This window comes from Occultella glacieicola (assembly GCF_004353825.1).
GTDB classification, from domain to species: Bacteria; Actinomycetota; Actinomycetes; order Actinomycetales; family Beutenbergiaceae; genus Occultella; species Occultella glacieicola.
This window is the reverse complement of record NZ_SMNA01000018.1, coordinates 1-43,250: the sequence shown is the minus strand read 5'-3', so window position 1 is coordinate 43,250 and position 43,250 is coordinate 1. Positions and strand designations below refer to the sequence as shown.

The 43,250-nt window shown below is 72.4% G+C and carries 44 protein-coding genes and 1 tRNA gene; 17 read left to right on the top strand and 28 right to left on the bottom strand.

Features of this window, described 5'->3' with window-relative positions; translation table 11 throughout:
- Nucleotides 1-1,311, bottom strand: a 1,311-nt coding sequence (locus EXU48_RS23525; protein ID WP_133110143.1) for a DEAD/DEAH box helicase, incomplete at its 3' end; no start/stop codon positions are given.
- Between the two features lie 207 nt (nt 1,312-1,518).
- On the opposite strand from EXU48_RS23525, the gene EXU48_RS23520 reads away from it, so the two are divergent.
- Nucleotides 1,519-1,953 carry a hypothetical protein gene (locus EXU48_RS23520; RefSeq protein ID WP_133110142.1) on the top strand — a complete coding sequence of 145 codons (435 nt, stop codon included), beginning with the start codon at nt 1,519-1,521 and terminating at the stop codon, nt 1,951-1,953.
- A 53-nt stretch (nt 1,954-2,006) separates the two neighbouring features.
- On the opposite strand, the gene EXU48_RS23515 is transcribed toward EXU48_RS23520, so the two are convergent.
- The gene (locus EXU48_RS23515; RefSeq protein ID WP_133110141.1) at nt 2,007-3,002 is read right to left on the bottom strand and encodes an aldo/keto reductase; all 996 of its coding nucleotides are present in this window, start codon (nt 3,000-3,002) and stop codon (nt 2,007-2,009) included.
- A complete protein-coding gene (locus tag EXU48_RS23510; RefSeq protein ID WP_133110140.1) occupies nt 2,999-3,757 on the bottom strand; it encodes an SDR family NAD(P)-dependent oxidoreductase in 759 nt (252 codons plus the stop codon). Before EXU48_RS23510 ends, EXU48_RS23515 begins: the two co-directional genes overlap by 4 nt.
- 122 nt (nt 3,758-3,879) lie before the next feature.
- Between EXU48_RS23510 and EXU48_RS23505 the strand changes: the two genes are divergently transcribed.
- Nucleotides 3,880-4,470, top strand: coding sequence for an SGNH/GDSL hydrolase family protein (locus EXU48_RS23505; protein ID WP_235857235.1), 591 nt, complete (start codon nt 3,880-3,882; stop codon nt 4,468-4,470).
- A 151-nt stretch (nt 4,471-4,621) separates the two neighbouring features.
- Here EXU48_RS23505 and EXU48_RS23500 read toward each other — a convergent pair whose 3' ends face one another.
- The 3 genes from EXU48_RS23500 to EXU48_RS23490 form a co-directional block, all read right to left on the bottom strand.
- Nucleotides 4,622-5,158, bottom strand: a complete 537-nt coding sequence (locus EXU48_RS23500; RefSeq protein ID WP_207947880.1) for a hypothetical protein — start codon at nt 5,156-5,158, stop codon at nt 4,622-4,624.
- Between the two features lie 206 nt (nt 5,159-5,364).
- Nucleotides 5,365-7,890, bottom strand: coding sequence for an ATP-dependent Clp protease ATP-binding subunit (locus EXU48_RS23495; protein WP_133110138.1), 2,526 nt, complete (start codon nt 7,888-7,890; stop codon nt 5,365-5,367).
- Nucleotides 7,891-8,077: 187 nt separating this feature from the next.
- The gene (locus tag EXU48_RS23490; protein WP_133110137.1) at nt 8,078-8,587 is read right to left on the bottom strand and encodes an O-acetyl-ADP-ribose deacetylase; all 510 of its coding nucleotides are present in this window, start codon (nt 8,585-8,587) and stop codon (nt 8,078-8,080) included.
- 228 nt (nt 8,588-8,815) lie between these two features.
- On the opposite strand from EXU48_RS23490, the gene EXU48_RS23485 reads away from it, so the two are divergent.
- Nucleotides 8,816-9,265, top strand: a complete 450-nt coding sequence (locus EXU48_RS23485; protein ID WP_133110136.1) for an SRPBCC family protein — start codon at nt 8,816-8,818, stop codon at nt 9,263-9,265.
- A 109-nt stretch (nt 9,266-9,374) separates the two neighbouring features.
- The gene (locus EXU48_RS23480) at nt 9,375-10,202 is read left to right on the top strand and encodes a hypothetical protein (RefSeq protein ID WP_133110135.1); all 828 of its coding nucleotides are present in this window, start codon (nt 9,375-9,377) and stop codon (nt 10,200-10,202) included.
- A gap of 20 nt (nt 10,203-10,222) precedes the next feature.
- Here EXU48_RS23480 and dtd read toward each other — a convergent pair whose 3' ends face one another.
- The 7 genes from dtd to EXU48_RS23445 form a co-directional block, all read right to left on the bottom strand.
- Complete coding sequence (gene dtd / locus EXU48_RS23475) at nt 10,223-10,672, bottom strand: D-aminoacyl-tRNA deacylase (RefSeq protein ID WP_133110134.1); 450 nt, start codon at nt 10,670-10,672, stop codon at nt 10,223-10,225.
- 4 nt (nt 10,673-10,676) lie between these two features.
- Nucleotides 10,677-11,669: an asparaginase gene (locus EXU48_RS23470; RefSeq protein ID WP_235857234.1), complete on the bottom strand. Its 993-nt coding sequence runs from the start codon at nt 11,667-11,669 to the stop codon at nt 10,677-10,679.
- A complete protein-coding gene (locus EXU48_RS23465) occupies nt 11,663-11,995 on the bottom strand; it encodes a DUF2516 family protein (RefSeq protein WP_133110133.1) in 333 nt (110 codons plus the stop codon). The genes EXU48_RS23470 and EXU48_RS23465 overlap by 7 nt, the downstream gene beginning before the upstream one ends.
- 25 nt (nt 11,996-12,020) lie before the next feature.
- Nucleotides 12,021-13,163, bottom strand: coding sequence for an FUSC family protein (locus EXU48_RS23460; RefSeq protein WP_165962965.1), 1,143 nt, complete (start codon nt 13,161-13,163; stop codon nt 12,021-12,023).
- 372 nt (nt 13,164-13,535) lie between these two features.
- Complete coding sequence (ygfZ, locus tag EXU48_RS23455) at nt 13,536-14,648, bottom strand: CAF17-like 4Fe-4S cluster assembly/insertion protein YgfZ (RefSeq protein ID WP_235857233.1); 1,113 nt, start codon at nt 14,646-14,648, stop codon at nt 13,536-13,538.
- A 70-nt stretch (nt 14,649-14,718) separates the two neighbouring features.
- Nucleotides 14,719-15,396: an FABP family protein gene (locus EXU48_RS23450; RefSeq protein ID WP_133110130.1), complete on the bottom strand. Its 678-nt coding sequence runs from the start codon at nt 15,394-15,396 to the stop codon at nt 14,719-14,721.
- A gap of 49 nt (nt 15,397-15,445) precedes the next feature.
- Nucleotides 15,446-16,171 carry a hypothetical protein gene (locus EXU48_RS23445; protein WP_133110129.1) on the bottom strand — a complete coding sequence of 242 codons (726 nt, stop codon included), beginning with the start codon at nt 16,169-16,171 and terminating at the stop codon, nt 15,446-15,448.
- Nucleotides 16,172-16,362: 191 nt separating this feature from the next.
- Between EXU48_RS23445 and EXU48_RS23440 the strand changes: the two genes are divergently transcribed.
- From EXU48_RS23440 to EXU48_RS23420, 5 genes are all read left to right on the top strand, one after another.
- Nucleotides 16,363-17,118: a winged helix-turn-helix transcriptional regulator gene (locus tag EXU48_RS23440; protein WP_133110128.1), complete on the top strand. Its 756-nt coding sequence runs from the start codon at nt 16,363-16,365 to the stop codon at nt 17,116-17,118.
- Nucleotides 17,119-17,347: 229 nt separating this feature from the next.
- Entirely contained in the window at nt 17,348-17,986 is a 639-nt protein-coding gene (locus tag EXU48_RS23435) for a DUF47 domain-containing protein (protein WP_133110127.1), read from the top strand.
- A gap of 4 nt (nt 17,987-17,990) precedes the next feature.
- The gene (locus EXU48_RS23430; protein WP_133110126.1) at nt 17,991-18,983 is read left to right on the top strand and encodes an inorganic phosphate transporter; all 993 of its coding nucleotides are present in this window, start codon (nt 17,991-17,993) and stop codon (nt 18,981-18,983) included.
- A gap of 160 nt (nt 18,984-19,143) precedes the next feature.
- Nucleotides 19,144-19,587 (top strand): septum formation family protein, encoded by a 444-nt coding sequence (locus tag EXU48_RS23425; protein ID WP_165962964.1) that lies wholly within the window; start codon nt 19,144-19,146, stop codon nt 19,585-19,587.
- Between the two features lie 142 nt (nt 19,588-19,729).
- Nucleotides 19,730-20,344: a septum formation family protein gene (locus EXU48_RS23420; RefSeq protein ID WP_165962963.1), complete on the top strand. Its 615-nt coding sequence runs from the start codon at nt 19,730-19,732 to the stop codon at nt 20,342-20,344.
- Here the strand turns inward: EXU48_RS23420 and pstB are convergent, their stop codons facing one another.
- The 9 genes from pstB to EXU48_RS23375 form a co-directional block, all read right to left on the bottom strand.
- Entirely contained in the window at nt 20,345-21,124 is a 780-nt protein-coding gene (gene pstB / locus EXU48_RS23415) for a phosphate ABC transporter ATP-binding protein PstB (RefSeq protein ID WP_133110123.1), read from the bottom strand.
- A gap of 78 nt (nt 21,125-21,202) precedes the next feature.
- Nucleotides 21,203-22,252, bottom strand: a complete 1,050-nt coding sequence (gene pstA / locus EXU48_RS23410; protein WP_133110122.1) for a phosphate ABC transporter permease PstA — start codon at nt 22,250-22,252, stop codon at nt 21,203-21,205.
- Nucleotides 22,252-23,259, bottom strand: a complete 1,008-nt coding sequence (gene pstC, locus EXU48_RS23405; protein WP_133110121.1) for a phosphate ABC transporter permease subunit PstC — start codon at nt 23,257-23,259, stop codon at nt 22,252-22,254. The genes pstA and pstC overlap by 1 nt, the downstream gene beginning before the upstream one ends.
- 104 nt (nt 23,260-23,363) lie before the next feature.
- Nucleotides 23,364-24,503: a phosphate ABC transporter substrate-binding protein PstS gene (pstS, locus tag EXU48_RS23400; RefSeq protein WP_133110120.1), complete on the bottom strand. Its 1,140-nt coding sequence runs from the start codon at nt 24,501-24,503 to the stop codon at nt 23,364-23,366.
- A 227-nt stretch (nt 24,504-24,730) separates the two neighbouring features.
- A complete protein-coding gene (locus EXU48_RS23395) occupies nt 24,731-25,687 on the bottom strand; it encodes an NUDIX hydrolase (RefSeq protein WP_133110119.1) in 957 nt (318 codons plus the stop codon).
- Between the two features lie 36 nt (nt 25,688-25,723).
- A complete protein-coding gene (locus tag EXU48_RS23390; protein ID WP_133110118.1) occupies nt 25,724-27,931 on the bottom strand; it encodes an RNA degradosome polyphosphate kinase in 2,208 nt (735 codons plus the stop codon).
- Nucleotides 27,928-28,935 carry a mycothiol synthase gene (gene mshD / locus EXU48_RS23385; RefSeq protein ID WP_133110117.1) on the bottom strand — a complete coding sequence of 336 codons (1,008 nt, stop codon included), beginning with the start codon at nt 28,933-28,935 and terminating at the stop codon, nt 27,928-27,930. The genes EXU48_RS23390 and mshD overlap by 4 nt, the downstream gene beginning before the upstream one ends.
- A 7-nt stretch (nt 28,936-28,942) precedes the next feature.
- On the bottom strand, nt 28,943-29,575 hold the full coding sequence (locus EXU48_RS23380) for a hypothetical protein (protein WP_328591672.1): 633 nt from the start codon (nt 29,573-29,575) through the stop codon (nt 28,943-28,945).
- 87 nt (nt 29,576-29,662) lie between these two features.
- Nucleotides 29,663-30,868, bottom strand: coding sequence for an alanine racemase (locus EXU48_RS23375; protein ID WP_133110116.1), 1,206 nt, complete (start codon nt 30,866-30,868; stop codon nt 29,663-29,665).
- Here EXU48_RS23375 and EXU48_RS23370 point away from each other — a divergent pair.
- The 5 genes from EXU48_RS23370 (at nt 30,867) to EXU48_RS23350 (ending at nt 34,499) form a co-directional block, all read left to right on the top strand.
- Complete coding sequence (locus EXU48_RS23370; protein WP_133110115.1) at nt 30,867-32,255, top strand: D-arabinono-1,4-lactone oxidase; 1,389 nt, start codon at nt 30,867-30,869, stop codon at nt 32,253-32,255. The genes EXU48_RS23375 and EXU48_RS23370 overlap by 2 nt on opposite strands.
- A gap of 39 nt (nt 32,256-32,294) precedes the next feature.
- Entirely contained in the window at nt 32,295-33,128 is an 834-nt protein-coding gene (locus EXU48_RS23365) for a transglutaminase-like domain-containing protein (protein WP_133110114.1), read from the top strand.
- 108 nt (nt 33,129-33,236) lie between these two features.
- The gene (locus EXU48_RS23360; protein ID WP_133110113.1) at nt 33,237-33,767 is read left to right on the top strand and encodes a TM2 domain-containing protein; all 531 of its coding nucleotides are present in this window, start codon (nt 33,237-33,239) and stop codon (nt 33,765-33,767) included.
- 74 nt (nt 33,768-33,841) lie between these two features.
- A tRNA-Lys gene (locus tag EXU48_RS23355) sits at nt 33,842-33,914 on the top strand.
- Nucleotides 33,915-33,980: 66 nt separating this feature from the next.
- Nucleotides 33,981-34,499, top strand: a complete 519-nt coding sequence (locus tag EXU48_RS23350) for a hypothetical protein (protein ID WP_133110112.1) — start codon at nt 33,981-33,983, stop codon at nt 34,497-34,499.
- A 107-nt stretch (nt 34,500-34,606) separates the two neighbouring features.
- On the opposite strand, the gene EXU48_RS23345 is transcribed toward EXU48_RS23350, so the two are convergent.
- Nucleotides 34,607-35,545, bottom strand: coding sequence for a DUF1254 domain-containing protein (locus EXU48_RS23345; protein WP_133110111.1), 939 nt, complete (start codon nt 35,543-35,545; stop codon nt 34,607-34,609).
- Nucleotides 35,546-35,687: 142 nt separating this feature from the next.
- Here EXU48_RS23345 and EXU48_RS23340 point away from each other — a divergent pair, with 142 nt between their 5' ends.
- The 3 genes from EXU48_RS23340 to EXU48_RS23330 all read left to right on the top strand — a co-directional run bounded on the left by EXU48_RS23340 (nt 35,688) and on the right by EXU48_RS23330 (nt 39,378).
- The gene (locus EXU48_RS23340; RefSeq protein ID WP_133110110.1) at nt 35,688-37,271 is read left to right on the top strand and encodes a glycoside hydrolase family 3 protein; all 1,584 of its coding nucleotides are present in this window, start codon (nt 35,688-35,690) and stop codon (nt 37,269-37,271) included.
- Between the two features lie 52 nt (nt 37,272-37,323).
- Entirely contained in the window at nt 37,324-38,574 is a 1,251-nt protein-coding gene (locus EXU48_RS23335; protein WP_133110109.1) for a GTP-binding protein, read from the top strand.
- 84 nt (nt 38,575-38,658) lie between these two features.
- Complete coding sequence (locus EXU48_RS23330; protein WP_133110108.1) at nt 38,659-39,378, top strand: VOC family protein; 720 nt, start codon at nt 38,659-38,661, stop codon at nt 39,376-39,378.
- 96 nt (nt 39,379-39,474) lie between these two features.
- Here EXU48_RS23330 and nagB read toward each other — a convergent pair whose 3' ends face one another.
- The 5 genes from nagB to msrB form a co-directional block, all read right to left on the bottom strand.
- On the bottom strand, nt 39,475-40,260 hold the full coding sequence (nagB, locus tag EXU48_RS23325) for a glucosamine-6-phosphate deaminase (protein ID WP_133110107.1): 786 nt from the start codon (nt 40,258-40,260) through the stop codon (nt 39,475-39,477).
- Nucleotides 40,261-40,396: 136 nt separating this feature from the next.
- The gene (locus tag EXU48_RS23320; protein ID WP_133110106.1) at nt 40,397-40,681 is read right to left on the bottom strand and encodes a GlsB/YeaQ/YmgE family stress response membrane protein; all 285 of its coding nucleotides are present in this window, start codon (nt 40,679-40,681) and stop codon (nt 40,397-40,399) included.
- Nucleotides 40,682-40,833: 152 nt separating this feature from the next.
- Nucleotides 40,834-41,700 carry an EamA family transporter gene (locus EXU48_RS23315; protein ID WP_235857231.1) on the bottom strand — a complete coding sequence of 289 codons (867 nt, stop codon included), beginning with the start codon at nt 41,698-41,700 and terminating at the stop codon, nt 40,834-40,836.
- A gap of 129 nt (nt 41,701-41,829) precedes the next feature.
- Nucleotides 41,830-42,594, bottom strand: coding sequence for an endonuclease/exonuclease/phosphatase family protein (locus tag EXU48_RS23310; RefSeq protein ID WP_133110104.1), 765 nt, complete (start codon nt 42,592-42,594; stop codon nt 41,830-41,832).
- Entirely contained in the window at nt 42,591-42,992 is a 402-nt protein-coding gene (gene msrB / locus EXU48_RS23305; protein ID WP_133110103.1) for a peptide-methionine (R)-S-oxide reductase MsrB, read from the bottom strand. Before msrB ends, EXU48_RS23310 begins: the two co-directional genes overlap by 4 nt.
- Nucleotides 42,993-43,250: the final 258 nt, after the last annotated feature.

Below are 43,250 nucleotides of genomic sequence, written 5' to 3'. Positions count from 1 at the left end.
GGTGCGCCCACCGCGGCCACGCGCAGAACGCGACCGGCCGCCGTCGTTGCGGTCGCCGCCGCGGCCCGAACGGCCCCGGCCGGGACCGGACGGAGCCGGCGCGGTCGCCGCGGCGGCCGGCGCGCGGGCCGGGTCCACGCGCGGAGCGACGTCGCCGACGAGCTTCGCGACGGCGGTCGCGTCCGGCCGTACCGGGGCGGCCGTGATCTTCGCCGCGCGGGTCAGCTGGCGCACGTCGCCGCGCTGCTCGGGGAGCATCAGCGTGACCACGGTGCCGCCGGAGCCGGCCCGGGCGGTGCGGCCGGAGCGGTGCAGGTACGCCTTGTGCTCGGCCGGCGGGTCCACGTGCACGACGAGCTCGACGTCGTCGACGTGGATGCCACGCGCGGCGATGTCCGTGGCGACCAGGACCTTCACGGCCCCGGTGGAGAACGCCTCGAGGTTGCGCTCGCGCGCGTTCTGGGACAGGTTTCCGTGCAGGTCGACGGCGGGGATCCCGCTCGCAGTCAGCTGCCGGGCCAGCTTCTTGGCCTGGTGCTTCGTGCGGGTGAACAGCAGCCGGCGGGAGGTGCCACCGGCGAGCTGCTCGATCAGGTCGCGCTTGGCGTCGGCGCCGGACACCTCGAAGATGTGGTGCTCCATGGCCGCGACCGGAGAGGCGGCCGAGTCCACCGAGTGGGTCAGCGGGTTCGACAGGTAGCGCTTGACGATGATGTCCACGCCGTTGTCGAGGGTCGCCGAGAACAGCATCCGCTGCCCGCCGCGCGGGGTGGCGTCCATGATCCGCTTCACGGCGGGCAGGAAGCCGAGGTCGGCCATGTGGTCGGCCTCGTCGAGCACGGCGATCTCGATGTTGTCCAGGCTCAGGTGGCCCTGGCCCTTGAGGTCCTCGAGGCGGCCCGGGCAGGCGATCAGGATGTCCACGCCGTCGTTCAGGGCGGCAACCTGCTTGCCCTGGCCGACGCCGCCGAAGATCACGGTGTGGCGCAGGCCCGCGGCCGCGGCCAGCGGGGCGATGGTCTCGCCGATCTGACTGGCGAGCTCCCGGGTCGGGGCGAGCACGAGGCCGCGCGGCTTACGGGACGCTGCGCGGCGGCCGTCGGTCAGGCGTGCCACCAGGGGCAGCGAGAACGCGATGGTCTTGCCGGAGCCGGTGCGGCCGCGGCCGAGCACGTCCCGTCCGGCGAGGGTGTCGGTCAGGGTGGCGGTCTGGATCGGGAAGGGTTCGGTGATGCCGCGCTCGGTCAGGGACTTGACCAGCGCAGCCGGAACTCCCAGAGCCGAGAAGGACGGCGTCTGGGCAGGAGTCATTGATGACAAGGAGTTGTTCTCTCGTTCGATGGGTTCACCGCAGTGGTCGACACTGGTGCTGCCTGGCCGAGTGGCCGGCGCATGAAGAACCGCGATGTCGGCGCGAATCGTGCGCGCCTGAAACCCATTGTCCACCATGGCGCGGACATTCAACGAATGACGTGAGAAGTGTCACAATGGGGACAGGAGGCAGGCACGGTGATCTCGGTGGTTCGCACGAGTGCGACGGCGGCCCTCGCGTGCGCTCTCACGCTCGCCGTGGGCGCGTGCTCGGCCGGCCCGGCCGAGCCGTCCGAGGACGACCGCCCGGACGCGCTCGCGACCTGGTCCGCGCAGGACGCCGAGGGCGGGGACGGGGCCGTACTGGTCGGCACGCTGGAACTGGCCGGCGGCTGCCTGGTGGTCCGGACCGAGGTGCCGCTGGAGGCCGACCCGTCGCAGCCCATGGAGGTCACGCCGGTGTTCCCGTGGCCGGAGGTCGAGTGGGACGGCCAGACGCTGCGGGTGCAGGGGATGTCCGTGACGGTCGGCGAACGGATCGAGCTCGGTGGCGGGCTTGGCTCCGTCCCGTTGCGCGAGGACGAGCGCGTCGAGATCCCCGAGAACTGTCCCGCGGAGCAGTTCTTCTACGTGGGCGCGTAGCGACCCGCGCGCTTTCCGCGCAGGCGCCCACCTCGGGACGGTGAGCCGCCCGGTCAGGCCGCGATCACGCCGTCGGGAAGGAGTCCCTCGGCCACCAGGGCGACCCAGAGCGCGTCGTCGACCTGGGCGTCCAGCCGAGCGACGAGCTCGCGCACCTCCGCCGCGGAACTGAGGCCGAACGTGGCGTTCACGACGCCCCGGGCCCGGCGCCCGAAGTGCACGGCCGCGGTCGGCAGATCCACCCCGAATCGGGCGCAGACCCCGGCGATCCGGTTCGCCCGCTCGATCATGGCGGCCGGGGCGGGACCGTACTCGTAGGTGGCGTCCGGGGGCACCTGTTTCCGCGCGAGCAGGCCGGAGTTGAAGACCCCCACGTTCACGATCCCGACCCCGTGCTCGGCGCAGGCCGGCACCAGCCCGGGCCAGGCGGGCTGCTCGAGCAGGGTGTAACGGCCGGCGACCATGACCAGATCCATCCCGTGCCCGCCACCGCGGCCGTTCGGGACCGCGGCGGCCCGGACCAGGTCGACGAGCACCGGAACGTCCTTCGCCCCGGCGCCGATCGCCGTGACCAGACCCTCCTCACGCATCTCGATCAGGGTCCTGATGGCGGCGTGCGCCTCGGCGCGCGGGTACTCCTCCGGGTCGTGGAGGTAGGCCACATCGACGCGGTCGAGTCCGAGCCGCTCCAGGCTCGCGGTGAGGCTGTCCCGGATCCCCGCGGGGCTGAGGTCCACGACCCGCCGGCGGTTGGTCGGCACCCAGAAACCCTTCTCGGTATCCAGCGCGCCCGGCACGTGGTCGGGGTTGGGCTCGAGCAGCCGGCCCACCTTGGTGGAGAGCACGTACTCCGCGCGCGGCCGCCGCGCGAGGAGTGCGCCCAGGCGCTCCTCGGACAGGCCGAGGCCGTAGTGCGGGGCGGTGTCGAAGTAGCGGATCCCGGCCGCCCAGGCGGCGTCGAGGATCTCCTCGGCGACGGCGTCGGGTACCGGCCCGTATAGGTTGCCGAACGCGGCCCCACCGAGTCCGACCGGCGGGAGTTCGCTCATCCGACCGGGGCCGGTCGGGGCAGCTGCACCCCGGCGGTGCCGCCGTCCACGGACAGGCAGGTTCCGGTCACCGATCCGGAGGCCGGGGAGGCCAGGTACAGCACGGCCTTGGCCACGTCCTCCGGCGACACGAGCCGGCCCATCGGCTGGCGCCCCTCGAGCACGGCGCGCTCGGCGACCGGGTCCGCGGCGTTCTCGAGCAACCGGTCGATCCACTCGGTGCGGACGGTGCCGGGGGCCACGCAGTTGACCCGGATGCCCTCGCCGACGTGGTCGGCGGCCATCGCCTTGGTCAGCGCGAGCACCGCGCCCTTGCTCGCGGCGTACGCGGCCCGCTGCACGAGGCCGACGAGCGCGACGATCGAGGAGATGTTCACGACCGCGGCGCGGTCCGACTCGCGCAGGTAGGGCAGGGCGGCCCGGGTGACCGAGGCCATCCCGACGACGTTCACGTCGAGCACCTTGCGCCACAGGTCCAGGTCACCGTCCTCGACCGTGCCCTGGGCGCCGATGCCGGCGTTGTTGATCACCGCGTCGATGCCGTCCAGCTCCTCGGCCGCGGCGGCCATGGCCGCCCTGGTGGCGGCCTCGTCGGTGATGTCACAGACGAAGGAGGCCACGCCGTCGTCGCGGGACTCGGTCAGGTCCAGGACCGCGACCCGCGCGCCCTGCGTGAGGAACTCGGCGGCCGTCGCCGCGCCGATGCCGGCCGCTCCCCCGGTGATGACGACCTTGAGGTCCTGGATGTCCGACATGGATGCCCCTCTGCAGCATGGACACGGCGCGAGCGCCGCCGATCGCGATCATCCTAGGAGTCCGTCCGGATGGTGACCACGGGTGTTCACTCCTCGGGAACGGATCAGTAGGCTGCCCGATCGTGACCATTCTCCTCACCGGTGACTCGATCACCGACGCCGGCCGTGACCGTGACGATCTCGCCAGCCTGGGCGACGGCTACGCCGCCCTGGTCGCCGCCGACCTCCCGGACGAGCGGGTGCTCAACACCGGCATCAGCGGCAACCGCGTGGTGGACCTGCAAGCACGCTGGGACGCGGACGTCCTCGCGCACACCCCCGACGTGCTGTCGATCATGATCGGCATCAACGACACCTGGCGCCGCTACGACCGTGACGACCCGACGTCCGCGCGGTCCTACGAGGCTGGCTACCGGGACCTGCTCGCTCGGAGCCGGGCGGCGGGAGTCGGCCGGATCCTGCTCGTCGAGCCGTTCCTGCTGGCGCTCGGCCCGGACCAGTGGGACTGGCGCGAGGACCTGGACCCGAAGATCGCGGCAGTGCGGCGCCTGGCCGAGGAGTTCGGGGCCGAGTACGTCGCGACGGACGGACCGTACGCACAGGCGGCGGCCCGGGTTGGTGCGGCGGCGCTCGCCCACGACGGCGTGCACCCGACGCCCGCCGGCCACCGGCTCCTCGCGGACCTCTGGCTCGAGGCCTACCGCACCGCCTGACGGTCACTCCGGACGCGGCTTTCCGGCCGTTGCGTCACTGACCCGCCGGACGGGTCAGTGACGCAGCGGATCAGCGAGTCAGTCCCGGGCCCGTCGAAGTAGTCACCGCGAACGGACTGCCTCGACACGCAGGCGGCTACCTCGCCGCCGGTCAGCGGGCGTCGCTCTTAGCCTGCCGGCGGGCACCCTGCGCCTTGCTGCTCGCGGCCGTCTTCTTCGCGACGGCGGAGCGGGAGCCGACCTTCGTGCTCGCCTTCGCGGCACTCGCCTTCGCAGTGCCCGCCTTCGCGCCCGCCTTCGCGCGGGTGGTCTTCGCGGGCGCGGCGGCCGGGGAGGCCGCGGCGCCGCCCGCCGCGGCGGCAAGCCGCTCCGCCTTCAGCTCGGCGGCGCTCGCCCGGGCTGCCTTCGCCAGGGCGGCGCTGACCCGGGCCAGGGACTCCTCGAAGATCTCCGCCTTGTCCCCGCTGCGCCGCGGCGCCGCACTGGCTGCGCCGCGGGCGCCCTTGGCGGGAACGGCGGCGGCGACCTCGTCGCGGTGCAGCTTCACGTACTTCGTGCGGGCCCGCCGCACCCGCGTCAGGAGCGAATCGAGGCCGTCCTCGTCGAGGGTGTCCAGGTTCTTCCTCTCCGTCTCCAGGACGAGTTCGTACTCCTTGGACGTCAGGTTCCCCAGCGTTGCCTTTGCCACGATCGCCTCCCGATCATCCGCCGCGCGAGGGCCGCGCCGCGCCTCGGGACCGAGACTACGCGGAGGCGTCGCAGGCCCGCAGGACGAACGCAGGCACGCAGGACGAACGCGGGCCCGAGCGCCCGGGCCCGACGCCGGACCCCCGCGGCGGCGCGAAGGGCCGGCCACCGTGATGGTGGCCGGCCCTTCGTGAACTGCAGGTCGGGTCAGTCCGCGCTCGCTGCGGGCAGCTCCGGCGTGATGCCGGCCCCGACCGCGAGCGGTTCCTTCTCCTTCTCGGCCTTGGCCTCGCCGTGGAACGTGAACTCCCCGAGCAGGCCCTCCCCCACGGCGTCGACCGTGATGTGCTGGCCCGCGGCGAGCTCGCCGTAGAGGATCTTCTCGGAGAGCTGGTCCTCGATCTCGCGCTGGATCGCGCGACGGAGCGGCCGGGCGCCGAGCACCGGGTCGTAACCACGCTCGGCGATCAGGTCCTTCGCCGCGCCGGTGAGCTCGATCGTCATGTCCTTGTCCGCCAGGCGGGTGGACAGCTGGGCCATCATCAGGTCGACGATCTGGTAGATCTCCTCCTGGGACAGCTGCGGGAACACGATCACGTCGTCGACACGGTTCAGGAACTCGGGGCGGAAGTGCTGCTTCAGCTCGTCGTTGACCTTGACCTTCATCCGGTCGTAGTTCGTGGACAGGTCGCCACCGGCCTGGAAGCCGGTCAGCAGGCCCTTCGCGATGTCCCGGGTACCGAGGTTCGTGGTCATGATGATCACGGTGTTCTTGAAGTCCACCACCCGGCCCTGGGAGTCGGTCAGGCGACCGTCCTCGAGGATCTGCAGCAGCGAGTTGAAGATGTCCGCGTGGGCCTTCTCCACCTCGTCGAAGAGCACCACCGAGAACGGCTTGCGGCGCACCTTCTCGGTGAGTTGGCCGCCCTCCTCGTAGCCGACGTATCCGGGCGGGGACCCGAACAGCCGCGACACGGTGTGCTTCTCGGAGAACTCGCTCATGTCCAGCTGGATGAGGGCGTCCTCGTCGCCGAACAGGAACTCCGCGAGCGCCTTGGCGAGCTCGGTCTTCCCGACACCGGTGGGGCCGGCGAAGATGAACGAGCCGCCGGGACGCTTCGGGTCCTTCAGACCCGCGCGGGTGCGCCGGATCGCCTGGGACAGCGCCTTGATGGCCGCGTCCTGGCCGACGATCCGCTTGTGCAGCTCGTCCTCCATCCGCAGCAGCCGCGAGGACTCCTCCTCGGTGAGCTTGAAGACCGGGATCCCGGTGGACGCGGCGAGCACCTCGGCGATGAGTTCCTCATCGACCTCGGCCACGTTGTCCATGTCCCCGGACTTCCAGGCCTTCTCCCGGTCGGCGCGGGTGTTGGCGAGGTTCTTCTCCTCGTCCCGCAGCCGCGCGGCCCGCTCGAAGTCCTGATCGTCGATCGCCGACTCCTTGGAGCGCCGGGTCTCGGCGATCTGCTCGTCGAGCTCGCGCAGCTCCGGCGGCGCCGTCATCCGGCGGATCCGCAGGCGGGCGCCGGCCTCGTCGATCAGGTCGATCGCCTTGTCCGGCAGGAACCGGTCGTTGACGTACCGGTCGGCGAGGTTCGCCGCGGCCACGAGGGCGGCGTCGGTGATCGTCACCCGGTGGTGCGCCTCGTACCGGTCCCGCAGGCCCTTGAGGATCTCGATGGCGTGCGCGAGCGTGGGCTCGGCCACCTGGATCGGCTGGAACCGGCGCTCGAGCGCGGCGTCCTTCTCGATGTGCTTGCGGTACTCCTCGAGGGTGGTCGCCCCGATGGTCTGCAGCTCACCGCGAGCGAGCATCGGCTTGAGGATGCTGGCGGCGTCGATCGCGCCCTCGGCGGCACCGGCCCCGACGAGCGTGTGGATCTCGTCGATGAACAGGATGATGTCGCCGCGGGTGCGGATCTCCTTGAGGACCTTCTTGAGTCGCTCCTCGAAGTCACCGCGGTAGCGCGAACCGGCCACCAGGGCGCCGAGGTCGAGGGTGTAGAGCTGCTTGTCCTTCAGGGTCTCGGGCACGTCGCCGCGCACGATGTCCTGGGCCAGGCCCTCCACCACGGCGGTCTTGCCGACGCCGGGCTCACCGATCAGCACCGGGTTGTTCTTGGTGCGCCGGGAGAGCACCTGCATGACCCGCTCGATCTCCTTGCCGCGCCCGATCACCGGGTCCAGCTTGTTCTCGCGGGCGGCCTGGGTGAGGTTGCGGCCGAACTGGTCCAGAACCGCCGAACCGGAGGGCGTGCCCTCGTTCGGGCCGCCGGCGGAGACCGGCTCTTTGCCCTGGTAGCCGGACAGCAGCTGGATGACCTGCTGGCGGACGCGGTTCAGGTCCGCACCCAGCTTGGTCAGGACCTGCGCGGCGACCCCTTCGCCCTCGCGGATCAGGCCGAGCAGGATGTGCTCGGTGCCGATGTAGTTGTGGCCCAGCTGGAGCGCCTCCCGCAGGGACAGCTCGAGGACCTTCTTCGCACGCGGGGTGAACGGGATGTGCCCGGATGGCGCCTGCTGGCCCTCGCCGATGATCTCCTGCACCTGCTGGCGCACTGCTTCCAGGGAGATGTTCAGCGACTCCAGCGCCTTCGCGGCCACGCCTTCACCCTCGTGGATGAGGCCGAGCAGGATGTGCTCGGTGCCGATGTAGTTGTGGTTGAGCATCCGTGCCTCTTCTTGGGCAAGGACCACTACTCGGCGGGCTCTGTCTGTAAATCTCTCGAACATCTGCGTACTCCTCACGGGCCGGGACCGACACCGGTCATGGCGGTGTGTGTCTTCGATGCTAACGGCGCGGGTCCGGCGATGATGCCCCTGTTCGCCAGCGGCAGAGAGCACGCCGGTCACGATCGTGCAACGCCCGACGGCGGATGCTCGCCCGAGCACGTCGGCGTGCCGGCCGTGGTGGGTCGGCTCAGGCGAGCCGCGCCCGGAACTCGGCGAGCGCGTCGGCACCGAACAGGACGAACCGGACGGTCTCGACGCCGCGTGCGTCGGCGTCGCGGACCGTGGCGACCGCGATCTCGGCGACCTCGCCCATCGCCCAGCCGTAGACCCCGCCGCTGATCGCCGGGAACGCGACGGAGGTGGCGCCGAGCCCGCTCGCCACGGCCAGGCTGGCCGAGAATGCGGACGCGAGCAGCGCCGGGTCCGTCTGCCCGGCGTGCCGGTTCGGCCCGACCGTGTGGATCACCCACCGGGCCGGCAGGTTCCCGGCCCCGGTCGCGACGGCATGACCGACGGGCAGCCCGTCCCGGTGGGTGGTCGCCCGCAGCTGCTCGCACTCGGCCAGCAGCGCCGGCCCTGCGGCCCGGTGGATGGCGCCGTCCACCCCGCCACCACCGAGCAGCGAGGAGTTCGCCGCGTTGACGATCGCATCCACGGACTGGGTGGTGATGTCTCCCGCGACGGCCTCGATTCGCATGTCCCACTGTGGCACGTCCCGACCCGACGTCGCCGGCCTTGCCACGCACGCCTGGCGCGGACTGCCCGCGACGGCCACCTTCAAACCTCTCACTCTGGAATCGGAACGTTTGATCTTCGCCGTCGAGCAGCGGACGGTGGCTGGCCGGGGCGGCCGGACCGGGAGCCGCCGGACTAGGCCGGGGTTGTCGGGGTTGTCGGGGCCGAAACCCGGTGCTTCGATGAGTCGATGACCACCGAGAACCGCGTCGTCAGCGCCGGCCGGGAGATCTCCTGCGCCGCCGGCCCCATCTTCGACCTCATCGCCGACCCGAGTCAGCAGCCCCGCTGGGACGGCAACGACAACCTCGCGCAGGCGCCCGCCGGCCAGCGGGTCCGCGCCGCCGGCGACGTCTTCACCATGACCCTGACGAAGGGGCAGGTCCGCGAGAACCACGTGGTCGAGTTCGAGGAGGGCCGGCGGATCGCGTGGCGGCCCTCCGAGCCGGGCAAGCAGCCACCCGGACATCTGTGGCGCTGGGAGCTCGAGGCGCTCGGCCCGTCGCGGACCAGGGTCACGCACACCTACGACTGGACCGAACTCACGGACGAGAACCGGGTGCCCCGCGCCCGGGCCACGACGGCCGAGAAGTTGCAGGCCTCGATCGACCGGCTCGCCGAGCTCGCCGAACAGTCCTGAGCCGGACGCCCGCCGGCGGTGGCCCCGGCCGGCCGGTGCGCGACCTCGACGCGGGGCCGGCCGCCGTCGACCCCCGTCTCGGACGGTGAGGCGGACTAGGCTCCGAGGTGTGTTGTTCCGACCTGCTGAGCTCGAGGCGATCCGCGACGGTGCGATCGACCTGACCTTCCGGCGCTGGGACCGGGCCCGCGTCAAGGAGGGCACCCGGCTCCGGACGGCGGTGGGGCTGATCGCGGTCACCGGCGTCGAGGCGGTCCCGCTCTCGGCGCTGCGCACCGAGGACGCGCGCCGCTCCGGCGCCGCGTCCGTGGCCGCGCTCAGGAGCGCGCTCACCGAGCGGGCCGGCGGGCGGGTCTACCGCATCGGCCTGTCGTTCGCCGGTCCCGACCCGCGCGACGGGCTCCGTGAGACGGTGCCCGCCGCCGAGGAGCTGGCCCTGATCGTGGCGGGCCTGGACCGGCTCGACGCCGCGTCCACCCTCGGTCCGTGGACACGGGCGACCCTGAGACTGATCGATGCCAACCCGGAGGTGCGGGCTCCCGAGCTCGCGGCGACGGTCCGGCGGCCCACCCCCGACTTCAAGCGCGACGTCCGCAAGCTCAAGGAGCGGGGGCTGACCGAGTCATTGGCGATCGGCTACCGGTTGTCCCCCCGCGGCGAGAGCGTCCTCGACCATCTGGACGGCCCCCGGGACCGGCCACCGCGACGGCCCGGCACCCCGCTGCCCCGGTCGATCGGCGCCCCGGCCACCCGCGCGCTGCGCGCCGTCGACGTCCACACGCTCGAGGCGGTGAGCCACCGGACGGCCGCCGACCTCGCCGCCCTGCACGGGGTCGGGCCGATCGCCCTCGACCGCCTGGCGGGCGCCCTGGCAGCGGCCGGCCTCGGCTTCGCCGACGGCGCGCCGACGGGAAGCGAGCAGGACCAACCGCACTGATCAGCACTGGTCAGCGCTGGTCAGCGCGCCGGCTCCCGACCGGGCCGGCTCTCCACGAGCAGCGTGAACGGCCCCTCGTTCACGAGGGAGACCGACATCATGGCGCCGAACTCGCCGGTCGCCGTCGTGATCCCCCGCTCGCGCAGGTCCGCGACCACCGCCTCGACCAGCGGTTCGGCGACGGGCCCCGGCGCGGCCGCGGACCAGGACGGGCGTCGCCCCTTGCGGGTGTCCCCGTACAGGGTGAACTGGCTGACCACGAGCACCCCGGCGCCCGGGGACTCGGTCACGGAGGCCTCCCCGGCCAGGATCCGCAGCTCGGCGATCTTGCGAGCCACCCGGGCAGCGTCCTCGGTGGTGTCGTCCGAGCAGACCCCGACCAGGGCGAGCAGGCCGGTGCCGATCTGCCCGACCACCGACCCGCCGACGCTCACCGAGGCGGACGAGACCCGCTGCAGCACGGCCCGCACCGGCTCAGCCCAGTCCCGGCGGGACGTCCGCCCCGAACGCGGGGCGGACCGAGCCGGCCGGCGCGCCCCCACCGAGGACCGGAACCCGCGCCCAGGCCCAGGCTCCCTCGACCCCGAGGACGCGCAGCGCGGCGGCGAGGATCGCCGCCCGGGCCCGCCCCCCGCCGTCGGACACCTTGAACGCGAGCGCGCGCCCGTCGGGCAGCGCCGCCGCGTACACGCCGTCGGCTCCGTCCTTCGCGATCAGCCCGGGCACGGCGGTCATCGCCTCGGTCGCGTCCCGGCCGGTGCCGCCGACGAGCCACGGGTGCCCGGCCATCGCGTCCCGGACGCGCGCCTCGGGGCCGGCCGGGGCGGACGCGATCCGGGCGAACGCCCGGGCGAGCCCGGACACGGTGGTCGAGAACTGCGGCGCCCCGCACCCGTCCACGGCGACGTGCGCGGGATCGACACCGGTCAGATCGGCGATTCCGGCCGCGATCGCCTGCTGCAGGGGGTGCTCGGGGTCCAGGTAGGTGTCGTTGGGCCACCCGGCGGCCCGGCTGGTGGCGAGCATGCCGGCGTGCTTCCCGGAGCAGTTGTGCGCCAGGCGCGACGGCGGGGTCCCGGCCGCGATCCAGGCGTGCGCGGTCTCCTCCCGCCACGGCAGCGACGCGGGGTTGCCGAGGTCGGCCTCGGTCAGGCCGGCGCGGGCGAGAATGCTCGCCGCGACGTCGAGGTGGCGCGGCTCGCCGTAGTGGGAGGCACAGACCAGGGCCAGCTGCTCATCGGTCACGTCCAGGCCGGCACGCAGCATCGCGACCGCCTGGACGGGTTTGATGGCCGAACGCGGGTAGATCTCCTGCTCCGGGTCGCCGAGGGCGAGCACCACGTCGTCATCGGCGTCGAGGGCGACCAGGTGCCCGGCGTGCACCGACTCCACCATCGTGCCCCGGATCACCCACGCCAGCGGCGCCCCGGGCGCGGGTGCGACGAGGCGTGGCGGCGGCTTCACCACCGGCTACCGCCGCCGGAACCTCCCGAGCCCCCGCGGCCGCTGTACCGGGCCACCGCCGGGCGCACGTCGGCCAGGTAGATGCCGGCCGGGATCGCGGCGATGAGGACCAGGAACAGCGAGCTGCCGCCCCCGCCTGCGGGAATCCCGAGGAAGCCGAGCACGGTCGCCAGCGCGAGCACACCACCCCAGAAGCCCTTGGTGCGCTTGTCGGCCGAGGTGAACGCCGTCGTCGGTCGGACCAGCGCGTCGACCAGCGCCCAGAGGGCGAGGCCGAAGGCAATGACGGACAGGCCGAGGAACAGGTACGCCTGGATGTTCGCGATCACGTTCCGAGGGTACGCGAGCAACGACTCAGCCGGGGCGTCCGGTGTCGATCTCGACGAGCGCCTCCCGGGCCTGGCTGCCGGTCATCCCGGTGAGTTCGAGCAGGTCGACGACGAGCGAGCGCAGCAGCACCACGAGGGTCTGGGTCTGCCAGCCGGTGAAGGCCTGCGGGTCGAGCTCGCCCGCGACCGCGAGCAGCTGCGGACGGAGCCGGATCAGGTCGGCGTTCGACTCGAACGCGAAGCCGATGTCCCGGCTCGCCCGCGCGGTGACCTCGAGGATGTCGGCGACCCGGTCCCGGTCCCGGAGGTTCTCGGACACGGTCCAGGAGCGACGTGCGATCACCCGCAGGTTGCGCATCGCACGGTCACACAGGGTGCTGCCGCGCTGGAGCCGGGTGAGCAGGTCGTCGTGGCGCAGCGCCGTCGGGGTCAGCCGGGTCGCCTCGAGGGCATCACGCACCAGGCTGCTCCAGTCGTCGAGCACCCCCTGCGACCCGCGCGCCCGGACCAGCGCGTCGTTGAGGACGTCCGGGTCGCCGAGCCGGATCCCGCGGGCGACGTCGGAGGCGGTGATCGCCAGTTCGCCCATGCCCTCGGCCGCCAGGGCCCGGGCCCGTCTGCGCACGTCGAGCGGGAGCAGCGCCGCGGTGAGAAGTGCGAGGGCGCCGCCGATGAGCGCGTCGAGCCAGCGCCCGACGCCGCCACCGACCAGCGTGGTGGAGAACCCGACGATCACGACGGCCTGCACCCCGGCCTGCATGGCCAGCATCTGGGCGCCGTCGATCAGCCTCGCCACCGAGACCGCGAGCGCGAGGACCACGGCGATCTGCACCGGCCCGGTGCCGAACAGGTGCGCGAACACCTCGCCGAGCGCCACGCCGAGGGTCACCCCGAGCGCGAGTTCGGCCACCTTCCGCGGGCGCCGGTCGTTCCCGTAGCCCAGGCACACCCAGGCGGCGATCGCGGCGAACACGGGGACGTCGTGGCCCACGGCGTACAGCGCGACCGCGTACGCGATGCCGGCGGCCACCGAGGCGCTGAGGATCCCGACGGCGTCCGCGCGCAACCGGCGGACCCCGCGGGCGACCCTGGCGGTGACGAGCACCCGGGCCCGCCGCACGTCGAATCGCCGCCGGGGCGCCTCGGCACGAGTCGGTCCGCTGCTCACACCTGGACAGCGTACGGGTGGCGGTCGCCTCGGTCCTGTCCGGCCACCCCGGACCCTGTTGCGGGCACCCCGCCGCGCGCCCGCTGAGGCGTGGTCGAGCGAGCCGGTTTCGGCCGACCGAGCCGCCCACACGGCGCTCGGTCGGCCGTGGGGCAGCCTAGTGACCCTAGGCGAGCAGTGAGCGTGCCCGGTCGACGAGCGCGGCGCTTGCGCGCCGAGCCTTCTTCTCGGCGGCAGCGTCGAGGATGGCCGTCGAGTAGTGAGCCGAGTCTGAAAAAGTAGACACATGGGTTGAGCGGCAAGTCCCGGACCGGGACGCAGCGCTGGACGGCGACGCTTCCGGTCCCGCAGGTCCGTCCCGTCCGACGAGCGCTACAACGTCCGACGGCGCAGCATCGGTCCGGCGGCCGGCTCCGGTCGGTCGGTGCCTGCGCCGTCCACGGCGACGATGAGTTCCTGTGCGGCGGCGATGCCGCCGACGGTCAGCTGGACGTCCGGATCGACGTTGCGCTTGATCACCGCCAGGGCCACCGGGCCCAGCTCGTGGTGGCGCACCACGGACGTGACCCGGCCGACCTCACGGTCGCCGTCGAGCACCGTCTCGCCCGGGTCCGGGGTGAGGTGCTCGCTGCCGTCCAGGTGCAGCATCACCAGCCGCCGCGGCGGCCGGCCCAGGTTGAACACGCGAGCGACCGTTTCCTGGCCCCGGTAGCAGCCCTTGTGCAGGTGCACGCTCGTGCGCAGCCAGTCCAGCTCGTGCGGGATGGAACGCTCGTCGACCTCCCGGGCCGCACGCGGGCGCCAGGCCGCCACCCGCAGCGCCTCCCAGGCCCAGGCACCGGCCAGCCGGGCCCCGGTCGCCTCCGCGGACCGGACCACGTCCGGCACCTCGGCGCGCGGGACCAGCCACAGCTGCGCGGCCCACTCCGAGCCGGGGTGCTCGGCGTCGGCCGGGCCGTACCGGGTCGAGCCCGGGGCCGTGGTCGGCCACGGGTCGCGCCAGGTCACGGGTTCCGCCCCGGCCTGGGTGCGCAGGGACGGACCGGCGGCGGACGTCCCGAGCACGGCGGTGCCGGTGTCGATCGCGACCTCGACGCGGAGCATGAACCGCATCGACTCCAGGAACGCGGCCAGCCCCTCGGCGTCGGCGGTCTCGGTGATCAGCCAGGTGGTGGTGCCGTCGTCGACGACGGCCGGGGCGTGCTGCACCCGCCCGTTCGGGTCGAGCAGCAACAGCTCGGTGCTCGCCCCGGGGGCGAGCGCACCGACGTCCTGGGAGCTCAGCGTGTGCAGCCAGCCGAGCCGGTCCGGACCGGTCACGGTCACCACACCCAGGTGGGACAGGTCCACCACGGCCAGCCCTCGGGCGAGGTCGCGCTGCTCCCGGTTCGGCTCGCCGTAGTGCGCGGCGACGCCCGTGTCCGGGCCGCCGGCGGCGACGGCGCCGTGGCGTGAGAGCAGGGGCGAGGCGATGGTGGTGGTCACGCCAGGTACAAGGCCCGCGGGGCCGCCTTCATTCCGTGGCGCGGCCGCGGCCCGCATGGAAGGCGTTCGGTCATTGTCGCTGGAGCCGGCCGGAGGAGTAGGACTGCATCTCGTGGCCGAACGCGGCCATGTCCGTGGCCCACATCAGTTCCCCACGCACCAGCCCGTACATCCGGGCCGCGGCGGACACCTCCGCCCCGGACGCGGTCCGCGCGACCAGATCGGTGGCGAGCTCGATGCGTGGTCCCTGGACCACGCCGAGGTACACGCTCACGTGGCCGCTCGGTTCGGCGAGCAGGACCTCGATCTCGGTGGCCGACGGCGGCGGTGCGGCCGTGGAGGACGCGTTCGCGCCGGTCCGGGGTGCTCCGGGCGCGTCCGGCGCCGGGCCTGCCGCGGGGGCGTCCGGCGCCGGGTCGGCCGCGGGCGCGTCGGTGAGCGCGCTGGCGTCGTCGGGGGCCTTCGGGACCGCCCGCCAGAAGCCGGACTCGGTGGCCCACACCTGACCGGGCCGCAGCGCGGCCACGTCGACGTCACCCTCGAGCGAGTCGAGTTCGCCGTCGAGGTTCCAGGTCGTCGAGGTGTACGCGAGGTAGGGGCCGCCGTCGGAGGTGAAGGTCAGTTCGACGAGGATCGGCCGCTCCGGGATGTCCGGGTAACCGAGGAAGCCCGGGCCACGCCAGGTGCCGAGCAGCCAGGACAGTGGGTAGGTCTCCGGAGCGAGGCCGTCGGGGATGGCGAAACTCATGCGGTGGACTCCCTGGGGACGCGGGTGCGAACACCGCCGATGGTACTCGTCAGGCGACGAGCAGCCGGGCCAGCACATAGACCGGCAGACCGGCGACGGCCACCGGCAGCACGGCCGCGGCGAGCGCGGGGAAGGGTCGGCCGGACGAGGGGAACTGGCCGAACAGGCGGTGCGCCGCGGCGAGCACAACGCCGGCGGAGAAGCCGATCAGGGCACCGGCCGTGGGGCCGACGTCGGTCACCGAACCGACCGCGAGGCCGCCGCCGGCGGCGGCGACGACGGTGATCCCGGCACCGATCCAGCCGGGGAACGGCAACGCCGAGCACATGGCGGCGACGGCGAGGGTGACCGCCCCGCAGAGCAGCAGGCCGACCGCCGTCGGGCCGGTGCCGACGGCGATCCACCCGGTCGCGGAGGTGACCACCGCGGCCCCCGCGACGGTGCCGGAGACCGACTCGACCAGGCGGGGTCGCCCGTCCCGACGCACGAGTTCGTGCACGAACGCGGCCACCACCGACAGCGCGAACACGACGGCCACCATGGCGAGGTCGTTCGTCAGCAGCAGCACCCCGACCGACGCGACCACGCAGCCGAGCAGCACCACGCTGGCGCCGCGGCGGGCCGGGAGTCCGAGCAGGCTCGGCCAGCCGATCGAGAACAGTGCCCCGATCGCTGCGACCGTACCGATCAGCAGGTACCGCTCCCCGAAGGCGGTGATGCCGATGCCCGCGGCCGCCGTCGCCGCGACCACCGCACGGAACGGGCCGCCCATCATCTGCCTCGAGCACCTCTCGGTCGGTCGGCGGGCCGCGCAGCGGGCCCACGGGTACAGGCCGAACGCTACCGGCAACCGGCCCGCACCCGGTGGGACCCGGCCGTCCCGGCCGGGCGCCGGGGATCCGGCGGGCGGTAACGGGCGCGCCGCGACCTGCAATACGATGACGCCACCGGTCGGGAGGAGCACGCGTGGCGGAACTTCTGCTACTCACATCAGAGCCTGGCGGTTCAGCACAGGTGCTCCCCGCCCTCGCACTGCTGCATCACCGCGTCCGGGTGGTCCCGGTGGAGCCGTCGTCGCTGCTGGACGCACCGGACGCGGATGTGGTGCTCATCGACGGACGTCGCGACCTCGCGCGCGCCCGGAGCACCTGCCAGCTGCTGCGCACCACCGGCATCGAGGTGCCGGTGCTCCTGGTGCTCGGCGAGGGCGGGCTGTCCGTGGTGGGGCAGGACTGGGGGATCGACGATCTGGTGCTCGCCGAGGCCGGCCCGGCGGAGGTGGACGCACGGCTGCGGCTGGTCGCCCAGCGTTCCGACCGGCAGTCGGCCGACGACCCCGAGGAGATCCTCGCCGGTGACCTCGTGATCGACTCCGGCGGGTACACGGCCCGCCTGCGCGGGGAGCCGCTGGACCTGACCTACAAGGAGTTCGAACTCCTGAAGTACCTGAGCCAGCACCCGGGCCGGGTGTTCACCCGAGCCCAGCTGCTGCAGGAGGTGTGGGGCTACGACTACTACGGCGGTACCCGCACCGTGGATGTCCACGTGCGGCGCCTGCGGGCGAAGCTCGGCCCGGAGCACGACGCGATGATCGGCACGGTCCGTAACGTCGGGTACCGGTTCGACCTGCCCCGCGAGCGGCGCCCCGGCGGCGACACGAGCACGGAGTCGGCCGGCGCCGACAGCGCTGACAGTGCTGACTCGGCCGAACCGGCACTGTGACCTCACCCACCGAGCCCACCCCGCCGTCGGCCGTTAGACTTGTCACCGACGTCGGGTCGCGCTAGCCCCGGGCTCCAACATCAGCCGCTACGAGCGGCCTTCGCGCCGTCAGGCGCTGGGCGGCCCGGCGTCCTCTCCCCTCGGCTGCTCTCGCCGACCGGGCGGCTGTCGGCCCGGAGTGCTCTAGCCTGATCTCGCTGACATTGCCCCTTCCCCCGGAGTGAATGCTGTGCGCTTCCGCCTGACCCCACGCGATGTCACGTTCTTCGACCTCTTCGCGTCGAACGCCGAACACCTGGTCACCGGTGCCGACCTGCTCGCCCAGCTGATCGGAGCCGAGCCGGCCGACCGGCCGGGATACGCCGCCCGGCTCCGGGCGGCCGAGCAGGAGGCGGACACCACGCGGGCGACGATCACGAACCGGCTGAACCAGACGTTCGTGACGCCGTTCGATCGCGACGACATCTACACGCTGGCGACCGCGATGGACGACTGCATCGATGCGATGGAGGCGGCCGGCGACATCATCGTGCTCTTCCAGATCGTCGACCTGCCCGACGACGTCATCACCATGGTCTCGACGCTGCAGCGCGCCGCCGAGCTGACCGCCGCCGCGATGCCCCGGCTGCGCACGATGACCGACCTGAAGCCGTACTGGCAGGAGATCAACCGGCTGGAGAGCGAGGCCAACCGGACCCACCGCGCGCTGCTGGCGCACCTGTTCGGGAGCCCGCAGTACCAGCAGACCCCGACGGACGTGGTGGACCTGATCAAGCTCAAGGGGGTCGTCGACGAGCTCGAGAAGGCCGCCGACGCGTTCGAGCGGGTGGGCAGCGTGGTGCAGACCATCTACGTCAAGGAGACCTGAGCCGGTGGAGCTCCTCCTCGTCCTGCTCGTGGTCGTGATCGCCCTCGCGTTCGACTACACCAACGGGTTCCACGACGCGGCGAACGCGATCGCGACCTCCGTCTCGACGAGAGCGCTCACCCCACGCGCTGCGCTCCTGCTCGCCGCCTCCATGAACATGGTCGGCGCCCTGCTCGGCACCGGCGTCGCCGAGACCATCGGCAGCGGCATCATCGACACCCCGGCCGGGCCGTCGGGCCTGATCGTGGTGCTCGCGGGCCTGCTCGGCGCGATCGCCTGGAACCTGATCACGTGGTGGAAGGGCCTGCCGTCCTCGTCCTCGCACGCGCTCATCGGTGGCCTCCTGGGCGCCGGTATCGCGTCCCTGTCCACCGTGCACTGGTCGGTGATCCTGGACAAGGTGGTCATCCCGATGGTGGCCTCACCCCTGGTCGGGTTCGCCCTGGCGTACGTGGTCATGATCGCGGTGCTGTGGGCCTTCCGGAACGCCGCCCCGGGCCGCACCCAGCGCCGGTTCCGGCTGGCCCAGACGGTCTCGGCGGCGGCGATGGCGCTCGGGCACGGGCTCCAGGACGCGCAGAAGACGATGGGGGTCATCGTGCTCGCGCTGGTCGCGGGCGGGCTGCACGAGGGCACCGAGATCCCGCTCTGGGTGAAGCTCGCCGCGGCCGGGGCGATCTCGCTCGGTACGTACTCCGGCGGCTGGCGGATCATGCGCACGCTGGGACGCAAGGTCATCGAGCTCGACCCCGCTCGTGGCTTCGTGGCGGAGTCGGTCGCCTCGAGCGTGCTCTACACGACGGCGTTCGTGTTCCATGCGCCGATCTCGACGACCCACACCATCACGTCGGCGATCATGGGCGTCGGCGCCACGAAGCGGGCCTCCGCGGTGCGCTGGGGCATGGCCCGAAGCATCGGCGTGGCCTGGGTGCTGACCATCCCCGCGGCGGCGACCGTGGCCGCGGTCCTCTACCTGGTCCTCTCGCTGTTCCTGTGAGGTCCCGCCCGGGCCTTGGCCGGTGTTTCATCGGGACCGCGAGCGGGCACTCCTGCCCATGGATACCGGCGCGCGCAGGCCTGCCGGGCTCATAGACTCACCCCGACATCACGCACCGGGCACGCCCCGGCTGCCACCTACTCCCGGGGAGTTCACACCTATGTCCCGTCGCATCGTCCGCACCGCCCTCGCCCTGGTCGGCGCCGCCGGCCTGGCCGCGTCGCTGGCCGCCTGTGGCAGCCAGGTCGCCACCGCCGAAGTCGGCGCCTGCTCCAACCTCGAGGACCTGTCCGGCGAGCTCACCGAGATCCCCACCGTCGACTGCGGCGAGGCGCACGACGCCCAGTTCGTGCACTCCTTCGACATCGATCAGGACGGCGACTTCCCCGGCGACGACGCGATCGCGACCGCCGCCCAGGAGGGCTGCCTCTCCGGCTTCGAGTCCTTCATCGGGCTCAGCTACGAGGAGTCCACCCTCGAGCTCGACTGGATCGCGCCGAACGAGAGCACCTGGGACCAGGCCAACGACCGTGAGGTGCTGTGCATCGCCTTCCTGACGGATGGCTCCACCGTCACCGAGAGCTGGGAGGGCGCGGCCGTCTGAGTCGCCCCGACGGCCCCATGACGAAGGGCCGCACCCCTTGAGTCCGAGGGTGCGGCCCTTCGCCGTCGGCGCCCGGCCCGTCAGGCACGTCGTCGGGTACGTTGGTGCGGCCGCCCCACCCGCACCGAGGAGCCGATGCCCCATGACCGCTGCTGCCGTCCGCCGCCGTCGCGCCGTCCTGGCGCTCGCCGCCGCCGCATTGGTCGCGCCGGTCCTCGCCGCGTGCTCTGGCGGCCCTGAGGACTCCCCGCAGACGTTCACGCAGGGCGGCGGCACAGAAGAACCCAGCGACAGCGCCTCGAGCAGCCCGGACGAACCGGGCGGCACCGCGGGCTCGACACCGCCGTCGACCCCCGCCCCGGACACCACGACCGCCACGGACTCCTCCGGGGTGCCGGTGGCCGACGTGGGTGACTGCCTGCGGGCCAGCGACCTGTACGCGGTGATCACCGAGGGCGACGGGATCTCCGGGCTGCCGACGATCGACTGTGCCACCGAGCACGAGGTCCAGATCGTCGCGGTCTACGAGATGGCCGACGGCGCGTATCCCGGTGACACGGAGGTCCAGACGATCGCGCTGGAGGAGTGCACCGGTCTGTTCGAGGACTTCGTCGGCATCGCGGCCGCCGACTCCTCGCTGTCCGTGGCTCCGATCACCCCGAGCGCGGACACCTGGGCGGCCGGCTCCCGCACCGCCTACTGTGTGGCGGTGTCCGCGGAGCCGACCACGACCTCGTTCGAGGGCGCCGGCATCTGATCAGCCGAAGCGGCCGGAGATGTAGTCCTCGGTGGCCTTCACGGACGGAGTGGAGAACATCGTGGTGGTGTCGTCCATCTCGATGAGGTGCCCGGGCTTGCCGGTGCCGGCGATGTTGAAGAAGCCGGTGCGGTCCGAGACCCGGGCCGCCTGCTGCATGTTGTGGGTCACGATCACGATCGTGTAGTTGTTCTTCAGCTCCGCGATCAGGTCCTCGATGGCGAGGGTGGAGATCGGGTCGAGCGCCGAGCAGGGCTCGTCCATCAGGAGCACCTGCGGCTCCACCGCGATCGCACGAGCGATGCACAGGCGCTGCTGCTGCCCACCGGACAGTGACGAGCCGGGCCGGTCCAGCCGGTCCTTGACCTCGTTCCAGAGGTTCGCACCGGTCAGCGACCGCTCCACCAGGTCCGTGGCGTCGGAGCGGCTGATCCGGCGGTTGTTCAGCCGCACGCCGGCCAGCACGTTGTCCGCGATGGACATCGTCGGGAACGGGTTCGGGCGCTGGAACACCATGCCGACCTGACGCCGGACCTCGACCGGGTCGACGCCCGGGCCGTACAGGTCCTGACCGTCCATGACGGCCTTGCCGGTCACGTAGGCCTTCGGGATGACCTCGTGCATCCGGTTCAGGGTGCGCAGGAACGTGGACTTGCCGCAGCCCGACGGGCCGATCAGGGCGGTCACGCTGCGCGCCTCGATCACCATGTTCACGCCCTCGACGGCGAGGAAGTCGCCGTAGTAGACGTTCAGGTCGTTGACATCGATGCGCTTAGACACAAGCGGTCCTTCCGGGGCGGGCGGTGCAGCGGTGGGCGGGGGGAGAGGTCGGGGCGGTGGTCGGGGGGATCATCGAGGTCACCGGGCCCCCTTCGGGGAGAAGTACCTGCTGACCAGGCGCGCGACGAGGTTCAGCAGCATCACGATGATGATCAGGGTGAGGGCGGCGGCCCAGGCACGGTCCGCGGAGGCCCCGCCCTGCGCGTACTGGCGGTAGACGAACACCGGCAGGGTGGCGATCCGGCCGTCGAAGGCGTCCCAGTTCACGGCCGTGGCGATGCCGACCGTGAGCAGCAGCGGGGCGGTCTCACCGATGACCCGCGCGATGGCGATCATGACACCGGTGGTGATGCCCGCGATGGCGGTGCGCAGCACCACCTTCACGATAGTCAGCCACTTCGGCACGCCGAGCGCGTAGGACGCCTCGCGCAACTCGTTCGGGACCAGGCGCAGCATCTCCTCGACGCTGCGCACCACGACCGGGGTCATCAGCACCGCGAGGGCGATCCCGCCGATCAGGGCCGACTTGTACGCCGGACCCACAATCACCAGGAACAGCGTGAACGCGAACAGGCCGGCCACGATCGACGGGATACCGGTCATCACGTCGACCAGCACGGTGATCCCGCGGGACAGCGGGCCACGGCCGTACTCGACCAGGTAGATGGCCGTGAAGATCCCGAGCGGGATCGCGATGATCGAGGCGATGCCGGTGACGTAGACGGTGCCGATGATCGCGTGGAACGCGCCACCCTCGACCATCTGCCCGTAGATGCCGGTCATGTCGGTGGTGAGGAACTCCCAGCTGAACCGCTTCACCCCGTCCCGGATCACGATCCAGAGCAGCGAGACCAGCGGGATCAGCGCGAGGAGGAACGCGAACGTGACCAGGGTGGTGGCGAGCCGGTCCTTGGCGTACCGCTCCCCCTCGACCACCCGGGACGTCACCGTCATGATGATGCCGAACAGGATCGCGCCGATGAAGAACACGCCGGCGATGGTGGGGCCATCCCCGAGGAACTGGATCCCGGCGGCGAGCAGGAGGGAGGCGACGAGGACCGGGATCGGCGCCCACCTGGGGAGCCGGCGCGTGGTCCGGACCGGGACCGGGGGCGTGGTGACGCTCATCAGTTGGCTCCCGAGAACTCGGCGCGGCGGGCGATGATCCAGCGGGCGACGAGGTTCACGCCGAAGGTCATGACGAACAGGATCAGCCCGGACGCGATCAGGGCGTCCACCCCGATGCCGCTGGCCTCCGGGAAGTGGCTGGCGATGTTGGCCGCGATCGACTGGTGCTGACCGGGCTGGAGCAGGAAGAAGTTGATCAGGTACCCGGGCGAGAGGACCATCAGCACCGCCATCGTCTCACCGAGGGCCCGGCCGAGGCCGAGCATGGTCGCCGAGATCACGCCGGAGCGCCCGAACGGCAGGACCGCCTGACGGATCATCTCCCACCGGGTCGCCCCGAGGGCCAGGGAGGCCTCCTCGTGCAGCCGCGGGGTCTGCAGGAACACCTCACGCACGGTCGCGGTGATGATCGGCAGGACCATGATCGCGAGCACGAGGCCGGCGGTGAGGATGTTGCGGGCCGGGGCCTGGTACCCGCTGAAGATCGTCGGGCCGACGTTCTCCTCGAGCCAGGCGGTGGCCGGGTTCGTGCTGAGCCACGTGAACAGCGGGCTCACCAGTGGCTGCAGCCACTGGATGCCCCAGAGGCCGAAGATCACCGAGGGGATCGCGGCGAGCAGGTCGATCAGGTAGCCGAGGCCCTGCGCGAGCCGGCGCGGTGCGTAGTGCGAGATGAACAGCCCGATGCCGATGCTGAGCGGCACGGCCACCACGAGCGCGATGACCGAGGAGATCGCGGTGCCGAACAGCAGCGGCCAGACCCAGGACCACAGGTCCCGGCCGAGCATGAAGCCGACGTCCTCGAACGCGGACGGCGCCGCGGTGACGGCCGGCCAGGCGCGGACCAGCAGGAAGATCGCGACCGCGGCGAGGATGACCAGGATGAAGATGCCACTGGCAGTGGAGATCCCCTGGAAGACCCGGTTGCCCAGGCGGCCTGGGGCCCGCCCGGCCCGCACCTTGGGGGGCGCTTCGGGTTCCGAGGGGGGTGAATCGGTGACTGCCACTGGTCCTCCGGGTCGATGTGGGGGGATGGGAGGGATCGACGTGCGTCAGGCGAGTCGGTGCTCAGCGTACTGAGACACCGACCCGCCTGAGGTGTTCGGCTGGATCAGCCGGCGACCGTGATCTGGTCGAGGGCCGCGATGACCCGCTCGCGCAGGTCGTCCGAGATCGGCGCGGAACCGGCGACGTCCGGCTGCGCGGCGCGGTCCTGGCCCTCGGGGCTGGCCACGTAGTTGAGGTAGCCGGCCACGTTCGCGGCGTCCGCCTCGTTGTCGTAGACCGAGCAGGCGATCGAGTACGAGACCAGCACGATCGGGTAGGTCCCGGCCTCGGTGGTGTCGCGGGCCAGGTCGATCGTCAGACGCAGGTCGGTCGCGTCGGCGGTGGCCGGGGACACGTCGATGATCTTCGCGGCGGCCTCCGGGGAGAACGGCACGAACTCCTCACCGACGCCGACGGCGACGGTGCCCAAGTCGCCGGCGCGGGAGGCGTCGGCGTAGCCGATGGTGCCCTCGGCGCCGGAGACGACGTCGATCATGCCGGAGGTCTGCGCACCGGACTGGGTGCCGGAGATCGGCCAGGTCTCGACGGGACCGTGGGTCCACACGTCGCCCGCGGCGGCCGTGAGGTACTCCGTGAAGTTCTCGGTGGTGCCGGACTCGTCGGAGCGGTTCACCGGGACGATCGGCAGGTCGGGCAGCTCGACGTCGGGGTTCGCGTCGGCGATGGCCGGGTCGTTCCAGTTCGTGATCTCTCCGGCGAACACGCCGGCGATCGTGGCCGCGTCCATGTTGATGTGCTCGGCGTCCACGCTCGGCAGGTTGTAGATGACGGCGATCGGGCTGATGTACAGCGGCAGCTCGATGACCTCGCCGCCGAAGCAGCGCTCCACACCCGAGGCGAGCTCCTCCTCGTCCATCGCGGCGTCCGAACCTGCGAACAGCACGGTGCCGTTGAGGAACTGCTCGCGCCCGGTGCCCGACCCGGTCGGGTCGTAGGTCACCGTGACGTCCGGGTTCGCCTCGGTGAAGCCGGCGATCCACCCGCCAACCGCGTTCTCCTGGGAGCTGGCGCCGGAGCCGGCGATGGAGCCGGAGAGGTCGGCGCTGGCGCCGCCGTTGTCGCCACCGGTGTCGCCGTCGGTGGACGTGTCGTCGCCGTCGCCCCCGCCGCAGGCGGCGAGGGTGAGCGCGAGCGCGCTGATCGCGGTGATGCCCGCCAGGCGGCGGCTAGATGCAAGCTTCACGTTCGAATCCCGTTTCTGTTGGCTAGGTCGGAACTGCGCGCCCGGTCGATTCCCCAGCGTGCCGCAGCCACGCCTGACGGTAGGGAGCGTGGGTGTATGCCCGTCCCGATTCAGGTGAACAGCAGGTGAACGAGCCACAACGATGGACGTGACGTTCGCCACGACGACGCCGTGCTCGACCCGCCCTTGGGCCCTGCTTGGAAACTGGTTGAACCGTGAAGCACCTCCTAGGCCTCGGGGCCACGCTGCCGCTCGAGGGCGACGAGCCGGGCCTTGCCCGTGGCCCGCCGGGCCATGTGGATCACCAGAAGTTCCGCGGTGCGCAGGTACGGGTCCCGGTCCGGCAGTGCCTTGGAGAGCCGGTACGGGCTCCGCGCCGAGATCGCGGTGAGGACGACCGGCAGGACCGGACGATGGGTGCACACCACGGTCGGGCGGCGTCGCGCGCCGAGGAGGTCACCAACGAACGACCGCACGGCCGGCTTGTTCTTCGTCGCCGCGGTCTCGGTCAGCTGCGGCGCCGTGATCAGGTCAAGGCCACTCGCGTCCAGGTAGGGCCCCATGGTGGCCACGCACCTCTCCCAGGGCGAGGAGAGGACCTCCTCCACGCCGTACGCGGCAAGGATCGGCACCATCGCGCCTGCCTGCTTCGCGCCGACCGGGGTGAGCGGACGCGTCGGCTCGCCGCCCTTCCACGACGAGCGGCTCCGAGCCCGCCCGTGCCGGGCCACGATCACCGTCCAGGTGTCCAGCAGTCCGTCGTCCCACAGGTCGAGCAGGGCCTCGAGCGGCTCGACGTCGTCGGAGCGGGTCAGGAGCTTGCGCGCCGCCCGGGCCTCCACCCAGCGGGACTCGTCGACCTCGTGCTTGGAGGCGTCCTTGATCCTGCCCCTCGGGGCGATCGCGGGACACTCCTGCGGTGCCGGCGTCGCAGCCCAGTAGGTGCAGACCTTCACGCGTCCGTCGGTGAGCCGGTACCTCACCGACGGCAGCGGAACGCCGAGCACCACCGAGATGCCGGTCTCCTCCTTGACCTCCCGCACGGCGCACATCGGCAGGGACTCGCCATCGCCGTCGAGCTTGCCCTTGGGCCACGACCAGTCGTCATAACGGGGCCGGTGGATCAGCAGCACCTCGAGCCGTCGCCCGGCCGTCCGCCAGACCAGGGCACCGGCTGCCTGCACCACCGGCAGCTTCGGCCCAGTCGAGCCCCCCACGCGTCAGCGATCCACGCTCGCGCGGCGTCGGTGCGCCGACATGAGGGACTCCTGCAGGTCGAGCTTCCGGTTCCCGTCGGCATCGAGGTGGTGCCGGGTCCACACGTGCCGGCCCTCGCCGTCCGGGGCCAGGTGCCAGGTCGCGGTGCTGTCCGCCGCGGAGGTGTCGATGAGGCCCACGAGCTCGGCGACGTGGTCGGGGTCGATCACCCGGATCAGCACCTCGACGCGCCGGTCCAGGTTGCGGTGCATGAGGTCGGCGCTGCCGATGTAGACCTCGGGGTCGCCGTCGCGGGCGAACGCGTAGATCCGGGAGTGCTCCAGGAACCGGCCCAGGATCGACCGCACCCGGATGTTCTCGCTGAGGCCCGGGATCCCGGGCTTGATGGCACAGATGCCGCGGACGATGACGTCCACCTGCACGCCGGCCTGGGACGCCCGGTAGAGGGCGTCGATGGTCTCCTCGTCGACGACTGAGTTCATCTTGAACTTCACCCAGGCCTCACGCCCGGCCCGCTTGTTCTCGATCTCCCGCTCGATCCGTTCCACGAGCCCGGCCCTGATCGACCGGGGCGCCACCAGGAGCCGGTGGAAGCGGGACTTCGGGGCGTACCCGGAGAGCTGGTTGAACAGCCGGGTGAGGTCCTGGCCCACCTCGGAGTTGCAGGTCAGGAGGCCGTGGTCCTCGTACAGCCGGGCCGTCTTCGGGTTGTAGTTCCCGGTGCCGACGTGGCAGTACCGGCGCAGCCCGTCCGCCTCCTGGCGGACCACCAGGGACAGCTTGCAGTGCGTCTTCAGGCCAACGATGCCGTAGACCACGTGCACCCCGGCCTGCTCCAGCTTGCGGGCCCAGGTGATGTTCGCCTGTTCGTCGAAGCGGGCCTTGATCTCCACGATCGCGAGCACCTGCTTGCCGGCCTCGGCGGCGTCGATCAGGGCGTCGATAATCGGGGAGTCACCCGAGGTGCGGTACAGGGTCTGCTTGATGGCGAGCACGTTGGGGTCCGCGGCCGCCTGGGCGAGGAACTGCTGGACGCTCGTGGAGAACGAGTCGTAGGGATGGTGCAGGAGGATGTCGTGGTTGCGGATCGCCGCGAAGAAGTCGGTCGGGTTGGCGCTCTCCACCTCGGCCAGACCGCGCGCGGTGGCCGCCACGAACCGGGGGTACTTCAGCTCGGGCCGGTCGAGGTCGGTGAGCACGCCGAGGCCGGTCAGGTCCAGCGGCGACGGAAGTTCGTAGACGTCGGCCTCGCCGATGTCGAGCTCGCGGATCAGCATCTCGCGGAGCCGGTCCGTGAACCCGGAGGCGAGCTCGAGCCGCACCGGGGGGCCGAACCGGCGCCGCAGGAGCTCCTTCTCGAGAGCCTTCAGGAGGTTCTCGGCGTCGTCCTCCTCCACCTCGAGGTCCTCGTTGCGGGTGACCCGGAAGATGTGGTGCTCCACCACCTCCATGCCCGGGAACAGGTAGTACAGGAACGAGGCGATGACGTCCTCGATCGGCACGAAGGACGCGATCTCGGAACTGTCGGCGGCGTCCTCCGGACGCACGGGCCGGCCAGTCGTGTCCACGGCGATGAACCGGGGCAGGAGCGGCGGCACCTTCACCCGGGCGAAGTGCTCCTTGCCGGTGCTCGGGTTGCGCACGATCACGGCCAGGTTCAGGGAGAGCCCGGAGATGTACGGGAACGGGTGCGCCGGGTCCACGGCGAGCGGCGTGAGCACCGGGAAGATCATCTTCCGGAAGTACTTGTGCAGCCGTTCCTTCTCCGTCTCGTGGAGCTGGTCGAAGTGGACCAGGGTGATGCCCTCGTCCGCGAGCGCCGGCTGCACCAGGTCGGTGAAGACCGCGGCGTGCCGGGTGGTGAGTTCGTGGGCCTTGACGGAGATGGCGTCCAGCACCTGCCGCGGCAGCAGCCCGGACGCGCCCGGCACGGCCATGCCGGTGGCGATACGACGCTTCAGGCCGGCCACCCGGACCATGAAGAACTCGTCGAGGTTGGAGGCGAAGATGGACAGGAACTGGACCCGTTCGAGCAGGTACATCCCCTCGTCCTCGGCGAGCTCGAGAACCCGCTCGTTGAACGCCAGCCAACTCAGCTCCCGATCGGCGAACCGGTCCTCGGGCAGTTCGTGGGGCTCGGCCTCGTTGAACGCGTCCACGTCGAGGGTGATCGAGTTGACGCCTTCCAGACTGTCCACCTGCTCGCTCATGAGCCCATCGTGACACCTACCGGCGGTCGGTGTGAACCGGAACCCGCGTACTGGACATGCGCCCGGGCGCGGCGGAATCCGGCCCGCTCGTACACGGCGATCGCGGGGGCGTTCTCGCCCTCCACGTACAGCTCGAGAGCGCTCAGGTCCCGGGCTGCGAACGCCGCCATGGCATGGGCGGTGAGCAGCCCGCCGATCCCACGGCCCTGCGCCGCCGGGTCCACGCCGAGCACGTAGATCTCGCCGACGGCCTCGGAGATCTTCACCCACATCGAGCCGAGAACTCGGCCGGTGTTCACGTCCTCGGCGAGCCAGAACACGGACGGGTCGAACCACGGCTGGGCCATCCGCGCGTCCAGGTCCGCTCGCGTCGTCCGGCCCTGCTCGGGGTGGTCGGCGAACGCACGGGCATTCACGCTCAGCCAGGCCTCCTCGTCGCGGCCGGGTTCGAAGGTGCGCACACGCACGCCGTCGACCGGCCCGGCCGGTCCTGTCGGGTCGGTCCGTTCCTGCGCCGGCGCGGGGGCGGTCATGACCCACAGGTCACGCACGACCCGCAGCCCCCGGAGGGCCGCGAGCGCCCGCGCGGGGGGCAGGTCGCCGTGCGCCCAGACGTGTGCGTCCGGAGCGTCGGCCAGGACCGCGTCCAGCAGGGCGCCTCCGATCCCCCGGCGGCGGGCCGCCGGGTCCACGGCGAGCTCGGCCGAGGAGTCGGCGATCTGGGCGTAGCCGACCACCGCGAGCGGCGACCCGTCGGCCGGAGCCGACCCCCCGCCGTCGGGCCCCGCGACCGGCGCGGCGGTCGGCGCGGCCGACCCACCGCCGTCGTGCCCCGGCCCGGCGTCCCGGACGACCAGGTGCGCCACCGGCCGCTCCCCGACCAGGTTCAGCAGCGTCTGCTCGTCGAACGCGGCCTCGCCGTCCGCGGCCGCGACCCGGTCGGCCAGGTCGCGCACGGCAGCGACGTCGGCACCGGTCAGCGACGGCATCCGCTCGATGTCCATCAGCCCATCAGTCCAGCCGCCCGGCCCGCCACAGGGCGGCGGCGCTCTCCAGCTCGGCGGCGGTGTCCAGGAGCGATCCGGCGTTGCGGGTGAGCCGGGTGGCCCGGTCGCGGTCGCTGAGCTCGACCCAGTCCGCGTCCATGGCCGACCCGGTCGCGAGCACCCGCAGGAACGCGGCCGCGCGGTCGAGGGTGATGTCCAGATCCCCGCGGAACACCCCGGAGAGCACCGCGTCGGCGAGCTCGCGGATCTGGTCCGGACCGGGCGGCGTGGCCACCCCCGCGACCACGCCGGCCACCTCGGCCCGGTGCAGGCCGAGGTGGTAGCGCTCGGCGATGGTGTGCGGGTCCCGCCGGGTCCACTCGCGCAGCAGGTAGAGGCGCCAGAGCGCGCCCGGCAGGGTGTCGGCCGGGCTCTGCGACCACATCGAGGCGACCGTGTCCAGGCCCTCGGTGTCCACCAGGGTGATCAGTCGCTGCACCAGGTCGGGGTCCTCGGCTCCGCGGCGGCCACCGAGCACGAGTGCCCCCGCCGTCGTGTGGGCGAGTTCGGACCGGACCGCCGGATCGACATCCCCGACGATCTGCTCTGCCTCCTGCGGGCTCAACATCGCGGGGCGGCGGAAACGGTGCGTGCTCAAACAGTGCTCCTCTGTGGACGACGATCGGGGGCCGGCCTCGACAACGCCGGGTCCCGCGCGCGCATTCCGGGCCGGCCCGTGCGAGGTTCACCCGAAATTGCGGCCCTCACCACGATACGTGGGCACCGTCTCCCGCACACGTTCGCCCCGCACCAGGTGCACGGCGTCGAACCGCTCCATCAGCTCCCCGGCCTTCGCGTGCCGGAACCAGACCCGGGTGCCGACGGCCGGGACCCGGTGCCCGCGCCGGTACCGCAGCGGGGTCTGCACCTCACCGGCACCCTCGGCGCCCAGCAGCGCGGAGCCGTCGACGGGCCGGGGCAGCCGGTCCGCTCCGGGCGGGCCGGAGGCCACGTACCCGCCGCCGAACGCGGTCGCGATCCGGGGCGCCGGGCGCCGGGCCACGTCCAGACCGAAGAACGCGGCCGGGCGGGCGGTGAAGCCAGAGTAGCCGTCGAAGAGGGTCGGGCAGAACAGGCCGGAACCGGCGGTCACCTCGGTCACGGTCGGGTCGGCACTGACCTGGTGGACCGAACCGCTGCCGCCGGCGTTGACGAACAGTTCCCGGCCCAGGTGCTCCTCCAGCGCGGTCACCACGGCGGGCCGCCGGCCGGCGAGCTCGCGCAGCGAGGCCCGCTTGACCAGCCGGACCCCCACACCGCGCAGGCCGGTCTCCCCGAGGCCGGCCACCTGCGCGTCGTAGAACATCACCCCGCACACCCGGACCCGCCCGGTGCGCTCCACCGCCCGCGCGAACTCGACCGCCTGGGCCGGGGTCCGCAGCGGTGAGCGGCGCACGCCCAGGTGCACCCCCAACGGCGGGATCCGCAGCGAGGCGTCCACGTCGATGCACACCCGCACGGCCGGCCCACCCGGGGAGCCGGCCCGGATCAGGGCCCGCTCGATCAGCGCGACCTGGGCGACGTCGTCGACCATCAGCGTGATCGCCTCCCGGGCCGCCGGGTTCGACGCGAGCGCCACCAGGGCCGCGGTGTCCACGCTCGGGTAGCCGACCAGGACGTCGGTGAGGCCGTCCTCGGCGAGCCAGAGCGCCTCGGCGAGCGAGTACGCCATCACGCCGTCGAAGCCGTGCACGTCCAGGGCCCGGTGCACGAGGTGGCGCACCCGCACGGACTTCGTCGCCAGCCGCACCGGGGTGCCGCCGGCGCGGGCGATCAGGTCCCGGGCATTGATGTCGAAGGTGTCCAGGTCCACCACCGCGAGCGGTGCTCTCAGGGTTCGGGTCGCGTCACGCCAGGGCGCGGGCCGGCCGACGGCCCCGGATCGACTCATGCCCCCATTGTCACGTCTGCACGCAAGTGCGCGCGATGATGTCCCGGTGACCGCACCCACAACCTGGCGCAACTGGGCCGGGACCGCCCTGGCCGAGCCGGCCCGGTTCGCGCGCCCAGCGACCGAGGACGAGGCCGCTGCCCTGGTCCGAGCCGCGGCCGCTGCCGGCGGCCGGGTCCGCGCGGTCGGTGCCGGCCACTCGTTCACTCCGGCCGTGGTCACCGATGGCACCATGGTCAGCGTGGACCACCTCGCCGCGGTGGAGTGGGTGGGACCCGCACAGCCGGACGGGTCCACCGAGGTCCGCGTCGGAGCCGGAATCCGCCTGTCCGCGCTCTGCGAGGACCTGGCCCGGCGGGGGCTGGCACTGGAGAACATGGGCGACATCGACGCCCAGACCCTGGCCGGGGCGATCTCGACCGGCACCCACGGCACCGGGGCCGCGTTCACCGGGTTCGCCGCCCAGGTCCGCGCCGTGCGGCTGATCACCGCCGACGGCCAGGTGGTCACCGCCAGTGCGACCGAGCGTCCGGCGCTGTTCGAGGCGGCCCGGCTCGGGCTCGGCACCGTCGGGCTGCTCACCGCGATCACGATGCGGTGCGTGCCGGCGTTCGGGCTGCGCGCGGTGGAGACGCCGATGCCGCTCGGGGAGATCCTGGAGGCACTGCCGGAGCCGGACGGCCCGGTGGTCACGAACGAGCACTTCGAGTTCTACTGGTTCCCGTACACCGATGTCGCGTTGACGAAGGCGAACAACCGCGTCACGCCGGGCGACGGCGGGGCGCCGCTGCCCACGTGGCGACGGATCCTCGAGGACGAGGTGCTCTCCAACGGCGCGTTCCGCGCCACGAACGCACTCACCGCGAGGTTGCCGGCACTCACGCCCACGGTGAACCGGGTGGCCTCCCGGCTGCTGACTGCCCGCACCTACACGGCGCCGTCGGCGGCGGTGTTCACGTCGCCGCGCCGGGTGGTGTTCAAGGAGATGGAGTACGCCCTGCCCGCCGACGCCGTGGGGCCGGCACTGCGGGAGGTGGACGCCTGGGTGCGCCGGACCGGCGAGAACGTGCCGTTCCCCGTGGAGGTCCGGTTCGCCGCGGCGGACGACGTGTGGCTCTCCACGGCCTACCGGCGGGCGAGCGGGTACATCGCAGTCCACCAGTTCGTGGCGCTGGCCCACGAGCGGTACTTCCGCGCCGTCGAGGACATCATGGTGGCCCATGGCGGGCGGCCGCACTGGGGCAAGATCCACCGCCGCAGGGCGGTGGATCTCGCCCCGCTCTACCCGAGGTTCGCCGATTTCCTCGACGTGCGGGACGCCGTCGACCCGGGCGGGCTGTTCGCCAACGACTACACCGACACGGTGCTCGGGCCGGCCGGGAGATAGCATCGCCGGGTCCGCCTCGTCGACCGTGGGAGGTGCCGCATGCGCCGGTCCGTGAGCGCCGACCTCGACTTCAGCACCGGCGAGGGCGCGACCCAGGTGGCCCTGATGATCGCCGTGGCCCGGCCACCCGGCCTCGAGGTCACCGACGAGCTGACCATCACCTCCGACGGCACCCCGGTCGAGCCCGTCGAGATCGGCGCCCCGCACCACGGGCTGATGCACCTGGTCGAGTTCGACGCCGGCAGAGCCCGAGGTGGCCAGGTGCGGATCCGGTACCGCGCCACGATCGACGGCGACCCGAACACCGCCCTCGAGCTCGCACCGGCGCCGAGCACGTCCGACCTGCTGACCTACCTGCGCCCGAGCCGCTACGCGGAGTCGGACGAACTGCTGCCGACGGCGCGGCGGGAGTTCCGCGGGCTGGACGGCCTCGGGCTGCTCGACGCCGTCGCCACCTGGGTGCGCGAGCGCCTGTTCTACGTGCCCGGGTCGAGCCGGGTGACCGACGGCGCCGTCTCCACCATGCTGCTCGGCCAGGGCGTCTGCCGCGACTACGCGCACCTGGTGGTGGCGCTGCTGCGCGCGATGGACACCCCGGCGAGGCTGGCCGCCGTGTACGCGCCGGGGCTGAGCCCGATGGACTTCCACGCGGTCGCCGAGGCGTGGGTGGCCGGGCACTGGCATGTCGTGGACGCCACCGGACTGGCTCCGCGGGAGTCCCTGGTGCGCATCGCCACCGGGCGCGACGCTGCCGACACCGCGTTCCTGTCCAGCTACGGCGGTGGCCTGCGGATGGGGCCGCAGCGGGTCATGGCCACGGTCGACGGCGAGCTGCCGCGGGATCGGCCCGGCACCGCCGTCCGGCTGCCCTGACACCGGGGCAGGACTGCCCAGGGAATCAGGCTCGGACGGGCGGCGTCGGTCCTAGAGTTGGGGCCACACCACCCGGCATCGGCCGGCGGGACCGGCACGAGGATCGACATGTCCTACAACAACCAGTACGGCCAGCCGCCGCAGGACCCCTACGGGCCGAGCGACCCGCAGCACTGGAACAGCGGTGGTCCCGCGGTCCCGGGCGGCGAGGCGTACGGGCAGAACGTCGTGCCACATGCCTATGGGCAGAACGGGTCCGGGCCGGGCGCTCCCTACGGCCAGGTCGCGGGGACGTCCGGGCAGCAGAGTGCGTACGGCCAGCCTCGGGCGTACGGGCCGCCGCCGGGTGCGTACGGCGCATACGGTCCGCTCGCACCACCGCAGAAGGACACCACCGCCGCGTACCTGCTCTGGTTCTTCCTCGGCTGGCTCGGCGTCCACAACTTCTACCTGGGGCGCGTCGGCCCCGGCGTCGGCCAGGTCCTGCTGTACGTCCTCGGGGTGGCCACCGCCTGGATCGTCATCGGCTGGTTCGCGCTCTTCGCCTGGTTCGTGTGGTGGATCATCGACGCCTTCATGATGCCCGGCATCATCCGGGAGCAGAACTTCCGGGCGTCGGGCTACCGGCAGCCCTGGTAGACGAGCGCGGCAACCAGGCCACCCGCACCGCCGAGTAGACTCGCCCGGCGAGCACGGGCCGACGTGCCGCTCGCGGGCCTCTAGCTCAATCGGTAGAGCTGCGGACTTTTAATCCGTAGGTTGTGGGTTCGAGCCCCACGGGGCCCACCGACCACCGCACCCGTTCGCCCCCAGGGCGCTGCCGTCACGATCTCGCGCCGCTACGGTCAGCGCATGAACACTCTCGATCCCACGCCGGCGGACCGGCTGAGCCGGTCGACGCGGCTGCGGCACCTCGCCAACTGGGTCAACCTCTCCACCGCCCTCGGCCTCGGGGTCGCCACGGCCGGCGGCGCGGGGGTCCGCCGCGGGCCGCAGCTGCTGTACCTGGCCGAGCACTACCGGTGGCGCTTTCCCACCGGCGGCGCGTTCACCGTCGGCGACGTGGTGATCACCCGCCACCACCTGGACAGACTCACGTCCAGGAACCCCACCCTGCTCGAGCACGAGGAACGGCACAGCCGTCAGTGGATGGCCTGCCTCGGGCTGCCGTTCATCCCGCTGTACCTGCTGTCGATGGGCTGGTCGTGGCTGCGGACCGGCGACCGCGCCTCGCGGTGCTTCTTCGAGCGGGACGCGGGCCTGGCCACGGGCGGCTACGTCGACGTGCCGCCCCGGCCGCTGGGTCCGGTCCTGGTCAAGCTCGCGCGGCGGGTCGTGCGGTGGGGTTCGGCGCCAGCGAGTCAGACCTGATGACCAGCGCCGATCCGGTGCTTGCACGGCTCGCGCATGCGGTTGCGGTGTCGGGTCACGCCAGGCGTCAGCGCTCGCCTGCCTGTTCCGCGCTCGGGAGTCCGGCGTCAGTCGCTGAGCGTCGGGAACTGCCAGTCACCGTCGACAACCTCGGCGCGGGGACGGTAGAGACGAACCAGATAGTTCCAGCCCTCCGTGATCGGGATCGCGTTGGGAACTTCCGCGGGGTAGTCACCGAACCGGACCGTGATCGTGCCGTCCTCGTTCGGGACACCGGTGATGTTGTTCACCGTGTAGGCGCCCCGGTCGTTCGGTTCGAAGAAGCCCTGCGCGTTGTAGACGGAGATCGACCAGAATCCGTCGACGGGGACCTCGCCGATCGTGAGTTCGTAGGTGCCGATGGGCAGTCGCGGATCGACGCCGATGTAGGCGGCTTCGCTGGTGGGTAACCCACCCCAGCCCGCCGCGGTGCCGATCAGGTGCCGAACCGGCTCGACCTCGTCCGCGGCACCGAACATGTGATCGAACCCAGCGAGGTTGCGAGCGAGGGAGAGCAGGGCGTCACGGGTCTCGTCGAAGGAGGTCGTGTCGTAGTCCGGGTACGCCAGCGGCGTCGCCGCGTTGCTGGTCAAGGCGATCTCGTCCTGGATCGAGGCAACGGCAGCGACGTCCGCCGAGTCCGAGGGATCCACAAGGATGCGCACGGCGATCACGACGTACGGGGTGCCGAACCGGCCCGCAGGGAGGTCGTGAACACCGGCGTCGTGGAGGATCGAGGTGACGAAGTGGTCCTCGTTGACCACCATCGCCGACAGGTACCTGTCACCGTGCTCGGGAATCTCGAGGGTCGCGCCCTGAGTAACGTCCACCACGGCGAAGCTGTACAGCGTGTCCCGGTTCAGGCGGATCACCGTCTGATTCTCGATTGCGGCCGGTTCCCGGTTGTGGAGGAAGCGGTTGATCCCCCCAGCATTCCGCTGCAGGTCGTGGAACATCCGATCGGTCTCCGCACGGGTGAAGTTGTCGGCGTTCACGCGGATGGGCATGGCGCGAATACTCGCACAGCCCACCCGCCCTGCACAGGCACGTCGGCGCATTCCTCGCCATGAGCTCGGTCCAGAACCGATCAACCACCGCAATGGAGTGCGCGTCCCGGGTCTCGTCGACGGAACCACTACGGTCTAGCCCATGAGCACGCTTGAGCCCAGCTCAGACCCAGGCGGGACCGGTGCTCGCCGGCGCCGTCCCGGTGGCCCCGGCGGCGCGAGGCGGCATACCGACCCCGCCCTCGACCGACTCGCACACGCCGTCCTCTGGCCCGGCTTCGCGGGCACCACGGCCCCGGAGTGGTTGTTGGGCGCCCGCGAGGCCGGCGCCCCGGGCGCGGTGCTGTTCGCCACCAACATCGACGACGGCGACCCGCACCAGACGGCGCGTCTGGTCGCCGAACTCGGTGGTCCGGACGCCGTGGTCGGCATCGACGAGGAGGGTGGCTCGGTCACCCGGCTGCACGCCCGCGCCGGCTCCCCGGTGCCGGGCCACGCCGTGCTCGGCCGCCACGACGACCCCGCGGCGACCGCCGCCGTCGCCGCCCGGATCGGCACCGAGCTGGCCGAGCGGGGCATCGGCGTTGACCTCGCCCCGGTCGCCGACGTGAACAGCAACCCGGCCAACCCGGTGATCGGCGTGCGGTCGTTCGGCGCCGAGGCGGACCTCGTCGCCCGGCACACCGCCGCCTACGTGCGCGGGCTCCAGGGCGCCGGCACGGCCGCATGCGCGAAACACTTCCCCGGGCACGGGGACACCGCGACGGACTCCCATCTCGGCGGGGCACGGATGTCGGCGTCCGTGGCCGACCTCGAGGAGATCCACCTGGCGCCGTTCCGGGCCGCGATCGACGCCGGCGTACGGGCGGTGCTGACCGCGCACCTGGTGGTCGATCATCTGGGTCCCGAGCCGGCCACGGTCAACCCCCGAGCGACGGCGCTGCTGCGCGGCCTGGGCTTCGGCGGGGTGATCGTCTCCGACGCCCTGGACATGCGGGCGATCTCCGCGACCCTCGGGATCGGCGGTGGCGCGGTGGCCGCGCTGCGTGCCGGGGTGGACCTGCTCTGCCTCGGCAACGCCGGAGTCTACCCGGCCACCGCCGCCGACCCCCGTCCCGACGAGCGCACGTACGCGCAGACCCACCGCGCCATCACCGGGGCCCTGCACGCCGGGACCCTCGACCCCGAGTCGCTCGAAGCGGCGGCCGAGCGGATCGCGGCCCTGCGCGCCTGGGTCGCGGAGCAGCGCACGGCCCGGACCGGTGCGGCCGGCCCGGCGCCGATCACCGACCGGTCCGCCATCGACGTGGCCCGCGGTGCCTGCGACGTCCAGGGAGACGTGGGCCTGCCCGCGGGTGCGACCGTGGTGGTCGTCGACGGCCGGGCAGGTCGTAACGAGGCCGCGGGCGCCGTGCCAGACCCGGTGGGGATCGCACTCGCGGAGCGGCGCCCGGTCACCACGCTGCGCGCCGGGGACACGGCCCCGGGGGACCTCGTCGCGGCGGCCGTCGGTGGTGAACTCGTCCTCGTCCTGGATCAGCCACATGTGCACCCGGCGGAACGGGACCTGGTGGTCGCGGTCCTGGCCGCGCGCCCGGACGCCGTCGTCGTGCGCCTGGGCTGGCCGGGCCGGCTCGCGATGAGCCCGGCACGGATGGTGACCACGTTCGGGTCCGGTGCCGCGAGCGGATGGGCCGTGGCCGACCTGCTCGTCGGGCCCGGGTAGCCCGGCTCACCCTGTCTTGATCTCCACTCAGGTAAGGCTATCCTTAGGTAGCATGAGTGAGCGTGCCGAGCCGCAGGGGCCACCGCGGACACCCGTGACCGTGCTGGCGAGCGTCGATCCCATCGACCGTGAGATCGCGCTCGGCGTCGCTCTGGTGGATCGCCCGGACGTGGTCGCCGTGGTCCACGACCTCGTGAACCACCGCCTCCGCCGCCGGATCCTGCACGCCGGCGCCGCCCTCGAGGACACGTTCGTGGATCTCGACCATGTCTGCCCTGCCTGCGCCGTCCGGGAGGACGCCGTGCCGGTGCTGGCCCGGCTCGCGGAGACCGGGTCCTACGGCGGCATGATCCTCGCGCTGCCCGCCGCCGCCGAGCTGCTGCCGGCCGTCCGGGGACTGGCGCAGCACCTCGCGCCCGGCGGTGCCCTGAGCCGGATCCGGCTCGGCGCCACCGTGAGCCTGGTGAACCCGGACACGCTGGCCACGGACCTGCTCGGCGAGGAGGACCTCGCCGACCGTGACCTGATGCTCACCCACGGCGACCACCGCGCCGTCGGCGAGGTGCTGCTCGGCCAGCTGCCGATCGCGGACGCGGTCCTGCTCACCACCCCGGCACGCACCACACCGCCGCCCCGCGTCGGGATCAGCCCGGCCACACACGCCACCCACGGCGCCCACCTCGGCTCCGACCTGCTCGATGCCCTACGCGCACCCGAGAGCACCCGCTGGGAGGACGCGCACGAGCCGTGGCTCAGCGGTGTCCTCGGCCACCCGCACTCCACCCTGGCCACCGAACGGCGGGTGCACCCGCTGAGCATGGAACCCGGGCCGGGCGCGGACCTCCGCCGGGCCGGCGGCGGACCCGACAGCGACGGGGCCACCGGCGGACCCGACGGCGACCGCTCGGGCGAGCCGGCGCCGTCGGGCGTGTGGACCCTGGACCTGCGCTCGCCCGTGGCCGTGCATCCGAGCCGCCTGCTCACCCACATCGACGCCCTGATCAACGGGCCGCGGGTGGTCCGCGGGCGGTTCTGGGTGCCGAACCGGCCGGACTCGGTGTGTGGGGTGCTCGGCGCCGGGCGGCAACTGAGCGTCGGGGTGGCCTCGCGCTGGAACGCCCACCCGCCGCACACCCGGTTCCTGGTGGTCGGCGCCGGCCCGCACGCGGACGCCGTCGCGCAGGCGTTCTCCGAGTCGCTGCTCACGCCGGCGGAGCAGGCCGAGGGCCTCGCCGCCTGGCTCGACCGGGAGGACGACCTGGAGCCGTTCCTCGGTGCCCGCTCCTCGTCCGGGACCGCCTGACGCCCCGGCCCGTCCCCGCGGCGCCGCCGGCAGCTGCTGAAATCCGGTGGCCGGGGCGCTCCGGTCGCGCCTACTGTGCGGTGCATGGCACTGCGACTGCGGTCCGTGACGTTCGATGCCCGCGAGCCCGCCAGGGTGGCTGCCTTCTGGGCGGCCGCTCTCGGGCGGGACGTCCTCGACGAGAGCGGCGGGCCGCTGCTGCCCGGCACCGAGACCCAGGTCGGCCTGCGCTTCTCGCCCACCACGGCCGAGAAGGTCGCGCCGAACCGGATCCACCTGCACCTGACCAGCGACGACCCCGCCGACCAGCAGGGCACCGTCGACCGTCTGCTCGGGCTCGGGGCCCGTCACCTCGACGTGGGCCAGCGGCCGGAGGAGGGACACATCGTGCTGGCCGATCCCGAGGGCAACGAGCTGTGCGTGATCGAGCCCGGCAACGCGTTCCTGGCCGGCTGCGGCTTCCTTGGCGAGATCGCCTGCGAGGGCACCCGGGAGGTCGGGCTGTTCTGGTCCGAGGTCCTGCGGTGGCCGCTCGTCTGGGACCGGGACTCCGAGACCGCGGTCCAGGCGCCGACCGGCGGCACGAAGGTCGCCTGGGGTGGTCCGCCGCTGACGCCCCAGCCGTGGAACCACCGCCAACGCTTCGACCTGGTCGTGGCCGACGGCGCCCTCGCCGTCGAGGTCGAGCGGCTGATCGCCCTGGGTGCGCACCGGGTCGACGATGCCGACGGCACCGGTGGTGCCGTTGGTGCCGTCGAACTGACCGACACCGACGGCAACCGGTTCAGCATCGCCCCCGGCTGACGGGGTCCGGTCAGGTCCCGGTCGGGCGGGGCGCACGGCCGGCAGCCGTCCGGCGGCCCGGCCCGATCCGAGCCGCGGCCAGATTTGCCCGACGGTTCAGATGCCCTGCCAGGCCGGCTTCGACTCGAAGGTCTGGCGGAAGTAGCCCGCGAGCTGCAGCCGGGACGCCGCCGCCTCGTCCACGAGCACGGTCACGTGCGGATGGTGTTGCAGGATGGTGGCCGGCCACATCGCGCTGACGCTCCCCTCGACCATGTGGTGCACCGCCTCCGCCTTGCTCAGGCCGGTGGCCACGAGCACCAGGTGCCGTGCATCCATGATGGTGGCCAGGCCCTGGGTCAGACAGTGCGTGGGCACTTGGTCGACGTCGTCGTCGAAGAACCGGGCGTTGTCCTGGCGGGTCTGCATGGTGAGGGTCTTGATCCGGGTCCGGGAGGCGAGCGAGGAGCCGGGCTCGTTGAACGCGATGTGCCCGTCGGTGCCGATCCCGAGGATCTGCAGGTCCACGCCACCGGCGTCGACGATCGCCTGCTCGTAGGCGGCGCACGCCGCGGGGATGTCGTCGGCCAGCCCGTCGGGGCCGGACACGTTCGCGGGGTCGATGTCCACCCGGCCCGCGAACTCGGCCTCGATCACGTTCCGGTACCGCTGCGGGTGCTCGGTGGCCAGGCCCACGTACTCGTCCAGCATGAACGCCCGCGCCCGTGCGAAGGAGACCTCGCCGGCTGCGTGCCGGGCGGCCAGTTCGTCGTAGATCGCCAGCGGTGAGGAGCCGGTGGCGACGCCGAGGACGGCATCGGCCCGGCGGCGCAGCAGTGCGCCGATCGCGTCGGCGACGATGGTGGCGATGGCCCGGGAGTCCGGCGCGATGATCAGCTCCATGGGCCTACTCTCCCAGACCCGCGGGCCCCGTCCCACCGGCGCCGCAGCCGTGCCGGACGCGGCGAGGGCCCGGCGGCCGTTCGGCCACCGGACCCTCGGTCGGCACGTCCGCAGGAGCCTGCGCCGTGCCGGGCGTTCACTTCCGGACGGAGCTGCCGCCCGTGCCCTTCTTCGCGGTCAGCCCCAGGTAGACACCGAGCAGGATGACGGCGGCAACGATGGAGATGACCCAGCGGATCCAGTCGATGCCGTCGGTGTCCTGGACGCCGAGCCAACCCGAGATCAGGTAACCGATCAGGGCACCGGCGATCCCGATGATGACCGTCCAGAGCATGCCGATCTTCTGCGGTCCCGGCCGCACGAGGCGTGCGATGACGCCGATGACGGCACCGAAGACGATGACACCGATGATCTCACCCATTGCTGAACCTCGATCCAGTCTCGAACAGACATTCGCAGCGGTGGCTGCGCTCGAAAGCGTGGCACAGACGGTCCCCTCGCGCCTGTTGAAGCACGTCGCGGGCCGGTCCGGTTCGGGCAGGTTCGGGCAGGTTCGGGCAGGGTCGGGCAGGGTCAGGTCGGCTCGACAGTGGGCCTTCTGCCGCTGCCGGAGATCCACACCGCAGCGCTCACCGCGAGCACCCCGACCACCTCACCGACCGTGGGCAGCTGAGCCAGCGCGATCACCCCGATCACGGTCGCCGAGACCGGCAGCAGCGCGTTCATGAGCGCGAACGTGGCCGTGCCGAGGCGCTTCAGGGTGATCTGGTCGAGGGTGTACGGCACCACACTGGAGAGCACCCCGACGGCGATCGCGATCACGAGGATCTCCGGGCGCAGGACCGCGCCGGCGAACGGCGCCGAGAACGGCGCGAACGCGACCGCACCGATCGCCAGACCCACCGCGAGGGAGGAGAGCCCGTCCCGGGCCCGCACGATGCGGCCCCCGATGACCATGTAGGCCGCCCAGAGCACCCCGGCGGCAAGTGCCGCCGCGAGACCGATGACGAGTTCCGCCGTCGAGCCGGTCACCGACCAGTCCAGGCCGATCAGGCTGATCGACAGCACCCCGAACAAGGCCAGGCCGATCGCGATCCGCGAGCGTGCGGTGCGTCCGCCCCAGGCAGCGACGGCCACGGGGCCGGTGAACTCCACAGCCACGGCGGCGCCGAGCGGGAGGTGGTCGATCGCGACGTAGAACAGCATGTTCATGCCGAGCAGCACCACGCCGAACACGCCGGTCTGGATGAGCGTGCGGCGGGTCCAGTCGGCGCGCCACGGGCGCACCACGAGCAGGAGGACGACGCCGGCGACGACCGCGCGCAGCCAGGCGACCGCGTGCGGAGGCATCGTCGGGTAGAGGCCGACCGCGAGGGCAGCGCCGACGTACTGCGAGAAGCCGCCGATCAGGAACAGCAGCGGTGCCGGGGTGCGATCCACCACTCGTCTCATCGCTGCCCGCTCATCCGGTCCATGATGCCAGCGCGCCCCGGGGGGCCCGCCCGGCGGTCCGCCTCCCGGACGCATTGCCGGGACGGGTGGGCGCCGGTGGCCCGATCGGTCGAGGACTCAGCCGAGGTCGACGGTCACCTCGAGGGCCCGGTGGTCGGAGATCGGCGGCCGCGTGGCGGCGGCCGTGACGATGCGGGCGCCCCGGACCAGGGTGTGGTCGATCTGGCGGCGGGGACGGTCGGCAGGGAACGTGTCGGCCCGGGCGGCAAGGTAGTCCGGCGCGACCCGCGCGACCGTGCCATGGTTGAGGTTGAGGTCGCCGCACACGAGGTGGGCGCCAGGGAGCGAGTCGACCGAGCGGAGCACCCGGGTCAGCTGCAGCGCGGCCATCGGCCCCGCCTGGGACAGATGGGTGTTACAGAGCCCGACCGGCCCGGCCGGGGTCGCCAGCACCGCAGCCATCGCACCCCGGGGTTCGTCGTGCCAGGCGATCGGGCGCCCGCTCTTCCAGCCCGGCAGCGCCACCGGCACCCGCGGCAGGCGCCGGGCGAACCAGGCCGTGATCGGGTACCGGGACAGGATCGCCAGGCCATACCCGGGCCCGGTCCGCGCGCCGAGGCTGCCGGAGGCGCGTTTGCCGAGCCGGACGTCCCCACCGAGCACCGCCGCATACCGCACGTGCTCCAGTCCCAGGGCGGTGGCGATCACGCGGGCCTGGTCGAGATGCCCGGACCGGGGCTGGTCGCGGTCCACCTCCTGCAACGCCACGACGTCCGCGCTCACGCCGTCGAACGCGGCCGCGAGCGTGGTCTCGCCGGTGGGGCGACCCGCGACGGACAGTCCTCTCTGGATGTTGAAGGACAGGATCCGCAACGGGGTCATCCCTGGGCGGGCTCGAACGTCAGCGACACCGAGTTCATGCAGAACCGGTCCCCGGTGGGTGTCTGCGGGGCGTCGTCGAAGACGTGCCCCAGGTGGGAGCCGCAGTTGGCGCAGCGCACCTCGGTGCGCACCATGCCGAGGGTGCGGTCCTCGATGAGTTCGACGGCGTCGGACTCGTTCGGCTGGTAGAAGCTGGGCCAGCCGCAGTGCGCCTCGAACTTGGTCTCGCTGCGGAAGAGTTCCGCGCCGCACGCGCGACAGTGGTAGACGCCGATGCGCTCCTCGTTCAGGAGCTCACCGGTGCCGGGGCGCTCGGTCCCGGCCTGGCGCAGCACCTGGTACTCCTGCGGGCTGAGCTCGTCGCGCCATTCGTCCTCGGACTTCGTCACCTTGTACATGTCGCCATTGTCACCCCGAATCGCCCGCGAACCACAGTGCTTCACCTCACCCGCACCTGGGCACCCCTCCCCCGCCAGCCCGCGCCGGCGGGTCACCGCGTTGACCTAGGACCTGCGGTGTCGAGATCGGACCCCCACATCGGCGATCTCAACGCGACAGGTACTAGGTCAGCCCGAGCGCCTGCGGCGCGGGGGCCGGCGAGCGGGAGCTGCGGGGCCGGCCGGGGCTGGCGCACGGGCGGGGGCGGGCGGCGCGGG

Bases quoted from the DNA above. Each gene is read 5' to 3' on its own strand.
- EXU48_RS23515 (WP_133110141.1), bottom strand. From the start codon at position 3,002: ATGAGCGAACTCCCGCCGGTCGGACTCGGTGGGGCCGCGTTCGGCAAC.
- EXU48_RS23510 (WP_133110140.1), bottom strand. From the start codon at position 3,757: ATGTCGGACATCCAGGACCTCAAGGTCGTCATCACCGGGGGAGCGGCC.
- EXU48_RS23495 (WP_133110138.1), bottom strand. From the start codon at position 7,890: ATGTTCGAGAGATTTACAGACAGAGCCCGCCGAGTAGTGGTCCTTGCC.
- EXU48_RS23490 (WP_133110137.1), bottom strand. From the start codon at position 8,587: ATGCGAATCGAGGCCGTCGCGGGAGACATCACCACCCAGTCCGTGGAT.
- EXU48_RS23485 (WP_133110136.1), top strand. From the start codon at position 8,816: ATGACCACCGAGAACCGCGTCGTCAGCGCCGGCCGGGAGATCTCCTGC.
- EXU48_RS23450 (WP_133110130.1), bottom strand. From the start codon at position 15,396: ATGAGTTTCGCCATCCCCGACGGCCTCGCTCCGGAGACCTACCCACTG.
- EXU48_RS23445 (WP_133110129.1), bottom strand. From the start codon at position 16,171: ATGATGGGCGGCCCGTTCCGTGCGGTGGTCGCGGCGACGGCGGCCGCG.
- EXU48_RS23425 (WP_165962964.1), top strand. From the start codon at position 19,144: ATGTCCCGTCGCATCGTCCGCACCGCCCTCGCCCTGGTCGGCGCCGCC.
- EXU48_RS23420 (WP_165962963.1), top strand. From the start codon at position 19,730: ATGACCGCTGCTGCCGTCCGCCGCCGTCGCGCCGTCCTGGCGCTCGCC.
- pstA (WP_133110122.1), bottom strand. From the start codon at position 22,252: ATGAGCGTCACCACGCCCCCGGTCCCGGTCCGGACCACGCGCCGGCTC.
- EXU48_RS23390 (WP_133110118.1), bottom strand. From the start codon at position 27,931: ATGAGCGAGCAGGTGGACAGTCTGGAAGGCGTCAACTCGATCACCCTC.
- mshD (WP_133110117.1), bottom strand. From the start codon at position 28,935: ATGGACATCGAGCGGATGCCGTCGCTGACCGGTGCCGACGTCGCTGCC.
- EXU48_RS23370 (WP_133110115.1), top strand. From the start codon at position 30,867: ATGCCCCCATTGTCACGTCTGCACGCAAGTGCGCGCGATGATGTCCCG.
- EXU48_RS23375 (WP_133110116.1), bottom strand. From the start codon at position 30,868: ATGAGTCGATCCGGGGCCGTCGGCCGGCCCGCGCCCTGGCGTGACGCG.
- EXU48_RS23365 (WP_133110114.1), top strand. From the start codon at position 32,295: ATGCGCCGGTCCGTGAGCGCCGACCTCGACTTCAGCACCGGCGAGGGC.
- EXU48_RS23360 (WP_133110113.1), top strand. From the start codon at position 33,237: ATGTCCTACAACAACCAGTACGGCCAGCCGCCGCAGGACCCCTACGGG.
- EXU48_RS23350 (WP_133110112.1), top strand. From the start codon at position 33,981: ATGAACACTCTCGATCCCACGCCGGCGGACCGGCTGAGCCGGTCGACG.
- EXU48_RS23345 (WP_133110111.1), bottom strand. From the start codon at position 35,545: ATGCCCATCCGCGTGAACGCCGACAACTTCACCCGTGCGGAGACCGAT.
- EXU48_RS23340 (WP_133110110.1), top strand. From the start codon at position 35,688: ATGAGCACGCTTGAGCCCAGCTCAGACCCAGGCGGGACCGGTGCTCGC.
- EXU48_RS23335 (WP_133110109.1), top strand. From the start codon at position 37,324: ATGAGTGAGCGTGCCGAGCCGCAGGGGCCACCGCGGACACCCGTGACC.
- EXU48_RS23330 (WP_133110108.1), top strand. From the start codon at position 38,659: ATGGCACTGCGACTGCGGTCCGTGACGTTCGATGCCCGCGAGCCCGCC.
- nagB (WP_133110107.1), bottom strand. From the start codon at position 40,260: ATGGAGCTGATCATCGCGCCGGACTCCCGGGCCATCGCCACCATCGTC.
- EXU48_RS23320 (WP_133110106.1), bottom strand. From the start codon at position 40,681: ATGGGTGAGATCATCGGTGTCATCGTCTTCGGTGCCGTCATCGGCGTC.
- EXU48_RS23310 (WP_133110104.1), bottom strand. From the start codon at position 42,594: ATGACCCCGTTGCGGATCCTGTCCTTCAACATCCAGAGAGGACTGTCC.
- msrB (WP_133110103.1), bottom strand. From the start codon at position 42,992: ATGTACAAGGTGACGAAGTCCGAGGACGAATGGCGCGACGAGCTCAGC.